Genomic DNA, 57,671 nt, shown 5'->3' with positions numbered 1-57,671 from the left:
GCTGCTCATCGCTTTCATTATGAGAATCAAGGGCGGATTTGATGTACAAGAATCCAGATTCCTTATTTTGAATGAATTGTTCCATTTCATGAGAGTCTAATTCATTTATGGTCTGATCATCTTGACTACATGCAGAGAATAGGGTTGCGAATGAGATTAATGAGATAGCTATGAAAAGTTATTTCATGTGATCACCCCATGTTTTTTTAAAATAGATCTCTAAATAATTGACCAATATCTTCATTAGAAATGGTCGATTTTTGTGCGAATTTTATTAAAGTGTGAAGATTTGTTGAGTCGCTTGAATCTGGAATGTATTTTTCTTCTTTGTCAGGTTCCTCGAGCAAAACTGTTTTGAGCTGTTCTAAAGCAGCCTCGACTGCATAATTAGCTGAATTAATTTTTTTCTTAGACCACGTAGATGCAATATTTTCAATAAATATTACATCTACTCGCATATCCTTTACGGGAATTGTAAAACGAAACAAAACATTAACTACTTCATCAGGCAGTCCTTTTTCTCTTAACCGATTAATTAGATCCTCATGAGAAGAGGTGAGAGGACCAGTGATCATTTCTTCTAAAACCATTTCGGGTTTCGCATGTTTTATATAGTCAAATGATTGTGCCAAAAAAATCCCTCCTATTAATTTGCTAACTTTTTTGCTAACTTTTTTTTCATTTCTTATGGAATCCTATTAGGATAATGAAATCAGAAAGCTTGTTTTAAAAGGCTTTTGCTATACTATAAGAAAACAAAAAACCGCCTCAGAGATGGGCGGCATGATGTAAGGCTTTTAAGCCCATTTTGTGAAGCTGTATTGTTTTTAAATAGTTAGTAATTCATAGACTACTTCCCACATGAAGGGGGGTAGTCTTTTTTGTTGTTAAAATTCTCATATCAAGATTTCCTTGAGGACAGGAGATTTAAAAATTCTTCTGAAAAAAATCTTTTAAATTACAGAATTTTATTAGGGGGATTCATAAATTACTGCATTGATTCTAAATTGCTGAACATTGAGGATGTAAAGCCCATTCACATTACCCTCCTAGGTGGAAAGAATATCCTTTGCATAAAACGAACCATTCGCAACCATTGCGAATGGTTCGTTTAAATTTTTAACAAGTATTGTTTAACGATGATTGTTATTTACTCCTTTTCTATTAATCATTTTACTGGAGTCGGGTCTATTAGAACTTTATCTTTATCATAACTGTCCACTTGTTACTGCTGCTGCAAGAGAGTAAGTAATCACGTCTGCGGTTTTTTATTCCTTAACCCCCTAATTGTGTAAATGAAGACAACAAAATACGGTTTAAAACAATTAAAATATGTCTAAACAGTAAAGGTAAACATTTAATTATCAGCTAAGTTAAAATATATTAAATTAAGAAACTATACAACCCAGGGGGTACAGATAATGAAAAATATTATTGTTGTATGTGAAGCCGGTATTACAACGAGCTTATTGGTGAATAAGCTGGAAGGGCTGACACAGGATGAAAATGAAAATATAAAAATACAGTCCAAGAATACGGAAGAAGGGCTGGATTTTGTTAAAGAGGAATCAGTCGATGTTGTTTTATTGGTGCCGCAGATTCATCATAAATTTGAAGATTATAGTGCAGCGACCGATGGTAAAGTCCTTAAGATATCCATAAATGATTATAATAATATGAACGTTTATAGTATTTTTGAGCAATTGACTGAGGCATTGTAATAATGGAAGTGGATATTGCCAGATTTATGCCTTTAATTACAGAATCAGCACAAGTGAAAAATTGTGCTTACGAGGCCCTGTCATGTGCTAAAAACAATGACCAGGAAGGGTATAATGAGAAAATTGTTGAGGCAAAGAACTTTCTAATTAAAGCACACCGGGAGCAGACCAGCTTACTAAGTCTAAATGCCAGAACAGAGGAAGTTCCAATTGATATTTTTTTAATTCATGCGATGGATCATGTGTCAAATGCTCAAATGGTATTTGAACTTACAAAAGAATTAGCTGAAATCCATTTATATAAAAAAGGCATCTGAGCTATGCAGATGCCTTTTTGTTATGATAAATCCCCAGTAATAAATTGAGCTTTTCCTTCCCCAAAACTCCAGTCCTCATCTCCATTTGGAGAAATTGATATCATTAAATCGGTTGGCGCTATATTGCATTTATCCCTAAGTGCGACAGACAGTTTATCGTAGAATCTTGTTAACTGCTCTTTTGTTCTTTTTCTTGAAACCATATGAATTAACAGGAAATTGTCAGTCCGTTCAAACCCTAATCCTGTATCCTCCATTATCATCTGATATTTTTTATGTTCATGAACGAGCTGATAACGATCTCTTTGGGGGACTTCAAACGTTTTAACAGTAATCTCATGAGTTACATCAAGAATTTTTTTGATCTCTCCTTCACTTTTTCCTTCATATAAATGAAATTTTAATAATGGCATGATTTTTCTCCTTACTATAATAGAATGATATTTGTTTTGGACTTCTCTATATGGTTGATATAGTTTTCACCAACACCGACGTTACTCACAATGGTGTGAATATCCTTCAAATGACAATATGTGTAGAGGGAGGTTTTTCCGAATTTAGAGTCATCGATCAATAGAAAGATATCCTGGGCCCGGTCACATATTAGCTTCTTTATCCTATTTTCTAATAAATCGGAATTAGAGGCTCCGCTATCAATTGAGAATGCTGTTGCTGACATAAATGCTTTATTGATGTTGAATTTGTTGATCGTCTGGTCATCTGAGATACCTGTAAACGATTTAGTTGATCTTTTATAGGTTTCCCCAATAACGATAAGAGTGACATTTTTAAATTCTACAGCTTTATTAATGACTTCTAGGCTGTTTGTAATCAAAGTAAATTCAATATCTTTGTCTAAAAGGTCAAGAACAAAGTGAGTGGTCGTGCCAGAATCCAGGTAGACGATGTCATGAGGTTTAATAAACGTAGCACAATACTGGCCAATCTTTTGTTTTTCCGTTAAATGACTGACATTCCGATCTTCAAAAGCCTTAGTAGCTTGATTGTTCTTGATATAAACAACCCCGCCATAAACCTTTTTAATTATTGAAGCTTTTGTCAGCTCATTAATATCTCGTCTAATCGTATTGAGAGACACGTTAAAATAATCCTTCAACTCCTCTAAGGAGGCCTCTTGTTTGTTTTTTAAATAATCTTCTAATTGATGTATCCTTTTAACTTTCATCCAACATCACCCCCAGTGCTATAGTTCTCACTCTCTAATACTAGATGTCTGAAACCATTTAACTAGATCCGCTAAAAGTAGCTGCAGATATATAGTAGCACATAAATAAGTGAATATCACCAATTATTATTGAATATAACCAAAAGATAATCAAAATATAATTAACACTTGACTAAAAAGTTATTGATTGGTAGTGTTTAGTCATAAGTTAATCAAAATTTTGTAAGCGATTACCATAGAGGAGGAAGTAAAATGTCAGAAGTCAGAATTTTAAAAAACTATATTAATGGAGAATGGGTAGAAAGCAAAAGCTTGGAAGCAATAGAGGTATATAATCCGGCCACGAAAGAAGTCATTGCAAAAGTTCCTTTATCTACAAAAGAAGAACTAAATGATGCTGCTGCGGTGGCGGAAAATGCTTTTCATGAATGGAAAAATGTTGCTGTTCCTAAAAGAGCACGTATTTTATTTAAATTCCAGCAGCTGTTACTCGAGAATAAAGAAGAGCTGGCAAAAATTATTACAATAGAAAACGGGAAAAGCTTGAATGAAGCACTTGGAGAAGTACAACGTGGAATTGAAAACGTTGAATTTGCAGCTGGTGCACCAAGTCTTATGATGGGTGATTCATTGTCTTCAATCGCTACAGATGTAGAAGGGACAAACTACCGTTACCCAGTAGGGGTAGTTGGCGGTATTACACCATTTAACTTCCCTATGATGGTTCCTTGCTGGATGTTCCCAATGGCGATTGCTACAGGTAATACCTTTATTATGAAGCCATCAGAAAAAACGCCTTTACTTGTTGAAAAACTTGTAGAATTACTGGAAGCATCCGGGTTGCCAAACGGTGTATTTAATGTGATTAACGGAGCCCACGATGTAGTAAATGGTATTTTGGAAAATGAACATATCAAAGCGATTTCCTTTGTAGGTTCAAAGCCTGTTGGAGAATATGTATTCAAAAAAGGAACAGATAATCTTAAACGTGTTCAGGCGCTCACTGGAGCAAAAAATCATACGATTGTGCTTAATGATGCAAAGCTGGATCTAACGGTCAGGGAAATTATTAGTGCTGCATTTGGTTCCGCTGGAGAGCGTTGTATGGCTGCTGCAGTTATTACCGTTCAGGAAGGTATTTATGACGAATTCATTCAAAAGCTACAATCAGAATCAGGAAATATTAAAATGGGTAACGGGTTGGACGATGGTGTTTTCCTGGGTCCTGTTATCCGCGAAGAAAACAAAGCACGCACCATTCAATACATTGAGGAAGGGGAGAGAGAAGGTGCCACGGTGCTTTTAGATGGCCGTAATAGCAGTTCTGATGATGGCTATTTTGTAGGGCCAACCATTTTTGAAGATGTAAAAACGGATATGAAAATTTGGCAGGATGAAATCTTTGCTCCTGTTTTATCAATTGTAAAGGTGAAGGATTTGAAAGAAGGAATTAAAGTAGCCAATCAGTCAGAATTTGCAAATGGTGCCTGCCTTTTCACAGATAGTGCTTCAAGTGTTCGTTATTTCCGTGAAAACATTGATGCAGGTATGCTGGGAATCAATCTGGGTGTTCCTGCTCCGATGGCTATTTTCCCATTCTCCGGCTGGAAGTCTTCTTTCTTCGGTTCGCTGCATGCAAACGGAAAAGACGGTGTAGAGTTTTACACTAGAAAGAAAGTCGTCACTGCACGATATCTTGAACCAGAATTTTCACAGGAGGGATAATAATGGTTAATCTGTTATACAAAAAAGGAGACAAAAAGATCTCTAACGGCGTAACAGTGATTCAGGATTTAGGGAAATCAACTACTGGTCTTGATTACGTTCAGTTTAAAGTGATTGAAATGGATGAAGGTGCACAGTATGAAGAAGCTCTCGAGAATACTGAATTGTGTGCCGTCGTCCTGACGGGGAAGGTGGATGTAACGGTTGATGGGGAAGACTACAAGGATTTAGGTACAAGAGATTCTGTATTTGAAAAAATACCGACAGACAGTATCTATGTCCCTTCCACAAAAACATTTAAGGTTAAATCCAATACCCGAGTGAAACTGGCTCTATGTTACTCAAACTCTACCAAAGTGCTGGATACAAAAGTGATTCGTGCAAAGGATAATGATATTGAGCATCGTGGTCAATATGCAAATCAGCGGCTCGTACACAATATCCTGCCTGATTATATGGATGTTCCGGAAAATTTGCTGGTGGTCGAAGTTTACACAGATAGTGGAAATTTCTCCAGCTACCCCCCACATAAGCACGATCAGGATAATCTACCCGAAGAATCGTTTCTAGAAGAAACGTATTACCATGAAATTGATCCAAAACAAGGATTTGTTTTTCAAAGAGTTTATACGGATGAGCGGGATATAGATGAAACGATGGCCGTGGAACATCAGGATTGTGTATCGGTTCCAAAAGGATATCATCCGGTAGGTGTTCCGGATGGTTACAATCTATATTATTTAAATGTCATGGCGGGTCCTAAAAGAAAGTGGAAATTTAATAATGATAAAGATCATGAATGGATTTTAGAGAGGGATTAATGATGAGTAAATTAGAATTAATTACATTTGGTAGAGCAGCTGTCGATTTAAACGCCACGGAGTATAACCGTCCTATGGAAGAAACGATGACCTTTACAAAATATGTAGGAGGGTCGCCGGCGAATATAGCCATTGGCACTTCAAAATTAGGGTTAAAAGTTGGAATGATCGCGAAAGTATCGGATGACCAACATGGAAACTTCGTCATTAATTATTTAAAAAAATCAGGAGTCGACTCTCAATATATTAAGAAGGATACACAAGGCAGAAAAACCGGGCTGACCTTTACTGAAATTAAAAGCCCGGAAGAGTGCAGCATTGTCATGTACCGGGAAAATGCTGCTGACCTTTATTTAAGTGTTGATGACTTTGATGATGATTACATTAAAAATGCTGAAAGTCTTCTTATATCTGGTACATCATTAAGCCAGTCACCTTCAAGAGAAGCGGCATTTCATGCAATTGATGTAGCTAAAAAAAGTGGAGTTGAAGTGATTTTTGAGTTAGATTACCGGCCTTATACCTGGAAAAGTAAAGAAGAGATTTCGATTTATATGACAGCAGTTGCAAGGATGGCTGATATTGTTATTGGAACCCGGGATGAATTCGACATTATGGAAATGAATATAAATTTTGATGATGAAGCCTCAGCAAAGGAATTACTGGAGTATACACCAAGACTCATTGTTATAAAGCATGGCGTGAAAGGTTCAAGAGCATTTACAAAAGACGGGGAAGTAATTGAAGGCACAATCTACAAAACGAAAGTCTTAAAAACCTTTGGTGCGGGCGATTCGTTTGCTTCAGGCTTCATTTATGCGTTGAAAAAAAATAAGAGTATTAAAGAGGCTTTGCAATATGGAAGCGCTTCAGCCTCGATAGTTGTGTCAAAGCATAGCTCTTCAGAGGCAATGCCTACAATTCAGGACATTGAAAACTTAATAAATAGTCATGAAGGGTGAGTATAATGGCAAAGAAAATTAAATTAACAACAGCACAGGCATTGGTAAAATTTCTGGACAATCAGTACATTCACTTTGATGGAGAAGAAACCCCTTATGTTGAGGGATTTTTTAATATTTTTGGTCACGGGAATGTTCTTGGGATTGGCCAAGCCCTTCAGGAAGATATCGGCAATTTGAAAGTGATCCAAGGAAAGAATGAACAAGGGATGGCACATGCTGCAGTTGCTTTTGCTAAAGAAAACTTCAGAAGAAAGATCTTTGCAGTCACGTCGTCTGTTGGACCGGGATCTGCAAACCTTGTCACTGCCAGCGCAACTGCATTGGCAAATAATTTACCTGTCTTATTCTTACCGGGGGACACCTTCGCCAGCCGCCAGCCTGACCCTGTTTTACAGCAAATTGAACATTTTCACAGTCATAAAATCACTACTAACGATGCCCTGCAGCCTGTTTCACGCTATTGGGACCGAATTGAACGTCCGGAGCAGCTGATGTCAGCCCTATTGCGTGCTTTTGAAGTGATGACAAACCCTGAGACATCAGGACCTGTTACGTTGTCAATAGCGCAGGATGTAGAAGGTGAGACCTTTGAGTACGATGAGGCTTTCTTTAAAAAGAGAATTCATTATGTTGATCGTATTATTCCCTCTGAAGAATCATTAGCACGTGCCAAAGAAGCGATTCTTGCATCCAAAAAACCGTTAATTGTCATTGGAGGCGGAGCGAAATATTCACTTGCAGGCAATGAAATTGGAGAATTTTCAAAGAAGTATAAAGTCGCTCTTGTTGAAACCCAGGCAGGAAAATCGACTGTAGTTTCTGATCACCCATTTAATATGGGTGGAGTAGGCGTTACGGGTACACTTGGAGCCAATAAAGCCGCTAAGGAGGCCGACCTTATTATAGGGATCGGCACCAGATATACTGATTTCACCTCTGCTTCTAAAACCGCTTTTAATTTTGATGAGTCAAAATTTATCAATATAAATGTAAGCAGAATGCAGACGTATAAAATGGATGCAGTCCAGCTGGTAGGAGATGCAAAAGCAACGATTCAAAAGCTTGATGAGCTATTAATCAGCTATGAAAGCGAGTTTGCCAGTCAGCTGGAAGACTATAAGCAGGAATGGCTTGATGAGAGAAAACGATTAGCAGCAATTGAGATTGACCTGGATGATGAAGGATATCAGCCGGAGATTCAAGATGCATTTGGCAAAGAAAAGTTAAGGGATTATGCAAATGCCTTAGAAACCAATTATTCACAGACAACTGCACTGGTTAAAGTAAATGAGTTGATTGATCCGTCCAGCTACGTCATCACCTCTGCGGGATCACTGCCGGGAGATATGCATAGATTATGGCATTCAACAGTGGAAAATACCTATCATGTTGAGTACGGCTATTCCACAATGGGTTACGAAATAGCTGGAGGTTTAGGTGTGAAAATTGCACATCCGGACAAAGAAGTGTATTGCATGGTAGGAGATGGCAGCTTTTTAATGCTTCACACAGAAATGGTGACTGCTCTTCAGTATGGCTACAAGCTTAATATCATTTTATTCGATAATTCCGGCTATGGCTGTATTAATAATCTTCAAATGGGGCATGGCGGTGACAGTTATTGTACGGAATTTACTAAAACAGATGGCAGCATCCTAACTGTGGATTATGCAAAAGTGGCAGAAGGGTATGGTTTTGATACGTTTACGGCTAAGAGCAATTATGAGCTAGAAGAAGCCATTGGAAAAGCGAAAAAAAGTGATAATTCAACATTGATCCATATAAAAGTACTTCCAAAGACAATGACAGATGGTTACGAAAGCTTTTGGAATGTAGGGATCTCTGAGCACTCAACTAATGTGAATGTATTAGATAAGGTAGCGGGAGTATTGAATATGCGGGACAAAGCAAAACAATATTAAAGTAAAAGAGTGAGAGTGAATGAAAACCGTTAAAATTGGTCTTGCTGGATTAGGTCGTCTCGGCCTAATCCATGCAGATAATATACAGGGTATGAAGCATGTGGAGCTGACAGCAATATCGAATCTTGATGAAACAGTAAATAAGCAGGTTCAAAATAAATATCAAGTTCCTTACGCTTATACAACTTACGAAGAAATGATAAAAAATCAAGAGCTTGATGCGGTATGCATTGTGACACCGTCCGGATTTCACCCAAGGCATATCCAATTAGCTCTTGAGCATAATCTTCACGTTTTTTGTGAGAAGCCACTTGGATTAGAGGTTGAAGGTATCAAGCGAACGTGCGAAGTCATAGAAAAAAGCGATAAAGTATTTCATCTGGGTTTTATGCGTCGATATGACAAAGATTATTTATATGTGAAAGAAATGATTGACCGCGGGGACATTGGAGAAATATCGATTATCCGGTCTTACGGAATCGATCCGATTGGAGGTCTTGAAAGCTTCGTTAATTTCGCTAAAAAAAGCCCAAGTGGTGGTATCTATCTGGATATGAGCGTACATGACATTGATGTTATCCGTTGGTTCTCAAACTCTGAGGTCAAAAAAGTTTGGGCTACAGGAAGCAGCAAAGCCTTTCCTGAATTGAACGATTTAAATGAAGTAGAAATCGGAACGGCAGTAATGCAACTCGAAAATAATATAACAGCATTTCTGGTCGCTGGCCGGACAGCAAGCCACGGCTACCACGTTGAAACAGAAGTTATTGGCACAAAAGGAATGGTTCGCATTGCTGCTACACCAGACAAAAACAAGGTGACTGTTTTCAACGATCAAGGTGTGGTCAGACCCACATCTCAAAGCTTTCCTGAACGATTCAGAGAAGCTTATGTGGATGAACTTAAAGACTTTGTTCGCTGTATTCGTGAACAAACGAAACCTGAGGTAACAGCTTTGGATGGGCTTAGAAGCACAGAAGTTGCAATTGCCTGTCAGCATTCATTCGAACAGGAAAAACTAGTGGAAATTAACTACGAAGGGTGATTAGTAGCATGGAAAATATAAAATTAGGCTGCGCCCCTATAGCATGGACTAATGATGATATGCCTGAATTGGGGGCTGAAAATTCATTTGAACAGTGTATAAGTGAAATGGCGCTTGCGGGATATAAGGGAACAGAAATTGGCAATAAGTATCCTAAAGAACCTGAAACGTTAAAAAAATTCCTGGACCAAAGGGGGCTTGAAGTAGCTAGTGCATGGTTTAGTGCCTATATTACGACCCGGGATTTAAAACAGGTAAAAAAAGATTTCCTCAAGCATAGAGACTTCCTTCATGCAATGGGAGCTGAGGTAATTGTAGTTTCTGAGCAAGGCGGCAGCATTCAGGGAGAGATCGAAACACCATTATTTGAGAAAAAACCAGCTTTTACTGAAGGAGAATGGAAGCGCTTCACTGACGGTCTTGAAATCCTTGGAGAGCTGGCTAAAGAAAAGACTATGACGTTAGTCTATCATCATCACATGGGGACCTGTATTCAGACAACAGAAGAAATTGATCGATTGATGCAGGAGACAGACCCTGAAAAAGTAAGCTTATTATATGACACAGGACATCTAGTTTTCTCAGGGGAAGACCCTTTATATATCCTTGATAAATATTTTGATAGAATCAGGCATGTTCATTTTAAGGACATTAGAAAAGAAGTAATAGAAAAAATTAAAAGTGAAAAAGACAGTTTCCTTATAGGCGTAAAAAAAGGAGCTTTTACTGTTCCAGGGGATGGAGAAATTGACTTTAAGCCAATTATGACCTATTTAAAGGAAAATAAATATAAAGGCTGGATTGTTGTAGAGGCTGAACAGGACCCAAGTATTTGTAATGCATTTGAATATGCTGTCAAAGCGAAAAGGTATATTGACAATTTATAAAAATAAAGGGGAATAAATATGAATTGGTTTACTATTACTAGCTTCTTGGTTATATTAGTGGCTATTTACCTGTACGCTTACTATCGAAGTAAAAATATAAACACTCAAGATTCAGATGGATATTTCCTTGGGGGACGTTCCTTAGTAGGAACCACAGTCGGCATGTCAATTATTATGACGAATCTTTCCACTGAACATCTTGTCGGCCAGAATGGACAAGCTTATGTTGCAGGGGCAGAAGTAATGGCTTGGGAAGTTACTGCTGCTGTAGCCATTGTTTTATCTGCATGGATTTTCCTTCCGAGGTATTTAAAATATGGTGTAAATACAATCTCAGACTTCATAGAAGTTCGGTATGACACAACGACAAAGAGGATTGTGTCCATTCTGTTTATGTTTACATATACAGTCAGCTTTATGCCTGTGGTCTTGTATTCGGGAGCCTTGATATTCAATGATTTGTTTGGTGTTGGGGAATTTCTTGGCGTATCCTCTATGACAGCAGTGGTGATTATTGCTGCATTTATCGGGATTATCGGGATTACTTATTTATTTGTCGGCGGTCTCTCACTCGTGGCACACAGTGATTCTATTTATGGGGTCGGTTTGCTGCTTGGCGGTGGGATTGTAACGGTTTTAGGGTTTATTGCATTAGGTGACAGCAGTTTCTTAAATGGTGTGGACAGAGTATTAACTGAATCTTCTGGTAAATTAAATGCATGGGGACCGGTTGATTCAACGATTGTACCTTGGCCTGCTCTTTTCTTTGGAATGTTCTTTAATAATCTGTATTTCTGGTGTACCAACCAAATGATCGTACAAAAAGCATTAGCTGCAAAAAATTTAAAGGAAGCTCAAAAAGGCACGATGCTAGTAGGGTTCTTTAAGATTTTTGGGATTTTCTTCTTTGTGCTTCCAGGAATTATAGCTGCGACAATGTTTGGCGATGGTTTACAGATGGATATGGCATATCCAACACTCCTCAATGAAGTATTGCCGCAGTGGGCTTATGGAATTTTCGGAGTTATCGTGTTTGGAGCAATTATGAGTTCTTTCCTTGGAGCACTTAATGCGACGGTTACACTATTCAGTCTCGATTTTTATAAACCTATAATTAATAAAAAGGCAAATAACCGCCAAATTGCAAGAATGGGCAGAATACTAACGATTGGTGTGGGTATCGTTGTTATCATAATCGCCCCTTTAATCTCCCTATTCCCTCAAGGTTTGTTTGCAGTAATTCAGGAATTTAATGGCTTATATAATATGCCTCTGCTTGCAATCATTTTAGTAGGGTTTTTCTCGAAAAAAACTTCTGCCTTGGGAGCAAAAGTTACGTTTGTTTTCCACGTTATCACTTATAGCTTATCAAAGGTAGTGATTCCAGATGTTCATTACCTCTATGTCTGGAGTGTACTATTTATCCTAAATGTCGTTATATTGTATACTTTCAGCTCGATGAGACCTGATAAAGTAGAGTTTGAATTTGAGAAGTATAAAAACAAAGTAGATTTGACACCATGGAAGCATTCAAAATGGGTAGGAATTATGATATTGCTTACGGTTGTAGCGATGTATATTATATTCTCTCCGTTAGTATTAGCCTAAATAAGAAAGGAAGAATTTTTTGATGGATAAGATTGTAGCAGGTGTAATAGGCGCTGGCAGAATAGGTAAATTACACATTAATAACCTAAAAGCTAATCCTAGAGTCCGTATAAAAATGGTTTCGGATATCTTTGCAGATAAACTTAACGAGTGGTTTAAAGATAGTGGAGTAGAACAAATCACGAAAAACTATCTCGATATATTTGAAGATGCAGAGATTAATACAGTATTTATTTGTTCACCGACAGATACACATGCTAACTTAATTAAATTAGCAGCAGAACATAATAAGCACGTATTTTGTGAAAAGCCTATTAGCTTTGATGATAGAGAAACGATTAAAGCCTATGAGCAAATTAAAAAGGCAGGAGTTAAGTTCCAAGTTGGTTTTAATAGACGTTTTGATAAAAACTTTAAAGAAATGAAAACCAGAGTAAAAGGCAATAAGGTTGGGGACGTTCACCTTTTGAAAATAACCTCAAGAGATCCTGAAGCACCAAATCTAGATTACATTGAAAGTTCCGGCGGCATGTTTATGGACATGAGCATCCATGACTTTGATATGGCTAGGTATTTGCTGGATTCTGAGGTTAAAGAGGTGTATGCAAAAGGAGCAACTTTAGTAAACCCTGCGATAGGAGACAAGGGTGATATCGATACCGCCATAATTACATTAACATTTGAAAATGGGGCACTTGGAGTCATTGATAATAGTCGAGAAGCTGTATATGGATATGATCAGCGGATTGAAGTGTTTGGTAATGGAGGTGCACTGGTCGCTGATAATGAAACGAGTACGAACCTGAAGTATTATCATTCGAATACAGTAGAAATGGATCAGCCTCTTCATTTCTTTTTGGAAAGGTATAATGATTCATTTATAAGTGAAACGCAGGAATTTGTAGACAGTATCATTAATGATAGAGAAACCGAAGTAGCGTTTACGGATGGAATAATGGCTCAGAGAATTGCACAAGCTGCGAAAGAATCATATGAAACTGGAAAACCTGTAAAAGTTAATAATGAAATAGGGTGATAAAGAGTGAATAATATTTTAGACGAAGCTTTTAAAAAGAATTACGCTGTACCCCAATTTAACATGAATGGATTAATCTGGCTTGAATCGATTTTGAAGACAGCAGAAAAATGCAGAGCACCTGTTATTGTGGGTACAACAGATAAAATTGTCGACCAGTTAGGCGGATTTAATCTCCTTACACAGGTTTTTAAAACCATGAAGAAAGATCTAAACATCACTGTCCCAGCTGTACTGCATTTAGATCATGGGCAAACGGTCGAGCGATGTATAGAAGCTGTCAATGCAGGCTACGACTCAGTTATGTATGATGGCTCAAAGCTTTTAATTGAGGAAAATGTGAAAAATACAAAAAAGGTTGTTGAATATGCTCATAGGCATGGAGTCACTGTTGAAGCTGAAGTGGGGAGTGTAGGAGGGACGGAAGACGGGGTCTATAGTGATTTAAGTTATGCTGATCAGACTGAATGCGTCCAACTTTCCAAAGAAACAGGAATCGATAGTCTTGCTCCGGCTTTGGGATCGGTCCATGGTAAATACAAAGGAGAACCTAATCTGGGTTTTAAGGAGATGACCCTTTTACGGCAATCATTAGATATCCCTTTTGTCCTGCATGGAGCTTCTGGAATATCTGATGAAGACCTACAAAAAGCAATCTCCTATGGTCATGCCAAGATCAATTACAATACAGAACTAAATATCGCTTGGTCTGATGCACTTAGAAAAGTTTTAAACAGTAATCAAGAATTATATGCCCCTATGGAAATCTTAGAACCGAGTAAACAGGCGCTAAATAATGTTATTGAAGGAATTATTAAGCGTACGGGTGCTTTTCAAAAAGCATAGTTTTACAATCATAAATCCAATAGAGTCAATACTTTGATTCAGTCAAAGTGTTGGCTTTTTTATATCACCTGGCTGAGCTGATGATTTAGAATCCACAGTAGGAAAATACATGCTAAATTAGAGGAAACAATAATAAACCAAACCGTTTAAGGTATATACCATGCTGAATCAATTTGTAGAAAAAATTACGTTTATCCCAGGGCTACAGTAAGCGGAGATGGTCTGTCTCCTGAAATTTTTTGAGTATGATGCGCTAGAAGTTGATCTGACAGATGGCAGCGTGAAGGTTGTTGACAGTCCTTGATTGCAGGAGAAGGTTTTTAAGAGGTGGTAGAGATAATGTGAATTAAAAGAAATAGTCCTCAGTCAAGGACTCTTTTTGGCATTAAATTATCTTCTATAGATATTTGCAGTAATATGCTGTACGTCCTTAAGTGAGGTTTCTTCAATTTCAACGTCATAATTACCAAAGCTATTTTGATAATTAAGATCACTCATGGACATTTTAAACCTATTATTAATGTCTTCTGTTATCTCTTGCTCGGCTCCCAATGCAGATAAAATGATCAGGACATTTGATGGAACCGTAGTATCGATATAAAACTTTTCTGCTTCATCCTGATCATCCAAATGTACGACAGTGTCGTGGTTCTCAAAAGGAACTGTTTTTACGCTATCTATCTCTTCAACTTAAAGTGATTCAGTATCATAATATAGTTCCTCCGCTAAACCGAATCACCTCATCCGGCAGCTCTGTGCTTGCATTATCAGCCTGTGGTCCACATCCAAGTAAAATTATCATACTAAAACATAGTATTGATATTTTCTTCAATTGTTTATCGCCTCCTACTGATATTAAAATTTTCCTGTTAATTGTTATAATAACATATTTATGGAAATGAAATCATCTGGTTTAATAGAATGCTATTCAATAAAAGAGCTGAAAAGGAAAGTCAGCATTGTAGATTCAATTATGGGAAGTGGAAAAACAAGCTGGACAATACTTTTCATGATTAAGACCGCTTTAACTAAACAATTTTGTAACACAATTTAAAATCATACTCTTTATACTATTTCTAGTTTAGTTGGCTGTATCGTTCTTCTCTTTGGGTATAAAGGTTTTTCTACCTTAAGACCGGGAAATACGAGATATCTATTTAAAATTAAATAGATGTAGTGAATCGCTGAAATCCATCTATAACAACCTTTAGAGAACTACAAAAATACATTCGTTAGTACATTTGAAGAGAGCACCTGCAGCAGTACACAATTAAGAGCCCTAAAAAACATACTCGCTATTATGCTACAGCGAGTATGTCAAGATCGAGAAGATAAATTACCGGGAATAGTTCAATTGTTGTCTTCCACAGGGAGTCCGCCACCCTACATCATCGTCGCAAACCAAAGCCCAAGCGTTGTCCCGATATAGTTGCCGATGACATAACCGATCGTCCCGACCACTAAAATCGGGCCGATTAGCTCCCTCCAGCCTTTCGCGATTGCCATCGCGGCAGCGGTCGTCGGGCCGCCGACGTTGGCGTTGACCACGAGTAAAATCTCTTCAATGTTGTATTTCAACAACCTGCCTGCCGTTAGCGACACGGTCAAGTTGACGATGACAATGACTGCAACAAAGACGAGCAATAACGGCGCATTTTGGACGATCAACGGAATCGAAGCCGGAATGCCGATGACAACGAAGAACAGATAGATCAAGAAGGTTCCGATTTCCTGGCTGCCATTGATGCCGTCAAAATAGCGTGGAAACAAGGCTAGCGCCAAGAAGGTCAGCGTCGTCAGCATCAGGTACTGGTCACCAATCAGGCCGCTGAGCAAATTCCAGCCGAATCCAACCTCTTCGCCTGCTGGGATGATACCGCCAAAAAAATCAGCAACCTTAGTCGCAACAACGACGAGTAAAAATGCTGTCCCCAGTGACATCGCGATGTCTTTTAAAGAAATGTCCTTACGCTTCCAGAAGTTTTCGGCGTTGGTTTTGCCTCCGCTGGACGCGGCTTCCCGCTCTACTTGCAGCTCATGCGGATGCGGGTAGATTTTCCGGAAGAAACGAAATGTCGGAATCGCCATCAAGGTAATGAAGACGAGTGCCATCATCAAGTTATCCGCAACCACAGCTGCAGACACCAAATCTTCCGGGGCATCAAACTTAGCTGTCATTGCGGCAAAATTGACACCACCCCCGACGTACGAAGCACTCATCATGCCGCCGATGCGGTCAAGGAACGGAATGGTATCTTTTAATAAAAAGAAGCTGAGAATCGTTCCGGCGACCGTCCCGATCGAACTGATCAAGAAAATCAGCAGCATGCGCCCGCTTTCTTTCCAGATTTTCTTGAAGTTCACATGGAACAACAACAGTGGGATCGCAAGCGGCACGATGAACGTCCACACTGCGTCATATGCTGGCGATGCGGTCGGGATAACGCCGGTATTCGATAAAATGATGGCGGTTACGAGCGCAATGACGGCACCGGAAAGCTTTCCCGCCCAGCTGTATTTCTGCTCGAGCACGATGCTCATCGCTGCGACGATAACGATGATTCCCCACAACGTGAGCAGATCATCCGCTTGAATCAATGAATTCTCCATATGTATCCCTCCTTTATTGTTAAATTATATCAATCTTTCTAAAAAATGAAATGACGGCTTGGCCATTATTGCAAATGAAGGTGAATATCAATTTTCCCTGGCGCAGGGCCTACCAATCAAAACAGAACTTGAGTTTTTTTGTTGATGAATTTCGATCGTCGAGGTAAGCTATGACATGATTAAAAGTAAACGTTTCCTTATATAATGAAACGATCTGTTTAGTTTTTCCTAAATATGAGGAGAGAGATGACATGAATAGAAGGCAGAATGAACTGTTGAGGCTGCTGTTGACAGAGAGGTATAAAGTTTTTTATTCTCAGGAGCTTGCGAAGCTGCTAGGTTGTTCTGAGAGAACGATTCGAAATGATTTAACCCTGATCGCTTCCGAACTTGTCGAGACAGCCGATATCATTCGAAAACCCGGAGCGGGGATACGTATTGAAGTAACTGAAAAAGAGAGATTGCGGCTCATAGAGGGTTTATTTCAAGTGAAAACCGGCGGGGAAGAAGAATTAACAATGAATATAGCCTATGACCTGCTAATGTCTAAAAAACCTATCACATTAAAAAAACTGACTGAGCATTATTTTATCAGCCGTCAAGAGGTCAAAAATGAGATTGATAGAATCAATGAATGGTTGAGTTACTTTGGTCTTTCAATTAAATCGAAGCAAAAGATAGGATTTGTGCTGCAAGGATCTGAGCTTACAAAAAGAAATGCCCTTGCCCACCTGCCTCAGCTTTATTCCCTGCATGCAGAAGAGGATCCTTCTATTACTCGATTGTTTCCTTCGTTTGAAGTAAAGGCAGTGAAAAATGCACTTGCCAAACTGCCTGAAATATACGCTGACAGCGCACTGGAGCGTCTGTTGGTGCATGTGTTGATTATGACTAAAAGAACGAAACTTGGATACTCCATACAAGTGACAGAGGTAGAAAAAGAAGCGGTCATAAAAAGAGAGGAATATCAGCATGCAAAAGAGGTGCTGCATGAACTTGAGCCGGTGTTCAATCTACGTTATCCTGATGACGAAAAACGCTATTTTGCATGGCATTTATTGAGCAGCAAACGCATAATGCCTCATAAAGAAGATCAATATAAAACTGCTCACATTATCAAAATGTTGACGTTTAAAATGACAGAATTAACAAGTGTGAATTTCCGGGACGATGACATGCTGCATCAAGGTCTGTCAACACACTTACAATCTGTCATTCATCGAATAGCCTATGGATTAACAGTAATGAATCCATTATTAAAAGAAATTAAAAAAATGTATCCCTATTTAGTGGGAATGGTGATATTGGCGCTGGAAGATCTTCGAGAGGAGTATGACATCGTTGTGCCAGAAGAGGAAGCAGCTTATATCGTATTGCATTTTCAGGCTGCACTGGAAAGAAGGCAGCGTGTTAGTTATGAAAAGAAAAAAGCGATTGTCGTCTGCCATATGGGAATTGGAATGGCTAGACTTCTTCAGGCACGTCTGGAGCAGGTTGAATCTGATTTAGAAATTGTAGGCAGCATTTCATATTCAAACCTTGCAGCATATTTAGAGAATGAAAAGGTCGATCTAATTATTTCCACAGTAGAAATTGAATTTAACCATATTCCTTCTGTCGTTGTTTCGCCATTGCTGGATGATAAAGATAAAGAGCGGGTAAGAAAGCTGATAAGAATTGGAAAATCAAATGGAACCTTGGCGCCAGGAGAATCTGCATTGGAACATTTTGTTGATGAGGCTTCTGTTTTTGTCAAAGTCGAGCTTGATCATCGGTATGAAGTGATTGAAATGCTTGCTAATCAATTACATGCTCAAGGATTTGTAAAAAAGGAATATGCTCACACTACTTTATTGCGTGAGCGTATATCAAGCACGGCGATTGGGTCAGGAGTTGCCATTCCTCACGGAAATCCCACTGGAATTTTGACATCGGGCATAGCGGTCGCCTTATTAAAACATCCGCTTAATTGGGACGGCGAGTGGGTGTCAATCGTGTTTTTGCTTGCTGTAGCAGGAGAAAAAGAAGGCCTAATGAAACAGCTATTTAAGGAGCTTTCTGACATTAGTGAAATACCTGCTCTGGTACAGCATTTGACTGATAAAGAGATAAATAGCGGCAGTGATTTTATAAAGCGTTTACAATTAAATGCTGTTTTTCCGGAGTGATCGGCAATCATTCTTCCTTTTTATTCTGAAACCTTATATATACTAGGGTATAAGAAGTCTTCTATAAGGAGGAAGCAGATATGAAACTTTTAGCTATTACATCATGTCCCAATGGTATTGCTCATACCTATATGGCTGCTGAAAATCTTCAAAAAGCGGCTGCTAAGCTCGGAATTGAGATGAAAGTTGAAACACAGGGGTCTATTGGTGTTGAGAATGAATTTTCAGAGCGTGATATTGAAGAGGCCGATGGCATTATTATTGCTGCCGATAAAGCGGTGGTTAAAGATCGTTTTGCCGGAAAGCGGATGTTAGTTGCAGGGGTACAGGATGGTATCAGACGTCCGGAAGCTCTTATTCAGGAGTTTCAAGAGGGGAAAGTAACTGTCTATAAGCCGGAGGAACGTTCAATTGATGAAATTAAACGTGAAAAGAAAAAGAAAGAAAATCCGATCTATCGCCACCTGATGAATGGCGTTTCGTATATGATTCCATTTATCGTCATAGGCGGATTACTGATTGCCATTGCATTAACACTTGGAGGAGAAACGACACCAGGGGGAATCGTGATTCCGGAGGATTCTTTTTGGAAAAAGATTGAGCTTTTAGGCGGTGCATCATTTACCTTCATGGTGCCGATTCTCGCAGGTTTTATTGCTGTAAGTATAGCTGATCGTCCCGGCTTAGCCCCTGGGGTTATCGGTGGTTATATTGCAGCAAACGGCAGCTTTTATGACAGTGAAGCTGGTGCAGGTTTTATCGGAGGAATCATTGCCGGCTTTTTAGCAGGTTATGTGGCTCTTATGATTAAAAGAGTAAAAGTACCAAAAGCATTACTACCTATTATGCCGATTATTATTATACCGATTTTTGCTTCGCTCATTGTTGGTTTAATTTTTGTCTATGTGATTGGCGCACCGATCGCAGCATTGTTTATTGGCTTAACCGAATGGCTTGCCGGGATGCAGGGATCGAGTTCAATTTTACTTGCACTAATTTTAGGTGCAATGATTTCATTTGATATGGGTGGACCGGTCAACAAAGTTGCCTTTTTATTTGGTTCAGCCATGATTGCAGAAGGAAACTATGAAATAATGGGACCGATTGCTGTAGCGATTTGCGTGCCGCCAATTGGGATGGGTCTGGCGACAATGCTGAAGAAAAGAAAATATCAGCCAGCAGAACAAGAAGCAGGGAAAGCCGCCATGACAATGGGAGTGTTCGGCATTACAGAAGGTGCCATTCCATTTGCTGCCCAAGATCCATTGCGTGTAATCCCAAGTATTATGGCAGGCTCCATGACAGGGGCAGTGATTGCCATGATCGGAAATGTTGGAGACAGAGTGGCACACGGAGGCCCCATTGTAGCCCTACTTGGAGCAGTCAATAACGTACTGATGTTTTTTATCGCCATTATTTGTGGTGTAATTGTCACAGCACTATTGGTAAATTTGCTGAAGAGAGATGTTCAAGCGGATGATGAAGCTGATGTGAAAATTGGAGAAAATGTAAATGAAGATCAATACGATCAAAATAAGGTACAAAAGCTAACAAACATCATGAATGAAGAGATGATGATCCTTCAGCTGGATGGGGATGCACGTGATGATGTGATTGATGAATTAATTGAAAAGCTAGATCAATCAGGTGCGTTAGAATCTAAAAGTAAATTTAGGGAAGCGATTATAGCACGTGAAAATGAAAGTACCACAGGCATTGGAGAGAATATTGCCATCCCTCATGGCAAATCAAGTGCTGTCCGTAAACCGGCTGTAGCATTTGGTATTAAACAGCAAGGGGTAAATTGGGGAAGCATGGATGGAACAGATGCCAAGCTGATCTTTATGATAGCGGTGCCTGAGCAGCACGCTGGAGATGCTCATTTGAAAATTCTCCAAATGCTGTCCCGTAAATTAATGGATGAGTCTTTCAGAGAACAGCTTTTAGCAGCAAAAACGAAACAAGAAGCGTATGATCTGCTGAATACTGTTCAATAAAACCAATATTACTCATTAGAGAAGACCTTTTGTAAGTTCACTGAACTTATGAAAGGTCTTTTCTTCTATATAGTTAGTCATTTGAGAATAGATATTCATGATGGTATTAATGTCTGAACGACCAAGTTCTTGAATGTCTTCCTGCTTAATCTCCTCATCTGTCACTTGCTTCTTAGGCGAAACAACTTTTTCACACTTTTATTACTTATTTTCAGTGAAGAACATATACATTCTAAAGTGCAAAATATTTTTTTAGGAGGTTTCCATGGATCAAAAAGATCAAAATCGTCAATTAGACCAAATAAAAGAAATGCAAGAACTGTTTAAAGCGAATATGAAAACTCAACCTTATCCGATGTACCCTAACTATGGGAAAATCACACGTTTCGAAGAAATTCCAATAAGTTTACCTGAACAGCGGCAGCTGCGCCATCCCGGAGTGGAAAAGTTAATGGTTCCCCTTCCAATTATCGAAAACCCAAATTATAAAGGAAGTGGAAAGTTAACAGGAAAAGTAGCACTTATTACCGGGGGGGACAGTGGTATTGGTGCAGCAGTAGCAATTGCGTTTGCTAAAGAAGGTGCAGATGTTGCTATTTCCTACTTAGATGAACATGAGGATGCCAACAGAACAAAAATGAGGATAGAACAGCTCGGACAACAGTGTATTCTTATGCCTGGTGACTTACTAGACAAACAACAGTGTATCGACATTGTAGAACAAACTGTAAGTACATTTGGGCGTCTCGATATTCTTTGTAACCACGTAGGTATCCAATTTCAACAACTAAGTCTGCTTGATATAACAGATGAGCAGTTCGATAATACCTTCAAAGTAAATATATATTCTCATTTTTACACAACAAGAGCAGCGCTTCCTCATTTAAAACCGGGGAGCTCAATCATTGGCACTACTTCAGTGGTAACGTATGTTGGTGAGAAGCAAATGATCGATTATACGGCTACAAAAGGCGCAATAGTAGGTTGGACACGGGCTTTGGCTAACAATGTTGTAAAACAAGGGATCCGGGTTAATGCAGTTGCCCCGGGCCGAATTTGGACGCCACTTATTTCAGCAAGTTTCTCGTCAGACCAAGTCGCGGTATATGGAGCGTTTAATCCAATGGAACGGGTTGCCCATCCATTTGAACTCGCACCGACCTTTGTCTATCTTGCCTCTGATGATTCCCGGTTTGTTACCGGTCAGGTTCTTCATGTTGATGGGGGAGAATCCACACATTCCTAATGGAAGGAGGTTATCAATTTGAGATATGAATTTAATCCAGAAGTAAAGCTATTGCTAGTAAACCATTCAAATGAAAAAGTAACGATGGTCTATCTGAATGATTCCTGGCCTATGTCTAAAATTGGACTAAGACCACCATATTATTGCTACCCAAGTTACGAGATGAATTATCCAATAATCTAACTTGTGCAAGGAGTGACGTGTCAGATCTTCTGCCGCATCCGATTAATGACTAGAAAACGAAAAGGTGCGGATGGTTTAGTAAAAAAATCATCTAATCGATTTTTCAATAAAGCTGACCCTGGGTTCTTCTGAACACCTACAGGGTCAGCTTTTTTATTTTCACAGGAGTTTGAGTGATCGTAAAGCCTGAAAAATGGAGAAGAATTGACCTCTTGTGTCTATGGAATCCGTTAACCACAAGGGCAGTTATGCTGGATTGGCAGGGGGCTTTCGATAAACCTGACCGCTATACGGGTAAAGGTTGTTTCACGTGGTACATAGAGGTTTGACGAGAAAAAATTTATACAGCGAAAGTATAGATCAATTACGTGTTCATCTCGATGATGGCGGTGCCTACTTGGTGTAAGTGAACATTATTAAGGCTATACTACAACAGTGTATAGCACATTAATAATCCAATTTTTCAATAAAGGGGAATGGTTGAAGAATTGCAGTTCAAGAAAAAAGTGAAATATGAAAGGAATGATGAAAATGAGTTTACATGACGATGATAAAAAATTGAAAATTAAGCATTCACTTGAAAAGCGTGTAGTCACTTTACCTGATGGAACCTTTCTTCCAAGCATTGGTCAAGGAACATGGTACATGGGCGAAAATCCTGAATCAAAAAACAAAGAAATCAAAGCTTTGCAGCTTGGAATAGAACTGGGCATGAAGGTAATCGATACGGCTGAAATGTACGGAAATGGTGATTCCGAACGGTTAGTTGGTGAGGCACTCAAGGCGCGTAGAGATAAAGTTTTTTTAGTATCAAAAGTATATCCACATCATTCCGGGTTAGATATGATTGAAAGGGCATGTGAAAACAGTCTTAAACGACTAGGAACAGATCATCTTGATTTGTATCTTTTACACTGGAGAGGCCGTGTTCCTTTGGCAGAAACGATTGAAGGAATGGAGAGGCTGCGCAAGGATGGTAAAATTCTAAGATGGGGAGTTTCTAATTTTGATACGGATGATATGAAAGAGCTGATGGAAACAGATGGTGGAAAAAAGTGTATGACAAATCAAGTGTTGTATCATCTGGGTTCTAGAGGAATTGATTACGATCTCTTACCCTGGCATCAGGAGCATAACCTGCCAATTATGGCCTATAGTCCACTGGCCCAGGGAGGGAGCTTAAGAAGACAATTACTAAGCGATCCAACCATCCTGGAGATTTCAGAAAAATACAATGTGCAGCCATTGCAAATTGTCCTTGCGTGGACCATTCGTTCTAACAACGTAATTGCTATACCAAAAGCTGTTCAGGAAGAGCATGTTTTAGCCAATGCTCAAGCCGCTGCTATTCAATTGACCAGAGAAGACTTGAACAAGCTTGATGAGGTATTTCCAAAACCAGTAAGAAAAATGCCTTTGGATATTATTTAAAATAAATCTGGAAATCAGATTTAATGAAAAAATGACATTTTGCTGTCCTTGATTCAGTTTTTCCAATTACACCTTTTTCCTAATAATATTCTTTTATACGGACACAATAAAACTAACGAAATTTTATAGATTGGTGGCCGGGAGAATGAAGGTATTATCTATGATTCAGCCTTGGGCAACTCTTTTTGTCCATCGGGAGAATGAATTTGAAACAAGGTCATGGAAAACAAATTATCGCGGACAGCTGGCGATTCATACTAGCAAAAAAATAGATAAGGCTGTCTGCAGGCATGTGGCCATCCGTTCGCTGCTCGGGAAGCATGGATATACAGAAGAAACCCTTCCAACCGGAGTGATCATTGCTGTAGGCCGGCTTGAAAATTGTCTAAAGATAACTGAAAATAATCAGACATCGGCCGTGCTTGAAAATGGAAAAATCGTATCAGGAAATGATTATTTTTTAGGAGACTTTACTGTAGGAGGATATGCTTGGGAGATTCACGATATGAAGATCTTGAATGAATGTATTCCAGCAAAAGGCCAGCTTGGGTTATGGGAAACTGATTTAATATGAAGGCTTTGTTAAAGTCCATTGTTGTTTCTGACACGGAAACAAACACACTAATAGCAGCACAAACCATGGTCTTGGTTTGTGCTGCTATTAGTGTGTTTGGTTTTTTAGACCGCGTAAAACCCAATGGAAAGATCCATTAGGTTGCGGTCATGAATAAGTTTTTAAACCTATTGCTTACCTTTCTCGTATCCCATTACATAGAGTGATTTATTTGGGACCCATTCAGCAAAAAGAACATCTTTATACCTGGAAATGTTTTGTTTGGATAATTGTTTTTTGAGCCATTCTTCTTCTATTCCATTTTCTTCAAGGTTATGATAAATAACTTCACCGTCTAAGATGATATTAATTGGCAATTCCGGCTGTTCTGATGACATATTAAAGTCAGCTTTTTTTGGAGTCTCAAAAGCTGATTTCGGAAGTACACTGACAAGGCCATTTGTTTCAATAATAGCGTACTCTACTTCTTGAATAGAAAAATAGCCCTGCTGCCTGATCAGGCATTGTAATTGATTAATATCCAGCTTCGCTTTTTTTAACGCTTCATATTTTATATGTCCTTTTAAGATGGCAATATTGGGTTCGCCTTCAAGGAATTTCCTCGCTTTTGCAAATTTTTGTGTTAATAATTCTACAGTATAAATGATGACACCCCAGACGATAACGGCAAAAAGAATATGAAACAAATTCACTTCCCTGTCATATACCGCGTTTCCTAATAATTCACCCAGGATCAAGGCAGATATAAAATCAAACGGTGTAATCTGTGAAAATTGAGTTTTTCCTTGAGCTTTTGTAACGATAAATAAAATGACTAAACCAGCTGTTAATTCGACAGCTATTGATAAATATTGACTCAATTCTACGCACCTCCACTTCAGCATTATGGGCATAAAGGGAATGTTTAAAACTTAAAAATCATAAAATCCTCAAGGAAGAATAAGATTTCGCATGCTGTTTTAAAAAAAGTCTAAAGGAAAAGTACAAACAGAAAAAAGGCTCCAATTATCTTTTCAGAAAATTGGAGCCTTTTTTATCATGGTTTTGTACCAGCCTCATCATATAAATTAAATTAATCGAGCACCACCATCAATGTCAACAACAGACCCGGTTGTAAATCCATTTTTTGCTAAGTAAACATAAGATTGCGCGATATCTTCAGGCTGTGCAATGCGTTTTACAGGAAGTTGTTCAGCAATTCCTTTGAACATGCCTTCGCGTTGATCTTCTGGCATTCCGGCGTATATTGGTGTATCTACAATACCAGGTGATACAACATTTACGCGCATTGGTGAAAGTTCAATAGCAAGTCCTCTTACTAAACCATCAACTGCAGAATTAATGGCTGCTAGTGTAGATGCTCCTTGAGGCGGACGTTGACCATAAACACCTGATGTAAGCGTGATGGAACTCGCATCATTTAAGTAAGGGAGTGCGGCAAGAGCTGTAGCGTATTGGCCCCAAAACTTACTGTCGAATGCTTCTTTTGCTTTTTCAACGGGCAGCTCTTTAAATAGTCCCATTGTTCCTTCGCCTGCAGTGACTACCAAGTGATCAAAATTACCTACATTCTTAAAGAAGTTAGCTACACTCTCATCGTTACGAAAATCCAGCTCGTATCCTTCTACATCCTGACCCAGCAATTTTTTTGCCTCATCGAGTCTGGAAGAAGAACGACCTGCAACTACTACTTGAGCAGAATCCTCTAAAAATGCTTTGGCAGTAGCTAATCCGATCCCTGAAGTACCACCGACAACAACAACGCGTTTTCCTTGTAATGACATGAAATAGCCTCCTGTATGATCAGTATCTTTAATTGACAATAAAATGTTTATTTCCGAAAAGGACCTGATTTATTCTTTAATTTATGCCTTCAATGCTTGTTGAACCAATTTTTTCAATGGTGTGGGTTCTCCGATAAGACTTGTTAAGTCAGTTGAAGTTTTATTCGTTTCCCCAGCTGCAATGGAATGGTAAATACCTGCAATTAATTCAGCTACTGGTGCAGGTAATCCAACATTGCCAAGATAATCTTTCATTTCATCAAAAGATACCTTTTTATGTGAAACCTGTTTACCTGAAACCTCGGAAACAACTTCAGCCAGCTCGTCGAAAGACCAAGGTGATGGGTTGACAAGGTTGTAGGATTTATTTTCATGTCCTTCTCCCGTTAATACAGCAGCAGCAGCTAATGCAAGATCTTCCCGGCTTACGGCATTTAGCTTGCCATCACCTGTGTTTGTGACTAATTCCCCGGTTGCTACTGATCCAACTAAGCTTTCATCAATGAATACATCTGAATAAAGTGAATTACGCAAGAATGTATAAGGTACGCCAGTTGAACGAATCGCATATTCTGTTGCCATATGGACATATGCAAGATCAATTTGGGATGTTTCACCAAATGCGTAACCTGTGTAAACAATGTGTTTTACACCAGCATCTCGTGCAGCCTGGACAACATTTGCATGTTGACGAATACGAAGAGTATTATCCGAATCCGGTCCTGAAACAAAAAGAACCTTTGAAGCACCTTCAAACGATGTTTTCATCGACTCATAGTCCATGTAATCGCCATGGCGAACCTCTACACCCAGTTCGGCAAGCGCATTCGCTTTTTCTACATTGCGAACGCTAGCGATAATCTCATTTGCAGGAATAGTTTTTAATAGTTCTTGAATAACACGGTTTCCATAATGACCTGTTGCACCAGTAATAACGATTGACATGTAAATTTCCTACCCTTCTATTTGCAGATTATTTCAAGAGGTCTTAGTGTAACCAAAATCGTTACAACTAGTACGGAAAAAATAGCTCTAAATAGAGCCGCTTTTCTCTTTAAGTTCAGACACCAATTGTTTGAGTGTGACGTGATCCAATTCTTGCTCCATGGCAGATTGTGCCTGCACCATCTTTGTTCGAAAAACAGACTCAATATTTGCGCCTACTGGACATCTTGGATTGGTTTCCTCATGACAATTAAAAATATTTCCATTGTCTGCAACCTCAACTGCTCTATACACATCAAGCAAAGTAATCTCATCAAGTCCCTTTTGTAAATAGGTACCTCCTGTACCGGGACGAACATGGACCAGCCCGGCTTTTTTCAACATGCCGATAATACGGCGAATAATAACAGGATTCGTATTAACACTTTCGGCAATGAAATCAGAAGTACATGAAGCTGGACTTAATGCAATCAGCGATAAAATGTGTACAGCAATGGAATAACGGCTGCTAAATTTTTTCATATATGTCATCCTCTCGATGTAATCATTATAGTTACAACGGATAATAAAAGTCAAAGAATTAGTTTGAAGAAGGAGAAAGTACTTCTCTGGACATTTTTGGTTCATACCAATTAACACAAATGATCAGAAAGAACAGTTGAATCCGCGGGTGTTCTTAAATTTAAGATTATATAACCCTGAGTTTTTAAGTTTCAATCAATAAGCCAATTAGCCACGGTCAAAACCCATCTAAGTATTCCTTGTATCCACCGAAATTTTTAAGTTGACCATGATCATGTTCCTTTGCCGTTGTTAGTAATTCATTTTAATAAGGGTATAAGAAAATAAAAGCATAAATGATTGGAGAGAGGACCGTGTTTATACAACAACCATTTGATGAATTCTTAGGTTTTCAATACGAAAGAACTGACGACAAAAGCGTTAGAGTGGTTTTACCTATTAAACAGCTATATATAAATAGTTTTGGGGTGGTACATGGGGGGATAATATCATCACTCGCTGATGTAGCGATGTGCAATACAGTTGGGGTAGATGAAAACAATAGACAAAAAGTAGTGACAGTAGATCTTAATGTATCCTTTTTAAAAGGAGCAAAAGGGGAGTGTTTAGTTGCGTATGCCCATGCAGTAAAGGAAGGGAGAAACCTTACGCACGCCGATTGTTTAATTTATGATGAGAAGGACCAATTGATCGCAAAAGCCAAGGGAGTGTTTTTTAATAATTCTTAAAACATCTTAATTTATGAAGTGAATATAATTATATTTTCTAACCGTATAATTGCTCTGAATCTGACCATAATACTAAAGGTGTATATACACTATCTAATTAGAGGATTGATGGTTATGTTTAAAAAGAGGAAGAATACAGGGATAGGAAATAAAATAGAAAATAGTATAACAAAAACCAAAAATACTCCTATCACACTAGAGGGTCTCCGTAAAAGCATAGAAAAGATGGATGACGCTAAAATAATCGAACATCAAACTCAAAACAGTAAATTATTTGTATTGATATATGTAGAACCATTGATCGATCAGGCAAGGGTAAATGAAGCTGTAATTGAACCTTTACGGCGCTGCACAAAAGAAAAGATTTCAGATTGTATTTCTGTATCAGAAATTATAGATATTTCAACGTTGAAAGAGGCTGAAAAGCAATTGATGCGTGGAGGAGTCCTTCTTTTTGATACCATTGAAAATCAATTACATGCTGTCGACCTTAAAAATACAACGGGACGTGCGATTGAAACCTCTGAAACAGAAACAATTCTTTATGGTGCCAAAGACAGTTTTACTGAAAATATAGAACAGAATATTACAATGATCCGTAGAAGAATCCCATTGACATCCTTAAAATCAGAGAAATTTATGGTAGGATCACAAACGGAAACAAAGATTATTTTAATGTATATTGAGGGGTTAACAAATCCTGATTTTATTTCCATTGCCAGGGAAAAAATCGAGAATATCGACTATGACCAGATTCTTGATTCCTCCCAATTAGCAGCGTTTATGGAGGATCATACTCATAGTATGTTTCCACAGTTTCAACAGACTGACCGTCCTGATGTATGTGCTTTCGCATTGGGTGCTGGTAAAGTTACCATTCTTGTGGATAATACCCCTTTCGTCCTGAATGCCCCGATCAGCTTTTTCCATTTGTTTCAATCACCTGAGGATTATATTAATCGCTGGATTGTGGCAAGTTTCCTGAGGGTCTTAAGGTATTTAAGTTTCATGCTCTCCTTGCTGATGGTTCCAATCTATGTTGCTTTAACGACTCATCATTATCAGATGATTCCCCTGCAAATTCTATACGTCCTAGTGGATACGAGAAGTCGATTGCCACTAACTCCCTTTTGGGAATCGCTTCTTATGCTGCTGACACTTGAAGTCATAAAAGAAGCAAGTCTAAGAATGCCTACCAAATCTGGTCAAATGTTGGGGGTCATCGGTGGTATCGTTGTTGGACAAGCTAGTGTGGAAGCAGGGTTTGCCAGTCAGGTGTTGATCGTTATTGTTGGTATTTCTGCTATCGCTTCATTTTTAGTGCCAAATTACTTGATTACCAAAGCGAACACATTGATTCAGTTTATAATATTGATCCTTGCTTCTTTTCTTGGAATAATGGGTATTTTCATGGGTATCATTTTACTTTTTGTCCATTTGAATGCACTCACCTCCTTAAGACAACCATACCTTGCACCAGTTGCTCCTTTTTATGGAAAAGATTGGCTTGACTTATTTATCCGTGGACCATTACGTTGGATGAAAACTAGACCAGAGGCTCTCCATCCATTGCAGAAATGGCGTTATAGCAGAAGGAGATGATACCTTGAGTGGATTTTCAATATTTGATAAAACCTCTTCGTTACACAGTATTTATGTCACATTGATGGTGAACAGAATACAAATGCTATATTTTGTGATCATCTTGCCCGTATTTCTTATCTATCCCTATATGATTTGGGTGATCATCCTCGTAGGATTTTTATCACAAATGAGTATTTTCCTGTTATCGAAATGGTTTAATTCCATATATGCATCTAAAGGGTACGAAGGATTTGCAGAACTTCTTGGTGAGCGGTCCGTACGGGTATTAGCTTTCATCGGATTGGGGTTAATATTATTAAAAATAACAGTAATAACGCTCGGATATGTAGAAATAACACAACATTTCATCTTTCCCTCCCTGAATACGAATTGGATGATTTTATTCATTTTGCTTATTTGCTGGTATGTTGGTTCACTGGGGATGGCTCCTACAATACGATTCGTCGTCATTGCTTTTTTAAGTACAGCGTGGATGGTTTTGTTATTAGTCAACTTTCTCTTTCAACCTTCTAATACTATACATGATCTTTTTCCATTAGTACCATTTGATTGGACGATAGAATCATGGAAAGGTGTTCTATTTATTTTTTCAGCCTTATCTGGACCTGAATATTTGGTTTTACTTGCACCCTGGTTTAATACGAGAAAAAAAATCCTTAAATACATGACAATTGGAAACGCATTCACCATTTTTGAATATTTGTTTCTTTTTATCGCATCTTTGTTCTTTTTCGGTCCACATTATCTCAAAGAAATCAGATTTCCAATGATGGAAGTGATGCGTTACATGGAATCTCCAGTATTTGAACGAATTGATATGATTTTAATTTCCTTTTATTTAATTAACTTTGTATTTGCCATATCAATCTTCATATTACTTTTTTATGGTGCGAGTCGAATCACTCTGAAGAAATCAAAAGAGCAAACGACTAAATCAGGGTTCGCCTTTTGCTGTAGTATTGTATTCATTTGTTTATTCATTAATAATGAATTGTTTTGGAAAGAGGCAACGAATCAAAATATTTTGTTAGAGCTGGAAATTTGGGCAGGTGCACTTACTTACATATTAATACCGTTATTTCTGTTCACTTCTTTAAAGCGAAAGGGCCGTGTCTAGATATGAATCATAAACATGCAAAAATAATTTTCATTATTTTTGTTAATATAATCGTTTTATTTGGTTGTTCGCCTATTGTAGAAAAAAATCTGGTTGAAGAAATTGCACCAGTAACTTTTTGGTCGGTTCAGAAAGGGGATGAGGAGAAATACAGAATGAGCACTCTGATACCTCCTCTTGTAAAAGAAAAGAAACGTCTTTTGACTGTTCAAGTTGACCTGTTAAAAGAAGGTGTTAAGGGTTTTAATTTAAAGTATTATAGAGAATTAAAATTAGGACAGCTCCGAATGCTATTAATCAGTGAGGAAATTGCAACAGAGGGAATCAGTCCATTGATTGATACAATTTTGACAGATCCTGATATTTCTAAACGTATCTATCTGGTCATTGTAAAAGGGGATTTTGATGAGTACATCAACAGTCAGCTTGGCGTACAACAAGACCTGGATTATTATCTCTATCGGATGTTCAAACATTACGATAATCAAGGTAAGATGACTGTAGTAAATTTGCATGAATTTATGAAAGCTCTTCATTCACCATCCCATTCTCCCGTATTACCTGTTTTTGAAGCGAACAATGAAAATTTCCAATATCTAGGTACTGGCATTTTTAAAAATGACAAATTGATCGAAACTACGAACAACCTAGAAGAGCAAATCTATCAGCTTCTCAGCAATGATCATTTTTTAAAGTATTTTACGCTCCGTGATCTATCTTTTGTTCTGGGCCATGTGAAAGCAGATATCCAATTGGATATCAATAAGGCCTATTCTGAACTGATGCTCACCGTCCAATTGGACGGTCGGCTTGATGAAATTGCTCGGGAACATGATTCGCTCACCCGGGATGAGCTTTCACGATTCGAGTTGGAAATTGAATCGTATTTGGAAAAACAGACTGCCGATTTTTTAAAAAAGCTTCAAGAGAATAAAGTTGACCCTTTGCATTTCAGAAATCATACCTTGAGACCTTTCTCAAAACCTCTTGAGGAAAAAGAATGGTCAGACAAATGGGAACAGATGGAGGTAAAAGTAGATTATGACCTTAAGCTCCAACCATTAAAAGATATCAAAAACTGATCAATCCATCTTCCGTAAGCGAACGAAAACAACTATGTTCTGAACACAAATAGGGGACTAAGCTCATGAACAGTTGAGGGCCATGGTGGGCAGCAAGCAGAGATACGAACAGATTCTGAAAATTTTTGGAGTGAAACACCATTAAAAAAGTACAGAGTATCATGAGATATTAATGCGGATGAAAGATAATTATCTGAGAACCGGATATGGGAAGCTCTTATTACCTTAAATTTAACTCAAAGAGGCGATGTAGTTAGAGTTTTTTTGTTTTGAATAGCAGTTTTTGGATATGTATGGATTTGGGCTGCCAAAAGCCCAAACCTCCACAAGAATAAAGTTCGAAATACCGGCATCATGGATGTAAATTAAATATTTTTCTTAAAGCAAGCATCACTCCCTGGTGGTCATTATCCTCAGTCACCCAATCTGCGCTTTTTTTTACAGATTCCGGAGCATTATTCATAGCAACTCCTAAACCGGCAGCTTCCAGCATTTCGATATCATTTGTGCCATTACCAATTGTTACGACTTCGTTTTGCGTAATTCCAAGCTGATTGATTAGCGGTAAGATACCTGTCCATTTTGAGCCTGCTGGAAATACTTCCAATCGGTCTCCTTCATCAAAATCAGCAGCCCCAGTAATCATTTCTTGAAGAGCAGCACGGTGCTCAGCCTGAATATAAAGAGCCAGTCGATGGGCTTCTTGCTTTGTATCGATGATATTCGATTCCACCGCTTCAGGAAGCAGGTATTCTATTCCGCGAAGTGGATGGTTGGAACGTGAAGTGCGATCTGAAAAATGAATAAAGACTCCGTTCAATTCATGTGTCTTTTTACAAAGATTATGTGCCAGGCTGGATGGGATTTTGACATCGTGGATTACACTGCCTTCTGAAAGAACGTATCCCCCGTTATAAGTGACATAGGTAGAAGTTCCTAACTTTTCTCCATACGGGATAGCCCCGTCTAAAGACCGTCCCGTTGCCAACGCTACGTGCACACCCTTTTGTTTGATTTTCCGTACGGTTTCAATTAGCTGCTCATCAAGCTGTTCTTGAGAATTTAATATAGTTCCATCAATATCAAGAAAAACAATTCTATACATCGAGATCCTCCTCAACATTATTATCGTATGGATTAAAACGCAAAATAATCTGAATGTGTAAACATACTATACAAAATACAGATTATTGTATATAGAGATTAAAGTAAAATGATTAAAATGAATAGGTGGAAATATTTTTTTTGAAAAAATAATTGAAAACGTTTTCTTTATATGATAGTTTGTGTAAAGAGCAGTTGCAAAAAATTGTACAATAATTTTTGAAATAATCGATTAAATAAATTAGCTATTACACTTTTAATTACATTGTTCCTTCAAGGGCAATGGATAACTAGATTAAATATTCTGAAAAAAATATAGAAATTGTTTTCTGGGTATGATAAATTAATGATGTGAAAATACAAAAAAATGTACATTGGAATAAAGGTGATGTGGAATGAGAGAAGATCTCTATTCAAAAAAAGGAATAGTTTTACAAAAAATTGCTGAAGAATTGCTCTTTATTGAAGTAGGTGAGAGACTGCCGAAAGTAGGTGATTTCTCTGAGAAATATCAAGTGGGAAGAGGAACCACCCAGTCTGCATTAAAAAGGCTGGAGAAAGAAAAATGTATAGCACTTGAACCAAGAGGCCATTTAGGCACATTTCTAAGATCTAAGAATTTGTCGAATTTACTCCTGTTTTCAGGAGTAAATCAAATTACTGCAGTAATGCCGCTCCCTTATTCTAAAAAGTATGAAGGGCTCGCAACGGGACTTACTTCTGAATTAGAAGGAATAGGACTTTCTCTAAATATTGCATTCATGAGAGGCTCTAAGCTTAGGCTTGAAGGAGTAAAGGAAGGACGATACGATTTTGCCCTTGTCTCAAAGTATTCTGCTCAGGAAGCGTTGAAAAATGAAAGTAATTTAAAAATAGCATTGGAATTTGGAATAAAAACATATGTTTCAGAACATGCTGTTATTTTTTCAAATTTAGAAAACAAACAACTCAAAGATGGAATGAAGGTTGGGATCGACAGTTTTTCAATGGATCAAAAAATATTAACGCAGGCTGAAGCAACAGGGTTAACGATTGAGTACCTTGAATTTAATTATATGCATATGCTTCAACATCTAAAGGCAAAAACAATTGATGCAACGATTTGGAATGTTGATGAAATAGATCCCACATTATTTAATATTAAACCACTTGCTTCACCTCTGGCAATCAACTATGAAAGTCAAATGAATGAAGCGGTTTGTGTGATAAAGAAGGATAATCGTAAGATGGAGTACATTATTGATCAGCTTTCAAAAAATAAGGTTGTTGAAATTCAATCAGATGTTGTAAAGGGAAATATAATTCCAAAATACTAGTTTTTTAATGTATAAAGGTTTTTAATTTGAATCCATTTTTGGGGGTGATTAACTCCGAGGTAAGAATGATTAATTGTGTTTTATAAAGTTCTGAGAATTAATAAACTCAATATACAATATATAGTATATTGTATATTTGTTTAAAAATATAAGGGGGATGAACAACCATGGATGCTACTTTAAAAGAAAGAGTAGATTTACTGCATGACACGAATCAAATAAACGATGAAATTTATCATCGTTTACCAGGAATTTTTGATGAAGTGGAAAAATATTTGGATGTAATTTTGACAGAGGAAAGTGCTGGATCTTTTGCTAGTCATATGTCAGTGGCCCTACAGAGAATTTCAGAAAATAATCCTGTGACAGAGATTTCAGATGAACTTAAAAGCGTTATTGAAACACATCCGAAATACTACCAATTTGCTCAAGAGATTTTATCTGCTGGAAATTTAAATGTTGATGCCGAAGCCGCTTTTATCACACTATACTTTTGTTTATTAACTGGAAAGGAGAATTCATGATGTTACGAATCGTAATTGGAGGTCTTAAAAAAGACGTTATTGAAAGAAGTGCAAAAGCTGCCGGAGGAGATAAGGTTCAAGTAACCGTTACTTCTGATTTTGATGCTGCAAAAAAAATAAAGGCTGGAGAAGCTGATTATTATTTAGGTGCTTGTAATAGTGGAGGCGGAGCTGCGCTTTCAGTATGTATCGGAATTTTAGGCTATGCCAATTGCTCAACTGTAGCGAAAAATGGTAAAAAACCAAATCCAGCAGAAATTGAGAAATTGGTATCTGAAGGGAAAATTGCTTTTGGGATGTCCGTTGAAGGCATTGAAGAAGCAGTTCCACTCATTGTTAATAGTCTGCTTAAAAAAAATAACCTTGCGTAGGAGGTAGGGTATGGAGAATGTTTCGGTAATTGAAGTTTTAGTCATAATGTCACTTACAGCTTTAACGGCAATGGCTGCCCATTGGGGTAAAGCGGTATTTCATGATGGGATTCGTCCGATTATTCCTGAATATTTGGAAGGCAGAATGAAACGGACGGAACTTGCGTCCATTTCATTCGGGTTAAGTATTGGATTTATCGTATCTGTTGGAATTTCGTTCGCCGTGTCATTCGATCTATTAAATCCATGGCTGTTATTCCTTCCTACAGATATTTTAGGTGTTATCGCAACGAGATGGTGGATGGCTGCAGCACTTGGTGGAGCTTGGGGACTTGTAGCATTATTTGGACTTACTGGCGTTCAAACCGTTTTTGCCATGCTGCCGGTTGATATTTTTAGCGCGCTAGGTGAACTATCAACACCTGTACTTGTTGCCTTTACTGCTTTTCCGATCATTGCGATTCTCTATCAATTTGGATGGGTTAGAGCACTTATTTCTGGATTTATCGTATTGATTGTCCGTCAATTGCTGCCTGTTGTCGGGGGCAATTTTACAGAAAAAGCTGATGCGAACTTAGAGCAAGCGAGTCAATTGGCTGGCGTTACGCTGCCTGCAGATGGAGACTTTGCTGCCAAAGTTACTGCGCTTACAGATGCTGCTGGGAATAACCAGCAAATACAGGATTTAATCTCACAAGCTACAAATAATTTCTCACTTGGTACGACGATTTCAAGCTTCACCATGCAAATCGCTGTACTGATGTTAATGGGGATGATTTTGTTAGTTGGTTTTGCCATCAGAAAAGATCTTAAAAATAAAGTAGAAATCAGTGTAGATACAGATGAAGAGAGTTTATTTGATGCCCGTACAAAACGCATTTATAAAGGTATTCCTATTCTAGCAGGTATTGGTGCACTTTTAGCTATTGCGGCCAATATGGGGCTAATGACTGGTTCTGAAGTGTCTGGTCCAATTCTTCAACAGGCATGGCAGGCTACGGGTCAAGAACAGGCCGATCTATTACAAAGTGCGGCGATCGCTGATTTTATCAGGGGAATCAGTTTTATTCCATTGATTGTTACAACTGCTTTAGCAACAGGTGTTTATGGAGTGGTTGGTTTAACCTTTGTATTCCCAATTGGCTATTTATTGCCGAATCCATTTTTGGCAGGAATTGCAGGAGCAGTTTGGATATTTTTAGAAATTATTGCTCTTCGTGGAATTGGACGTTTCCTTCAGCGTTTCCCTTCATTGCGTGAAGCATCTGACAACATCCGTTCATCCATGAACTCAATGATTGAGCTTGCTTTATTTATCGGTGGAGCATTTGCCGCAATGGTAATGGCACCAGAAGCAGTCGGCTTATCTCTAACCATTTACATTTTGCTGTATGCTGCCAACGAAGGACTTGGACGTCCTGTTATGAAGCTTGCTGCTGGTCCAGTAGCGATTATCCTAACAGGTATTATCCTGAACGTACTGTATTTCCTTCAATTAGTATAAATTCATTGAAAGGTAGGAGCATTCCTACCTTTTCCTTTAGGAGAGATTTTATATGAAAATTCAATCTGTTACAGGTCCAATCGATCCTCAATTTTTACAAAAAACGATGATACATGAGCATCTTGTATTTGATCTATCAGAAGTTCGTGGGGAAAAAGATGCAGATTCCAAGCTTGAAAAATCACCAGCGCTGGATCAAGAAATAAAGAGAATTATCGAGTCGGGATGTAATACTGTCGTCGAGGTATCAAATATTGGGATGGGCAGGGATGCCAAAGCGATGTTCGATATAGCGAAAAAGCATAATTTAGTCATTATAGCTTCTACCGGCTTCTATAAAGAATCAGTATATCCATCATTTGTTTTTGAAAAAACGAAAGAAGAGCTTGCCGAAATCATGATTCGTGAAATTGAAGATGGAATGGACGATACGACGATCAAAGCAGGTTTGATAGCTGAAATCGGCAGCAGCTATCAAGAGATCACCGAAACGGAGAAGAAGGTATTTGAAGCTGCAATCCTTGCTCATAAAAAAACAGGTGCTCCAATCAGTACACATTGTGAAATCGGAACAATGGGCAAAGGGCAGCTTGATCTTTTTCAAGAAAATAATGCTGATATGAGCAGAATTTCTTTTGGTCATCAGGATTTAAATGAAAATATCGAAGAGCAGCTTGAATTGCTAAAAAGCGGTGCATTTATTCAATTCGATACAGTAGGAAAAAACAGCTACAGAAAAGATTCAGACAGACTTAGCAATCTGATCGAATTACTTAATTTCGGGTACGAAGATCAATTGATGCTATCTTGTGACATTACAAGAAAATCTCATCTGAAAAGCTATGGTTACAATCATCTTTTCGAAGATTTCATTCCTGCATTATTAAATAACGGAGTAAAGGAAGAAACCATTGATAAAATGCTTGTTCAAAACCCGCGTAGGTTTTTAGCTTTTTAATTTGATAACAGTATTTTATAAATGAAAAACGTACGAAAATTCATTTAAAAGTGTCTTTTGATTTCCACACCAATCAGCAATGGACTTTAACGTTGTTTATGTTAGAAAGAAGGATAAGTGATGGCTGATCAATCTGTATTAAAAAATATGACTTTTCAAGAAGCGAAAGAGCTTCAATTTCGGCTAATAGAAGAAGTAACAAAGGAATTTAAAAATAATGAGTTTTTTCAGACAGGTGATGTAGGTCTTCATCCAGCCTATAATCGTCCGTTAATGACAGCCAAGATCGAAAGTGTACTGGCAAAAACCTTCGATTCAGAAGCGTGTGCATTGGTTCGGGGAAGTGGAACCGGCGCCATTCGAAACATTCTTAGCGTATTAATGGAGCCCGGTGAACAGTGTATTGTTCATGACGCACCAATGTATACAACAACAAAAGAAACCTTTCGTTTAATGGGATTAAAGCAAAAACGTGTAAATTTTAATGATCCAGCAGCATTGATTAAAGCTCATCAGGAGGATAAACAATCAAAGGTTTTTTATGTTCAGCATTCGCGTCAGCAGCCGAACGATACTTATAACCTGAAAGAAGTCATTTCACTTGTAAGAGAACATGGTCGGAATTTACCGATTGTGGTTGACGATAATTACTGTGCCATGAAAACAAAAGAAATCGGCATCCAGTGTGGGGCAAACTTTTCTGCATTCTCTGGTTTCAAGCTTTCAGGACCTGAGGGGATCGGAATTATTCTAGGTGGAAGTGAGATAATCCAGCAGCTTCACGACCGGAATTATTCGGGTGGTGGACAAGTGCAAGGCCATGAAGCACACGAATTACTCATCAGTTTATCCTCTGCACCAGTGATGCTTGCCATTCAAAATGAACAGGTTGAGCATTTGTGCTCCCGGTTAAGCGAGGGTGAGGTAAGCGGAATCAAGCAGGCTTATATAACTAACTCACAATCAAAAAATGTCATTGTAGAATTTGAGAAGCCAATTGCTGAGCAAGTGATTGAAATGGCTTCTAAGTTCGGGGCAGCAACTTATCCGGTTGGTGCTGAGTCACGCTATGAATTAATTCCAATGATCTACCGGCTATCTGGAAGCTTTATAGAAAGCAGACCCGAGCTTAGACAGCATGGGGTACGAATAAATCCTATGAAATCGTCTGCAAATACTGTTGTTCATATTTTACAAAATGTAATGGAAGAAATATCAAGGGGGTAATACACCCATGTTTATCAATATGACACTTAGAAGAAATGAAGGACTAATTAGAACTGCAGCTAACCTCCATCAAGAGGGGAAAATTCCAGCTAATACGTATGTCATTGATTTAGATTCACTTGAACATAACGTAAATAAGCTCAGTCAAACAGCACAACAGCATGGAATGAATTTATATTATATGACAAAACAAATCGGTCGAAGCGGCTTTGTTGGACAAGTAATTGAACAAAATGGAATTAAACGTGCAGTAGCCGTAGATATTGACGAAGCATTTGAGCTCAAAAAGACAAATTGCGAGATTGGTAACATTGGACATATTGTACAGCCTAGCAAGACTCAATGGAATGAAGTTTTAACATATTTAAAGCCTGAAGTAGTGACATTGTTTTCGAGCGAAAGAGCGAAGCAATTATCTGATGCAGCCATTGCATTAGGTAAAATTCAAAATGTAATTCTTCGAGTAATTAAGCCGGAGGACATGGTATATCCTGGCCAATTTGGCGGCTTCTTATTGGGTCAGTTGGATGGCTATTTGGATGAAATATTGAAATTAAAAGGGATTCGGGTCATTGGCATAACCAGTTTTCCGGTATTACAAATAAAAGATGAAAAAGACGATTTCGCTTTTACTTCTAATATTCAAACCATTCAGAAGGCACGTGAAATCTTTGAAAATAAAGGGATTGCTGTTACTCATATTAATGCTCCCAGTGCTACAAGCTGTCATACAATTCCAATGCTAAAAGAATTTGGCGTCACTCATGGTGAACCAGGTCATGCACTGACAGGAACGACGCCTTTACATGCTTACCGAGATGATTTGCAAGAGATTCCTAGCATTGTGTATACTTCTGAAATTTCCCATATGGATGAGGAATATGCCTATACAATTGCGGGCGGTTATTATCCGCGTTCAAATATGGAAGGGGCATTATTTGGGAGTAACGGATCGCACGTACTAAACCAGCGTACCACTGTCGATCTAGTGTCGCCTGATAATATTGATTATTACGGCTGTTTAAAAAAACAAGATCAAATGAAGGTTGGGGATTCAGTTATACAAGCATTTCGAACTCAAATCTTTGTTACAAGGGCTCATGTTGCCTATGTAAGAAACGTGAACTTTCATAATCCCGAGTTAGTTTATTTTCAAAGAAGGGGGATGTAAGGAATGAGAAAAATGACTCTCCTTGTACTCGACGGATTCGGAATCGGGGCAATGGATGATTGTAAAATTGTAAAGCCTGAAGATGTGAATGCCAATACTTATAAGCATATACGAGAAGCTGTTGATTTATCAATTCCTACATTATATAAGCTTGGGCTTGGGAAAATAGTGGACAATGAAGGTGTTCCTGTTGCAGCATACGGTAAAAGTAACTTAGCACACCCAGGAGCAGATACTTTTTTAGGGCATCAGGAGTTAATGGGAAGCAAACCGAAAGAACCTAATAAGCGCTTAATGATGGATGTGGGTATTCAAATCAAGGCTGCACTGGAAGCAAAGGGCTATGAAGTAAAATATGCAGCTGATCGGGGAACGGCATTGCTTGTTAATGGTTCAGTGATTATTGGAGATAATCTTGAATCACAGCTTGGAAACATTATAAATGTCGTTGGTGATTTGAACCAACTATCTTTTGAGGAGCTTACTGTAATTGGGAAAATCGTTAGAGAAAATGTTGATACAAGCAGAGTAATCATTTTTGGCAATGAAAAGACAACCATTGAAACCATTCTATCGGTTGTGAAAGAGAATCATCCTGGTCAATGGGGAGTGGATAGTCCAAAAGCAAATGTTTATGGCGAGGGGTATCGCGTACTTCATTTAGGCTATGGAGTTGATTACCAAAAACAATTTGCATACATGGCCGAACAAAACAACGTTCCCGTATACCGTATTGGAAAAACTGCTGACGTAATTCAAGCAGAGGGATTTAAAGACCCTGTAGTCAATACAAAGGACGTGCTGGAGACCTACCGCAGATATTATAGAAACAGTGAAGACAACGCTGTTTTTCTAGTAAATGTTCAAGAGACAGACCTAGCCGGACATAAAGAAGACAGTCAGTGGTATAAGGAAGTATTAGAAGAGTCTGATCGATTTTTAGCCTCATTTATAGACGAAATAAATGATGACGATTTGTTAATTATCACAGCAGATCATGGGAACGATCCAACAATTGGCCATTCAAATCATACTAGAGAACAAACGCCAATATTGATTGTTGGTAAACATGTAAAAGCAGTTACAATCGGAACGAGAGATACAATGGCTGATATTGCAGCAACGATGGCGGATTTCGCAGGTGTTGAGAAACCTGAGTTTGGTAAAAGCTTTCTACAGGAAATTTTGTAGAGCTTTATTATAAATCCAGATTTGATATTTGCCTTTAACGGGAGGAGTGCAGCAGCAGATGAAACTTGTTAAAGTTAAAAATTATGAGGAATTAAGTACTTTTGCGGCAGAAAAAATTCTTGAAAAAGTACGTTTCTTTAAAAGTGTTTCACTAGGTCTTGCTACAGGAGGGACCCCTGTCAGAACCTATGAATTATTAATTGATGATTTTAAAAAGAGAAAGACCACCTATCAGCATGTTCATACGTACAATTTGGATGAATATGTTGGGGTAGCGGCTGATGCTCGAACAAGCTATCGTTATTACATGTTTGAGCATTTATTCAATCATATTGATATACCGAAAGAAAATGTGCATCTTCCAAACGGTACTGCTGCAAATATTCTGCTGGAAACGCAAAAATATGAAGATGCGATTGATAACTTGAAAGGTGTAGATCTGCAGCTTCTTGGAATTGGAGAAAATGGGCATATTGGCTTTAATGAACCAGGAACGCCATTTGATCGTACTACTCATGTGACAAAGCTTGAAGAATCTACTAGAGAAGCCAACTCCCGTTATTTTAATAGTCTGGATGAGGTGCCGACACATGCTATTACCATGGGGATTGCTACGATTTTAAAAAGTAAAGAAATCGTTCTTCTGGCATCAGGAGAGAATAAAGCTGAAGCCCTTAATCGAATGTTTAATGGAGAGATCAGCAATCTTTGTCCGGCTTCTGTATTAAGAAACCATCCGAATGTGATTGTAGTAGCAGACGAACAAGCGGCATCGAAACTGGGAACGCTCAGCACTGTCAGTAACTAATAATGCTTTATGAAGTACAAAATAAGCCAAATTTACTGGACACCAGGAATTAGGCTTATTTTCATTTCATTCGAGTTTGTTCTATTTTAGTATAAGCTAGTAAGTATCAATGTTAATGATTACATGGTTCGGAAGGAATGAGGAAAGCGTCTCCATTTTTTTTGCACCGAGTAGATTAGAGCCGGAAATGTTTAATGGAGTATTATAATAAATTGAAAGTGTCTACTTGATAATTTAACTTTTTTAATATTGGGAAGGCGGGAATAGAAAATGAGCGGATCTATTAAATTTGATTTTCACACCCATCACTATCGCTGCGGACATGCTAGAGGTACTATTCGGGATTATATTGAATCAGCTATTAATCAAGGATTTCATATGATTGGGATATCTGATCACTCACCATATTTTGCTAGTGATGAGGAGCATTCTCATCCTCATATTGCTATGAGCAAAAAAGAATTTCCTTTGTATATTTCAGAAGTTCTTCAGCTTAAAAAAGAATATAAAGGAAAAATCGATGTACTGCTAGGTGTTGAATCTGATTTTTTTCCGGAGCACATTGAGCTGTATTGTAGGCAGTATGAAAAATATCCCTTTGATTATATTATTGGATCGGTACATCATGTGGAGGGGCTTAACATTTTTAATAAGGACCGCTGGGAAGGGCTTTCCGCTAAACAAAAACAGCAAACAAAAGAAACGTATTATCATCTTATCGAAAGCTCTGCACGGAGCGGGACTTTTCAAATTCTTGGTCATATTGATGCAATGAAAGGCTTTTATCCTGATTTTTCAACGATTCAGACCGATGCATTAGTTCAGACATTAAAAGTCATTGCACAGTACGATCTTGCAATAGAAATCAATACATCAGGCAAAACAAAAGATTGCGGTGGTTGGTACCCTGCTGATGATATACTCGAAATGGCCATTTTTTATGGTGTGAGGGTTACGTTTGGATCAGATGCCCACGATGCAGAAAGAGTCGGTGATGATTTTGAATTAGTAAGAGAAAGGCTCAAGCAAATCGGCTTTAAAGAATGGGTATATTTTAAAGAACAGAAAATGTTCACGATTGATATTTAATAAAAACTGGCTTGTTATTTCATGCTGGATAAAGGGGAAGATGAAAATGTATCAAATAAAACAGTTAGACGATCATAAATATAGTTTATATGAGTTAACTAATGCGAGGGCTGATTCGTGGCTAAAGGTTGCTCCAGAGAGAGGCGGGATTATAACAAGCTTTGGAGTAGAAGATGAAGAAATATTTTTCCTGAATAAAGAAACCTTCTACGATTCTGATGTAAATGTTAGAGGTGGTAATCCTATTCTTTTTCCGATTTCAGGTCAGCTTAAAAATGGGAAATACGAATGGGATGGAATTGAATATAAAATGAAAAACCATGGATTTGCCCGTAATCTTTCGTGGGAGGTCGTGGAAACACAAACAACCGAAACCGATGGAGCCTCGATAACTTTGAAGCTTACGAGCAGTAAAGAAACGAAGCAATCCTATCCATTTGATTTCGAAGTCTTTTTTACATATGTATTAAAAAACAATACGTTAAATATTCATCAGGAATACGTAAATAAATCAGATAAAGAAATGCCGATTTATCCGGGTTTTCATCCCTATTTTAAAACAGCTGATAAAAATCTTAACTATAAAACGGATGCTCAAACCTATCTGGATTATAATGATGGAAAAATTAAAAAGGTAAGTGACGGTATTGATCTTTCTGATAAAAAGGAATCCGTGGTCTTACTAGATGGGATAAAAAAGGAAATAGCTTTTGAGCTGCCTAAGCTAAACAAAAAAATTCATATGACCTATGGAGAAGAATTTGCCTATGTTTATTTATGGACAGAGGAAGGACAGGATTTTGTTTGTGTGGAGCCATGGGTGGCAAAAACAGATGAACTGAATCGCAAAGAAGAGCTAATCTTTGTGCATCCAGGAGAATCGTTAAAAACGGTGCTAACAATTGCAGTTAAATAAACAGGAGAGAGAAGAGGGAGTAAGAGTCTCTTCTCTTTTTATATGTATTTTTATTTTATTTGGTGAGGAAACTGTAATATTGGGAGCGATTCCTGGTTTTACCTTTGAAAAGAGAAATCCTGCTGCAGGAATGTTTGTTGAGATGTCGGCGGCAATTTGTCACCAAAATGTTGTGATAGATTGGCACCAGTTGAGCTGCTCTATTGAGTGATGGGCGTTTTAAGGTTGTCAGATGAATCGTTCCTTCTCATTTCTTCGCAAGGAGGAACGAAAAAAAGGTGCCGACCCATTCAATAGAAAACGAAGGAATGGGCCGGCACGTTTTTAAATTACGCTATGTTTATGGATTTGTTGACCACATGCCAGCTGTTTTAATGAAAACACGCGGGTTTAATTTAAGCTGTGCGACCATCAGTTCAGCAAGATCTTCTGGCTGCATTACATTTTCCGGATTGCCGCTGATAAGATTTGTTTCGATTGCCAGATCAGTAGCAACTGTACTTGGCGTTAGTGCTGTAACGCGAATGTTATGCTTTCTTACTTCAAGCATAAGTGATTCCGTTAATCCAAGAACGGCAAATTTAGAAGCGCTGTATGCGCTCGTTACTGGAGCCCCTTTTTGACCAGCAGATGAAGAAACGTTGATGATGTCTCCTGCTTTTCTTTCAATCATATCTGGAAGAACGGCTCTAGTAGTATTATAAACACCCATGAGGTTAACATTTATTATATTTTCCCATTCACTTGCTGAAAGCTCGAGGAATCCTCCAAACTTAGCAATTCCAGCGTTGTTGATTAGGATGTCAACTTGGCCCAATTCAGATTTGATTTGATCTGCTGCTTGCTGAACAGCTTCAAGATCTGTCACATCTGCAACAGCTACAGAAGCTTTGACACCGAGTTCTTTTACTTCTGCTGCTACTTTTTCAAGATTTGAGAGTGTTGTACCAACTAATCCAACATTGATTCCTTCTTTCGCAAAGGCAATGGCAGTTGCTCGGCCGATGCCTCTTCCTGCTCCAGTAATCAACGCATTTTTTCCATTTAATGAGATCATCTTATTGCTCCTTATCCAACCAATTTTTAACCCATACGATTATAGTCAAATTCAGCTAAAAAAGCTGAACAGAAAGACCGGAAATTAGAGAACTTTCGGTCTTTCTGTTCAGTATTAGTTTAATTACTCAAGGTTAGCATGCTTCCCGTACATAGTATTGGAATCAAGCTCTTTTTTCTCCATGAAACGTAAAATAACTGCATCGAAGAATAATAAAAGGGTTTGTTCGAAAAGTGATCCCATTGGCTGAATGGTTTTATAATCACTTGTCGATTTATCCTTAGGGGATCCAGGCAATTTAATGACTAGATCCGCTAATTCTCCAATTGTAGACTCAGGGAAGATGGTCACTGCAATAACTGTTCCACCTAAGCTTTTCGCTTTTTCAGCCATTGAGACTAAGCTTTTCGTTTCTCCTGAGCCGGATGCGATGATAAGAATATCATCTTTTTCCAGGTTAGCTGTAACCGTTTCACCGATAACATAAGCATCTAATCCCATATGCATCATGCGCATCACGAAGGATTTACCCATGAAACCAGATCTTCCTGCTCCTGCTACAAAGATTTTCTTTGCTTCAAGAATTTGGTTGACCAGCTGTTCAGCTTGCTCATCAGATAGTAAGTCTGCTGCTCGACTTAACTCATTAAGGATTTCATTAAAGTATCGAGTTGTCTGCATAATGAATGATTATCCTTGTTGGATTAGTTCTTGCATTTTAGCAGCTGCAGCTTTTTTGTCTTCTTGGCCAGTAATACCGCCACCAACGATTACTAGGTCAGGTTGTGCTTTAATTACTTCTGGAAGTGTTTCAAGCTTGATTCCGCCCGCAACAGCTGTTTTAGCATTTTTAACAACGCTTTTAATTGTTGCAAGGTCTTCGAATGAGTTTTGGCCTTGAGCTTGAAGATCGTAACCAGTGTGAACGCAGATGTAGTCTACGCCAAGCTCATCAAGTTCTTTAGCACGAGTTGCGATGTCTTTTACAGCGATCATGTCAACAAGGATTTGTTTGCCTTGTTTTTTCGCTTCTTCAACAGCACCTTTGATTGATGCATCTTCAGCGGCACCAAGAATTGTAATGATGTCAGCGCCTGCAGCTGATGCCTGGCTTACTTCGTATCCAGCAGCGTCCATAATTTTAAGGTCAGCTAATACTGCCAGATTAGGGAATGCAGACTTAAGTTCTTTAACTGCTTTAAGTCCTTCGTTAATAACGACAGGAGTACCAATTTCTACTACGTCTACATGCTCTTCTACCTCTTTAACCAATTCAATTGCTTGTGGAATATTTACAAGGTCTAATGCTAGTTGTAATTTCATCTGTTTAACACTCCTAAAATTTTTTTGTTGCAAGTAGTAATATAACCCGATGGTTGAGATTACTTTCAAAACAGGAACGCCAATTGTTTCCTATCTCTGCACAGTTACCATTATAAGTACTATAATATTAAATTGTAAGTACGCACTTTTATTTTACATAGTGATTAAAAGTATACTATAGGTTATAATAAGGGTGGAGGTGAAACAAATGTCTCGGATGGAAGGAAAAACGTTTAATTGTGAGAAAGAATTGACCCTTTCAGTTATTGGCGGTAAGTGGAAAATGTTGATTTTATGGCATCTCGGAAAAGAAGGAACGAAGCGTTTTGGTGAATTAAAGGCATTAATGCCTGGGATTACGCAGCGTATGCTTGTGAACCAGCTGCGAGAGCTGGAGGAAGACCTGATCGTTGAACGAAAAGTATATCCTGTTGTTCCTCCTAAGGTTGAGTATTCACTGACAGAACAAGGCCAGAGCTTGATGCCGATTTTGGATTCAATGTATAAATGGGGTAAAAATTATATGGATATCAACAGAATTAGCGAAGATGGAAGAGAATCCATTAAATAAGCATAGGTGTATAAATCTAAGCATGAACATCGTTAACCGAACTGTTTACCCGCTACCGTATGTGGCTGCTTTTTAAAAAGGCTGCTGCATACGTTTTTTTTATAATGGTTTGAAGCGATGGGGGATTTTTTGATTGCCGAATAAAATTGATTATAATAAAAGGAACGATCTGAAGTTTCAGGTAGTTGGTAAAACCTATTTTTAATAGGAAAATACTAGCGTAATTATATAAAGAAATGGGGATTTGCAAATGTCTGCTCTTACGATGATGAGCCCTTCTGAGGCTCGTGATATGATTCGAAATAATCGATATGTGAAGCCAACTTCAGGTGTTTCTAACGGATTTATTCAGGCTAATTTAGCTGTGCTTCCAAAGGACCTGGCGTTTGAATTTCTTCTTTTTTGCCAGCGTAACCCGAAATCTTGTCCTATCATCGATGTGACTGAGCCGGGATCAGGGATTGCCAGTCTGGCAGCGCCAAAAGGTGATATTAAAACAGATATTCCAAAGTATTGTGTGTATCGAAATGGAGAGCTTGTAGAGGAAAAAACGGATGTATCGGATCTTTGGGATGAGAATATGGTCGGTTTTTTAATTGGCTGCAGCTTTACATTTGAAGAGGCACTAATAAAAAACGGCATTCCCATTCGCCATAATGAGGAAAATTGCAATGTTCCGATGTATAAAACGACTATTCAAAGTGTAAAAGCCGGCCGGTTTGAAGGTCCGATGGTCGTAAGCATGCGCCCAATGACTGAAAAGGATGCCATCCGAGCTGTACAGGTAACGAGCCGTTTTCCATCCGTGCACGGAGCGCCTGTCCATATCGGCAATCCTGAAAGCATTGGCATTAAAAATATTAACGAACCGGATTTCGGCGACCGTGTAACCATAAATGAGGGAGAGATTCCTGTCTTTTGGGCCTGTGGAGTCACTCCGCAGGCAGTAGCGATGCAAGTAAAGCCCGAAATCATGATTACACATGCCCCAGGACATATGTTTATCACGGATTTGAAAAACGAAGAGTTTTCTGTTTTGTAGGATAACATTCGTTTCGACATTTTATAAGATACTACAGCAGGTAGCGTGTCTTTTTGATGCGCTATTTTTTGGTGGTTAATTTTACCATATGAAAAGCCAAATTAAATGATAAGCCGAGTTGTTTGACTAACATACTGTGTAGATTGTAATAATATTTAAGTACCTTAAAGCATTTCATATTTAAGGTCTTACAAACAGTATTCTGAAGGGAAAGGAAGTTTTTATGCCTACATTATTAGATTCGTTTCAAATTAAAGGACTTCAATTGAAAAATCGAATTGTGATGCCACCAATGTGCCAGTATTCCGTAACGGAAAAGGACGGTAAGCCGAATGATTGGCATTTTTCACATTATACAAGCCGTGCGATTGGCGGCGCGGGACTGATCATCATGGAAATGACAGATGTCGAGCCTGATGGAAGAATCACTGATTATGATCTTGGTCTCTGGTCAGATGATCAAATTCCAGCGTTCAAAAAAATTATAGAAACAAGCCAGGTTTACGGCGCAAAAGTAGGAATTCAAATTGCACACGCTGGTCGTAAAGCCGAAGATGCAGCAGTACCTGTTTCCTCATCAGCGATTCAATTTTCAGGGCAGTACAAGGAACCGCGTGAACTGACTACTGTAGAAGTGGAAGAAATGGTTGGAAAGTTTGAAGCAGCATTTAAACGTGCGTTAAATGCTGGTGTTGATACAATTGAAATTCATGGTGCCCATGGTTACCTAATTCATCAATTCCAATCACCGCTGACAAATAAACGTACAGATAAATATGGTGAAGACAAGAGTTTATTCGGCGTAGAAATCATTAAAGCTGCCCGTCGAGTGATGCCTGAAGACATGCCGCTGCTATTTAGAATTTCTGCAGTTGAGTATGCAGAAGGCGGTTATGATATGGACTATGTAATTGAATTGGCAAAGCGTTATAAAGAAGCTGGGGTCGACGTATTCCACGTTTCTTCCGGCGGGGAAGGAGAAAGTGGTCCTGCATCAAGCGGACCTGGATATCAGGTTGATTTAGCTGAAGGAATTAGAAAAGCACTGAATGTACCAACCATTGCAGTAGGGAGAATGGAAGATCCTGAGCTGAGCGATGAAGTTATCCGTGAAGGAAAAGCGGATCTTGTTGCGGTTGGAAGAGGTATGCTGAGAAATCCTTACTGGGCGAATGAAGCGTCTCTTCAGTTAGGAGGAGATCCGCTTACTCCGGTTCCTCTGGCAGCAGCATACAGTATACGATAAAAATAATTTGTCATTGAAGCTCCCTCAAAATAGTAGAGGGAGCTTTAATATGGACTTACAAGTTGATTTCCGATTCAGACATTCACTTTCTGTACGCGCCACAAAGCTTCTCATCTCAATTCTTGCTTATGGAGCCTCGCGTTCTAAGAAGGGTATTCCACATCCCAAACAAAAAACTAATAGAACAAATCCTCTTTAAAACCTCTTGACGAACGTTTTATTACCTTATAGTTTATTTATCACCTCTACAGTATATTTTTCCTCACTATGTTCTTTTTTTATACCTATATGTATATAAAGTGCGTACTTACATAAATAAAATATACGTATTATACTTACTCTCGCGCAAGTAATTGTTGAACTTGGGAATGCTAATGCCTGTCTATGAAGAGAACGATGGGATAAAGATTTTCAAGAGAAAATGCTGTGCTGAAAAAATATCAAGCGGGGGAATGCAAAGTGGATTCAATGTCATTTGTATTGTTTGGGGCTACTGGGGATCTGGCTAAAAGAAAAATATTCCCAGCTTTATATAATTTATTTCTTGATGAGAAAATGCCAGAGGCCTATTCCATTATTGGGTTAGGAAGAACATCTTTATCTCATGATGAATTTCAAACCCGTGTTGAAGAGTCGCTTAAGACATTTTCAAGACGAACTATAACAGATAACGGAAAAGTGGCTGAGTTTATTAAAGCGTTTCGTTATCAGCAGCTGGATGTTACAAAGCCTGAAGACTATAAAAACTTGCTTACTTTTATTGAGCAAAGAGAAAAAGAATTGAACCTTCCTGAAAACCGCCTCTTTTATTTATCGGTTGCTCCTGAATTTTTTGATGATATTGCCTTAAATATTAAAGAAAGCGGCTTAGGCACTACGAAAGGCTGGAAACGTTTAATTATTGAAAAACCGTTCGGTCATGATTTGGCGTCTGCTCGCGATCTTAATACTAAATTAAGCAGAGCATTTAAAGAAGATGAAATTTACCGTATTGATCATTATCTTGGTAAGCCAATGGTTCAAAACCTTGAAACGCTGGAATTCGCAAACCCGGTACTTCAAGCGATTTGGAATAAAGATTATATTGCTAATGTACAAATTACAGCAAGTGAAATCGTAGGTGTGGAGGATCGGGCAGGTTATTACGACCAGGCTGGAGCAATTCGTGATATGGTACAAAATCACATGCTTCAAATGCTTATGATGACAGCCATGCATTTGCCAGAGAAAATCAGTGCAGACGATATTCGCGATGAGAAAAGAAAAGTGATGGAATCTCTACGTTTATCATCAAACGAAGAGGTTGGAGCTCACGTCATACGCGGTCAATACGATGCAGGAGAAATTAAAGGTGATCCTGTAGTTAAATATTTGGAAGAGCCAGGAGTTAATGCTTCTTCTACAAATGATACATTTGTTGCGGCACGCTTATGGATAGACAATGATTTCTGGGAAGGGGTCCCTTTCTATATCCGTACAGGAAAGAGAATGAAAGAAAAATCAACGCGTATCGTCATCGAATTTAAAAACACATTTAAGGATCTCTACCAAACAGAAGATCAAAAGACTGCACCGAATTTATTAGTCGTTCATATAAGTCCGAATGAAGGGGTTTCCTTCCAGTTAAACAGTAAAAACCCATTGAAAAACGGCAAGATCGAATCTGTAACAGCTGATTTTTCACCGGTTACAAAAGAAGTGCCTGAAGCTTATGAAATATTATTGTTTGATGCATTGCAAGGCGATTCAACATTTTTTGCGCATTGGAATGAGGTCGAGCTATCGTGGAAATGGGCACAGCCGGTATTGGAAGCATTCGAAGAAAATAGCATTCCGCTTCATTCTTACAAGGCGGGATCAATGGGCCCTGAAGCATCGGACAAGCTGCTTCATGAAGAAGGCTTTCACTGGTGGTAAAAAATGCATTTTAACGTATAAGATCATGAAAAATAAGTGAATAGGTATATTTTAGGAGGAAGTCAGGATGAAGATTGGATTAATTGGATTAGGAAAAATGGGATTAAATTTAGGTCGAAATTTAATTGATCATAATCACGAAGTAATTGCACTTGATGTCAATCCAAATGCAGTTTCAGAAATGGCAAGCTATGGAGCAACTGGTACGTCAAGATTACAGGAGCTTGTCGAATCACTTGAAACACCACGTGTTCTTTGGATGATGGTTCCGCATGCTGTCGTTGATTCCGTACTTACTGAAGTAAAACCATTATTAAGTAAAGGCGACATTGTGATCGAAGCTGGTAATTCTCACTATAAAGAGTCGATTCGCAGATACAATGAGCTAAAAGAAATCGGCGTGAGCTTTATGGATGCAGGAACATCCGGCGGTATGGAAGGAGCGCGCAATGGCGCATGCTATATGATCGGCGGCGATCCGGAAGCCTGGAGCGTTGTAGGAACAATTTTTAAAGATACTGCGGTCGAAAAAGGATATTTATATGCTGGAAAAGCGGGAAGCGGACACTTTTTGAAAATGGTTCATAACGGAATTGAATATGGGATGATGGCGGCTATTGGAGAAGGGTTTGAAGTACTGGAAAAAAGTGAGTTTGATTTTGATTATGAAAAAGTCGCCAGCGTGTGGAACAATGGATCCGTTATCCGCTCATGGCTCATGGAACTGACTGAAAACGCGTTTTCTAAAGATGCCAAATTAGAAGATATCAAAGGTGTTATGCATTCTTCCGGTGAAGGGAAATGGACTGTTGAAACTGCCCTTGATCTGCAAGCAGCAACCCCTGTTATCGCGATGTCATTGTTGATGCGTTATCGTTCTTTGGACAATGACACCTTTACTGGAAAAGTAGTCGCTGCATTGCGCAACGAATTTGGCGGACACGCTGTAGAAAAGAGCGGGAAATAGCAGCAAAATTTCAGACATGAAACTTCAGTCATAACACTGGACCTTCTAAATGAAAGGGGAAGGGAACATGTCTATTTCGTTTGATTATTCAAAAGCATTGTCTTTTATGAAAAAAAGTGAGGTAGAGAACCTAAGTGAGTTTGTAAAAGCCGCTCACAATATGCTTCATGAAAAAAAGGGGCCGGGCTCTGATTTTCTTGGCTGGGTGGATCTTCCTCTTAACTACGATAAAGAAGAATTTGCACGAATTAAATCCATTAGATCAGTCTGGAGTAGAGGCATACAAGAAAAATATGTTTGCTCTGCTTGGGAAGCCAGGATTTGAAGCTGAAAAAGCAGTTTTAATGGAGCGGTTGTCTAAATCGTAATGTGTTTAAACATTGTTATGATTGACGGTATACTTTATATACTTATTATGATTATGTATCGTATAAGTAATAATGTTATGTATGTAACGTTTTAGATGTTATATTTAAAATTACACTACAAGAAAGAGTGCTGCAAATGTTTGTTGAGGATGAGCACTCATTTTTTTGAAGAGGAGAATAAAACTTATGAATCGTTTTACAATACCCAGAGACATCTTTTATGGAGAAGGATCAATTGAAGCACTGAAGGATCTTGAAGGTCAAAAAGCTACGATCGTTATAGGAGGAGAATCGATTAAAAAATCAGGCTATCTTAATAAAATTGAATCGATTCTAAAAGAAGCCGGCTTTAAAATTCAGCTGATTGAAGGAGTAGAAAACGATCCTTCTGTTACTACCGTTTTAAACGGAGCGAAAAAAATGGAAGAATTCCAGCCGGACTGGATTGTCGCCGTAGGGGGAGGTTCCCCCATTGACGCAGCAAAATCGATGTGGGTACTGTATGAAAACCCTGAGTTGACATTTGAACAAATTAAAGCACCGAACCCCCTACCTGTACTCCGCAAGAAAGCACGCTTCGCCGCGCTTTCCACAACAAGCGGCACGGGTACAGATGTGTCGCCGTTCTCTGTTATCACAGATCGTGACAAAGATGTGAAATATCCAGTTTTTGGATACGAAATCACACCTGACCTTGCGATTGTCGACCCAGAGTTAACCTATTCAATGCCGCCAAACATTGTAGCATATACAGGAATGGATACAATCACACATGGTATTGAAGCATACGTATCCCTCGCGCATAACCCGTTTACCGATCCATTGGCTTTGCAGTCTGTCAAAATGGTCGTGGACAACGTAGAAAAATCATACTCAGGCGACAAGGAAGCAAGAGGCGAAATGCATTATGCCCAGGCGATCGCCGGCATGGCCTTCTCAAACGGCTTTTTAGGAATTGTTCACAGCCTGGCGCATAAGAGCGGTGCGATTTTCGGTATTCCCCATGGTTTAGCGAATGCTCTTTATCTGCCATACGTGATTGACTTTAATAAAAAAGCAGACAATTCACGTTTTGCAGAAATCGCAAGTATGCTTGGCCTTAAAGGAAATACAGAGGATGAACTGACCGATTCCCTAACCGAAGAAATTCGCCGCTTGAACCGTGCAATGGATATTCCATTAACGCTTGAAGAATTCGGGATTGATCAAAAAGAATTTGAAAAAAATCTGGATAAAATGGCAGCAGGGGCAGTTGAAGACCCTTGTACACCAGCTAATCCACGTGAAGTGACAGCAGAAGATCTGAAAAAGATTTATATCGCTGCCTTTAACGGTGATAAAGTTGATTTCTAATCAAAAATGAATAGAACTGGCCCATACGTCATCCATATTGGACTGGCGTACGGGCAGTTTTTTTGTATTTCGCGTACTAATTGGAGAGTTTATCCGCTGCTCTGAAAACAATCTTATTAATTCACTAAAATTTATAGTTAAAGCAGAAACTTAGTAATTATTTTCAGCCTCTGAATCTTAATCAATCGCATTAACTATTCACAAATCTCTCAAATTTCTCCCAAAAAGGTCTTTTAGAAGTTTTTCAACTTATAAAAGACCTTTTTTCTGTGATTTTGTATGGAATTCTTCTTCTAAGTCGTTGTGAGGAATGTGATTTGACCATCCAGATAATATTCAAAACATGAATTATCAATGTCTATCAGTAACTTTAAAAGAATTTTGGTTGAAAAAGTATTACCCAAAGGCAAAATAGCACCGAAAAGCTGGCTCGTAGGGAAGTTTATTTGAATAAACTGTTAGTACTAAATCTGACTTATTATACGAATTTTATTGAAATTTTGATAAAATATATAATAAATGTAATATGATAGATCGAACAGGAATTCAATTCACAAAAGCTGTATACTGTCGCGACAAAAAGTTTAAAATTATGCAAATGGAATTGCTGTATTTTCGATGGTAACAGCTGTTTTTTTCTATTTATCCAGACCTTATACCTCCACAATCTTTCCATATTTTTTAACATCAATTATCAGGCAGTTAAATAGATTTTTTAAAAAGGGGATTTAAAGTGGGTAAATATTCTAGGCAAATAAAACAAACTCCTTCAGATACAGGTATGGTTTACAAATTTACATTAAAAGACGACTGCTTTATTCACACATTCTGTGAAGGGGAATTGTTATATAAACTGGGTTTCGAACCTGGAGATATAGTGGGTAGAACATTATTTGATTTTTATCCGGAGGACTATGCGGCTGAGAAATTGGAATATTATAAAATAGCATGGGGCGGAGAACCTTGTGTTTTTGAAAGTTACATAGCTGGTTTTAGTTATATTTGTACACTCAGGCCGGTTTTTCACAAAGGAAAAGTAATAGAGGTGATTGGTACCAGTATTAATATTTCGGATAGAAAAATTCTCGAAGAAGAATCTCAACAACTAGAAAATTTATCTCGAACAGTACTTGAAACAATGTCAGAAGGTATATTCCTTGTAGAGAAATGTAACCAGGAAAATAATAATAAAATAACTGCATTAAACAAAAATGTAGAATCACAACTAGGGATTAAATCTGGATATTATAATGAAAATACTTTACTAAATATGGGGATAGAATTTATAAATGATAAAGGAATACCTTTATCTTATTGGGATTTGCCAGGAATTATTACCCTGGAATTGGGGATTTCCTTTAACAACTTTATCATGGGTAAAATGAACAAAATAGGGGAAGTGTCCTGGTACTCAGTCAATTCAAAACCACTTAACAGTTTTATGGAAAATAGAAAAGGAACCCTTGTATCTTTTAAAGATATTACAGATCAAAAGGAACAAGAGTTTAAATTAATTGAAGCACATGAGTACCAAAAATCACTACTTAATACCTTAAATAGTGGAGTAGTTGTTACTAATAGAAAAAGAGAAATAATTGCAGTCAATAGCTCCATGCTTAAAATGTTGTGTTTAGATGGAAATTCGAATCAATATATCGGAACTTACGCACCAAATTTTTCTTATCTATTTAAAAGACCCGAAGCATTTTTGAAATTTCTTGAATCGATTAGTGAAACCAAACCATTCACAGTAATTGAACTGGAAACTAAGAATAATAAGATTCTTGAATGTAAATATTTACCTTTATATATTCATGGAAAATTTATTGGGAACTTTTTCGAACTAATCGACATTACTGAACACAAGAAGATGGAGGTTGCTATCAATAAATCTAAAGAAGTGGCTGAAAAAGCAAATAAGGCTAAGTCCGACTTTTTATCAAAAATGAGCCATGAGCTAAGAACACCATTGAACGGAATATTGGGTTTTGCTCAACTTCTTGAATTAGAAAAAGGATTTGATGAAGACCACCAGGATTCCATTCAAGAAATATTAAAAGCCGGAAGACATTTATTAAAACTAATAAATGACATTTTGGATTTATCAAGAATTGAAAATGGAAATTTAGAAGTTAATACAGAAGAAATATACTTCGATATCATTTTAGAAGATTGTATTAAATTACTTAGACCAATAGCGAATAAAAATAAAATTACTATTTTAAACCAAACTGATTTATATAAAAAATATGCAATTAAGGGAGATGCTATTCGTTTAAAACAAGTATTTTTGAATTTGCTAGATAACGCAGTTAAATATAATAGACCCAATGGAAAGGTCTATATTAGTTGCAGTCTAGAAAAAAACTACGTTGTATTTCGGATAAAGGATACTGGACAAGGTATTCCAGCAGAATTGCAAAAAAAAGTATTTGATCCGTTTATACGCCTAAGTACTGAAGAAGAAGGTACAGGTATTGGACTTTCTATTACAGAGCAGCTCATAAAGTCAATGGGTGGTAAAATAGGGGTAAGTAATACAGAGATTATAGGAAGTGAATTTTGGTTTTGTCTGCCGATTTCGAATCAAACAAAAAAACATCAACATGAATCTAAAGTAAATGACAAAGTTGTATATAAAAAAATACCTAATGCATTTCAAATTCTTTATATTGAGGACAATGAGTCGAATCGTCGGTTAATAGAAAAAATCCTATATGGAGAACCTTCACTAACATTATTATCTGCAGTTAATGGGATGGAAGGTCTCAGGTTAATTAATAAAAATGAACGTAAACCGGATATTATCTTACTGGATATCAACCTGCCTGATATAGATGGGTATGAATTAATAAGGAGGATCCGTCAAAATAATAAAACACAGAATATTCCTGTGGTAGCTATAAGTGCAAATGCTATGATGGATGAAAGGAAATACGCACTTGATAAAGGGGTCGTAGAGTATTTGACAAAACCTGTTGATGTTCAGGAGCTATTATCTACACTGTACAGTATCTTAAAACATTAGCTTAATAGGTCATTAAGGGGAGAAAATAAGTGAGATTGCTAATTGCAGAGGATGATTTAACTTCCAGGAAATTAGTAAAAAAAATAATTGGCAGGTTTACTGATTATACAATTGTAGCTGAAGCAACTAATGGTGAAGAATTAATTAAAATGGTTATGAGAGAGAAACCAGATGTAACATTAGTAGATATAGGTTTGCCATTGTTAAATGGAATGGATGCTATTAAATCGTGTAAGGAAATAATCCCTGATTTACATGTGATTTTTATTACTGGTAATGATGAATACGCATTAGAAGCATTTAATATAAATGCAGCGGACTATATTATTAAACCAATACAGGTTCCTAGATTACTTAAATCACTCGAAAAAGTGAAAAACTCAAATGTATCGGATTGTAATAAAAAGAAAGACATAATGATTAAGCATAACAACAGTTTTATCTTTATTCCACAGGGAGAGATCATGTTTATAGTAAGAAAAGAGCGTAAGTCAGTCATACATTCCAAGAAGGGCCAATACGAAACTAACGAACCATTGTCTAACCTGG

At 38.1% G+C, this 57,671-nt stretch carries 54 protein-coding genes and 3 pseudogenes (2 of these 57 running past the window's edge); 42 read left to right on the top strand and 15 right to left on the bottom strand.

The genetic code is table 11. From position 1 onward, the window contains the following. Together C4B60_RS18015 and C4B60_RS18010 are read right to left on the bottom strand one after the other, a co-directional pair. Window positions 1–85, bottom strand: the beginning of a protein-coding gene (locus tag C4B60_RS18015) for a hypothetical protein (RefSeq protein WP_135122142.1). It extends 239 nt beyond the left edge of the window; only the first 85 of its 324 coding nucleotides appear in the window; the start codon lies at window positions 83–85; the stop codon falls past the left edge of the window. A 121-nt stretch (window positions 86–206) separates the two neighbouring features. After that, on the bottom strand, window positions 207–632 hold the full coding sequence (locus C4B60_RS18010; RefSeq protein WP_104059419.1) for a DnaD domain protein: 426 nt from the start codon (window positions 630–632) through the stop codon (window positions 207–209). A 789-nt stretch (window positions 633–1,421) separates the two neighbouring features. Here C4B60_RS18010 and C4B60_RS18000 point away from each other — a divergent pair. Beyond that, window positions 1,422–1,721 (top strand): PTS sugar transporter subunit IIB, encoded by a 300-nt coding sequence (locus C4B60_RS18000; RefSeq protein ID WP_104059417.1) that lies wholly within the window; start codon window positions 1,422–1,424, stop codon window positions 1,719–1,721. A 2-nt stretch (window positions 1,722–1,723) separates the two neighbouring features. Continuing rightward, entirely contained in the window at window positions 1,724–2,038 is a 315-nt protein-coding gene (locus C4B60_RS17995) for a PTS sugar transporter subunit IIA (RefSeq protein WP_104059416.1), read from the top strand. Window positions 2,039–2,058: 20 nt separating this feature from the next. Here C4B60_RS17995 and C4B60_RS17990 read toward each other — a convergent pair whose 3' ends face one another. Both C4B60_RS17990 and C4B60_RS17985 read right to left on the bottom strand, forming a co-directional pair. Beyond that, complete coding sequence (locus C4B60_RS17990) at window positions 2,059–2,451, bottom strand: tautomerase family protein (RefSeq protein WP_104059415.1); 393 nt, start codon at window positions 2,449–2,451, stop codon at window positions 2,059–2,061. A 14-nt stretch (window positions 2,452–2,465) separates the two neighbouring features. Then, window positions 2,466–3,224 (bottom strand): DeoR/GlpR family DNA-binding transcription regulator, encoded by a 759-nt coding sequence (locus C4B60_RS17985; protein ID WP_104059414.1) that lies wholly within the window; start codon window positions 3,222–3,224, stop codon window positions 2,466–2,468. 252 nt (window positions 3,225–3,476) lie between these two features. On the opposite strand from C4B60_RS17985, the gene C4B60_RS17980 reads away from it, so the two are divergent. Genes C4B60_RS17980 through C4B60_RS17940 form a run of 9 tightly spaced genes read left to right on the top strand, consistent with a single transcriptional unit; the run spans window position 3,477 to window position 14,079 of the window. Beyond that, window positions 3,477–4,949: a CoA-acylating methylmalonate-semialdehyde dehydrogenase gene (locus C4B60_RS17980; RefSeq protein WP_104059413.1), complete on the top strand. Its 1,473-nt coding sequence runs from the start codon at window positions 3,477–3,479 to the stop codon at window positions 4,947–4,949. A gap of 2 nt (window positions 4,950–4,951) precedes the next feature. Continuing rightward, complete coding sequence (gene iolB, locus C4B60_RS17975; protein ID WP_104059412.1) at window positions 4,952–5,770, top strand: 5-deoxy-glucuronate isomerase; 819 nt, start codon at window positions 4,952–4,954, stop codon at window positions 5,768–5,770. Further along, on the top strand, window positions 5,770–6,732 hold the full coding sequence (gene iolC, locus C4B60_RS17970; protein WP_104059411.1) for a 5-dehydro-2-deoxygluconokinase: 963 nt from the start codon (window positions 5,770–5,772) through the stop codon (window positions 6,730–6,732). Before iolB ends, iolC begins: the two co-directional genes overlap by 1 nt. Before the next feature lie 5 nt (window positions 6,733–6,737). After that, window positions 6,738–8,657: a 3D-(3,5/4)-trihydroxycyclohexane-1,2-dione acylhydrolase (decyclizing) gene (iolD, locus tag C4B60_RS17965; RefSeq protein ID WP_104059410.1), complete on the top strand. Its 1,920-nt coding sequence runs from the start codon at window positions 6,738–6,740 to the stop codon at window positions 8,655–8,657. A 19-nt stretch (window positions 8,658–8,676) separates the two neighbouring features. Continuing rightward, on the top strand, window positions 8,677–9,702 hold the full coding sequence (locus C4B60_RS17960) for a Gfo/Idh/MocA family oxidoreductase (RefSeq protein WP_104059409.1): 1,026 nt from the start codon (window positions 8,677–8,679) through the stop codon (window positions 9,700–9,702). Between the two features lie 8 nt (window positions 9,703–9,710). Beyond that, window positions 9,711–10,589, top strand: a complete 879-nt coding sequence (iolE, locus tag C4B60_RS17955) for a myo-inosose-2 dehydratase (protein ID WP_209020112.1) — start codon at window positions 9,711–9,713, stop codon at window positions 10,587–10,589. An 18-nt stretch (window positions 10,590–10,607) separates the two neighbouring features. Then, window positions 10,608–12,197, top strand: coding sequence for a solute:sodium symporter family transporter (locus C4B60_RS17950; RefSeq protein ID WP_104059408.1), 1,590 nt, complete (start codon window positions 10,608–10,610; stop codon window positions 12,195–12,197). Between the two features lie 22 nt (window positions 12,198–12,219). Beyond that, window positions 12,220–13,233 (top strand): inositol 2-dehydrogenase, encoded by a 1,014-nt coding sequence (iolG, locus tag C4B60_RS17945; protein ID WP_104059407.1) that lies wholly within the window; start codon window positions 12,220–12,222, stop codon window positions 13,231–13,233. A gap of 6 nt (window positions 13,234–13,239) precedes the next feature. Then, window positions 13,240–14,079 (top strand): ketose-bisphosphate aldolase, encoded by an 840-nt coding sequence (locus C4B60_RS17940; RefSeq protein ID WP_104059406.1) that lies wholly within the window; start codon window positions 13,240–13,242, stop codon window positions 14,077–14,079. Between the two features lie 390 nt (window positions 14,080–14,469). On the opposite strand, the gene C4B60_RS17935 is transcribed toward C4B60_RS17940, so the two are convergent. Together C4B60_RS17935 and C4B60_RS17930 are read right to left on the bottom strand one after the other, a co-directional pair. After that, on the bottom strand, window positions 14,470–14,709 hold the full coding sequence (locus C4B60_RS17935; RefSeq protein WP_104059405.1) for a hypothetical protein: 240 nt from the start codon (window positions 14,707–14,709) through the stop codon (window positions 14,470–14,472). 753 nt (window positions 14,710–15,462) lie between these two features. Then, window positions 15,463–16,689, bottom strand: a complete 1,227-nt coding sequence (locus tag C4B60_RS17930; RefSeq protein ID WP_104059404.1) for a DUF819 family protein — start codon at window positions 16,687–16,689, stop codon at window positions 15,463–15,465. Between the two features lie 251 nt (window positions 16,690–16,940). Between C4B60_RS17930 and C4B60_RS17925 the strand changes: the two genes are divergently transcribed. The 3 genes and pseudogenes from C4B60_RS17925 to C4B60_RS22000 all read left to right on the top strand — a co-directional run. After that, window positions 16,941–18,857: a BglG family transcription antiterminator gene (locus tag C4B60_RS17925; protein WP_104059403.1), complete on the top strand. Its 1,917-nt coding sequence runs from the start codon at window positions 16,941–16,943 to the stop codon at window positions 18,855–18,857. A gap of 80 nt (window positions 18,858–18,937) precedes the next feature. Beyond that, window positions 18,938–20,324 (top strand): annotated as a pseudogene (locus tag C4B60_RS17920) (PTS fructose transporter subunit IIC); the annotation flags it as partial. Between the two features lie 71 nt (window positions 20,325–20,395). Further along, window positions 20,396–20,854, top strand: a pseudogene (locus C4B60_RS22000) (PTS sugar transporter subunit IIA); the annotation flags it as partial. Between the two features lie 15 nt (window positions 20,855–20,869). Here the strand turns inward: C4B60_RS22000 and C4B60_RS21545 are convergent. Continuing rightward, window positions 20,870–21,019 carry a hypothetical protein gene (locus C4B60_RS21545; RefSeq protein WP_167578698.1) on the bottom strand — a complete coding sequence of 50 codons (150 nt, stop codon included), beginning with the start codon at window positions 21,017–21,019 and terminating at the stop codon, window positions 20,870–20,872. A 100-nt stretch (window positions 21,020–21,119) separates the two neighbouring features. On the opposite strand from C4B60_RS21545, the gene C4B60_RS17915 reads away from it, so the two are divergent. The 3 genes from C4B60_RS17915 to C4B60_RS17905 all read left to right on the top strand — a co-directional run bounded on the left by C4B60_RS17915 (window position 21,120) and on the right by C4B60_RS17905 (window position 24,288). Beyond that, complete coding sequence (locus C4B60_RS17915) at window positions 21,120–22,100, top strand: SDR family oxidoreductase (protein WP_104059401.1); 981 nt, start codon at window positions 21,120–21,122, stop codon at window positions 22,098–22,100. A gap of 696 nt (window positions 22,101–22,796) precedes the next feature. Then, complete coding sequence (locus C4B60_RS17910) at window positions 22,797–23,714, top strand: aldo/keto reductase (protein ID WP_425331177.1); 918 nt, start codon at window positions 22,797–22,799, stop codon at window positions 23,712–23,714. 145 nt (window positions 23,715–23,859) lie between these two features. Continuing rightward, window positions 23,860–24,288, top strand: coding sequence for an ASCH domain-containing protein (locus C4B60_RS17905; RefSeq protein ID WP_104059399.1), 429 nt, complete (start codon window positions 23,860–23,862; stop codon window positions 24,286–24,288). A gap of 167 nt (window positions 24,289–24,455) precedes the next feature. On the opposite strand, the gene C4B60_RS17900 is transcribed toward C4B60_RS17905, so the two are convergent. From C4B60_RS17900 to C4B60_RS17885, 4 genes are all read right to left on the bottom strand, one after another. Further along, window positions 24,456–25,148, bottom strand: coding sequence for a DUF421 domain-containing protein (locus C4B60_RS17900; protein WP_104059398.1), 693 nt, complete (start codon window positions 25,146–25,148; stop codon window positions 24,456–24,458). 207 nt (window positions 25,149–25,355) lie between these two features. Beyond that, window positions 25,356–26,072 carry an SDR family oxidoreductase gene (locus C4B60_RS17895; protein ID WP_104059397.1) on the bottom strand — a complete coding sequence of 239 codons (717 nt, stop codon included), beginning with the start codon at window positions 26,070–26,072 and terminating at the stop codon, window positions 25,356–25,358. Between the two features lie 81 nt (window positions 26,073–26,153). Next, window positions 26,154–27,017 carry an SDR family oxidoreductase gene (locus C4B60_RS17890; RefSeq protein WP_104059396.1) on the bottom strand — a complete coding sequence of 288 codons (864 nt, stop codon included), beginning with the start codon at window positions 27,015–27,017 and terminating at the stop codon, window positions 26,154–26,156. A gap of 87 nt (window positions 27,018–27,104) precedes the next feature. After that, window positions 27,105–27,539, bottom strand: a complete 435-nt coding sequence (locus C4B60_RS17885) for an Rrf2 family transcriptional regulator (protein WP_104059395.1) — start codon at window positions 27,537–27,539, stop codon at window positions 27,105–27,107. 353 nt (window positions 27,540–27,892) lie between these two features. On the opposite strand from C4B60_RS17885, the gene C4B60_RS17880 reads away from it, so the two are divergent. The 4 genes from C4B60_RS17880 to C4B60_RS17865 all read left to right on the top strand — a co-directional run bounded on the left by C4B60_RS17880 (window position 27,893) and on the right by C4B60_RS17865 (window position 32,071). After that, window positions 27,893–28,267, top strand: coding sequence for a PaaI family thioesterase (locus tag C4B60_RS17880; RefSeq protein ID WP_245154046.1), 375 nt, complete (start codon window positions 27,893–27,895; stop codon window positions 28,265–28,267). Window positions 28,268–28,381: 114 nt separating this feature from the next. Next, the gene (locus tag C4B60_RS17875; RefSeq protein WP_104059393.1) at window positions 28,382–29,869 is read left to right on the top strand and encodes a spore germination protein; all 1,488 of its coding nucleotides are present in this window, start codon (window positions 28,382–28,384) and stop codon (window positions 29,867–29,869) included. A 4-nt stretch (window positions 29,870–29,873) separates the two neighbouring features. Further along, the gene (locus C4B60_RS17870) at window positions 29,874–30,989 is read left to right on the top strand and encodes a GerAB/ArcD/ProY family transporter (protein WP_104059392.1); all 1,116 of its coding nucleotides are present in this window, start codon (window positions 29,874–29,876) and stop codon (window positions 30,987–30,989) included. Window positions 30,990–30,991: 2 nt separating this feature from the next. Beyond that, on the top strand, window positions 30,992–32,071 hold the full coding sequence (locus C4B60_RS17865) for a Ger(x)C family spore germination protein (RefSeq protein WP_104059391.1): 1,080 nt from the start codon (window positions 30,992–30,994) through the stop codon (window positions 32,069–32,071). Between the two features lie 352 nt (window positions 32,072–32,423). Here the strand turns inward: C4B60_RS17865 and C4B60_RS17860 are convergent, their stop codons facing one another. Continuing rightward, window positions 32,424–33,176 (bottom strand): HAD family hydrolase, encoded by a 753-nt coding sequence (locus C4B60_RS17860; RefSeq protein WP_167578697.1) that lies wholly within the window; start codon window positions 33,174–33,176, stop codon window positions 32,424–32,426. Between the two features lie 394 nt (window positions 33,177–33,570). On the opposite strand from C4B60_RS17860, the gene yhfZ reads away from it, so the two are divergent. The 12 genes from yhfZ to C4B60_RS17800 all read left to right on the top strand — a co-directional run bounded on the left by yhfZ (window position 33,571) and on the right by C4B60_RS17800 (window position 44,461). After that, a complete protein-coding gene (gene yhfZ / locus C4B60_RS17855; protein WP_104059389.1) occupies window positions 33,571–34,491 on the top strand; it encodes a GntR family transcriptional regulator YhfZ in 921 nt (306 codons plus the stop codon). A gap of 167 nt (window positions 34,492–34,658) precedes the next feature. Then, window positions 34,659–35,015: a PRD domain-containing protein gene (locus C4B60_RS17850; protein ID WP_104059388.1), complete on the top strand. Its 357-nt coding sequence runs from the start codon at window positions 34,659–34,661 to the stop codon at window positions 35,013–35,015. After that, complete coding sequence (locus C4B60_RS17845; RefSeq protein ID WP_104059387.1) at window positions 35,015–35,386, top strand: DUF2620 domain-containing protein; 372 nt, start codon at window positions 35,015–35,017, stop codon at window positions 35,384–35,386. Before C4B60_RS17850 ends, C4B60_RS17845 begins: the two co-directional genes overlap by 1 nt. 10 nt (window positions 35,387–35,396) lie before the next feature. Further along, entirely contained in the window at window positions 35,397–36,890 is a 1,494-nt protein-coding gene (locus C4B60_RS17840) for a YhfT family protein (protein ID WP_104059386.1), read from the top strand. Between the two features lie 52 nt (window positions 36,891–36,942). Continuing rightward, entirely contained in the window at window positions 36,943–37,848 is a 906-nt protein-coding gene (locus C4B60_RS17835; protein ID WP_104059385.1) for a phosphotriesterase family protein, read from the top strand. A 120-nt stretch (window positions 37,849–37,968) separates the two neighbouring features. Continuing rightward, entirely contained in the window at window positions 37,969–39,075 is a 1,107-nt protein-coding gene (locus C4B60_RS17830; RefSeq protein WP_104059384.1) for an aminotransferase class I/II-fold pyridoxal phosphate-dependent enzyme, read from the top strand. A 7-nt stretch (window positions 39,076–39,082) separates the two neighbouring features. Then, entirely contained in the window at window positions 39,083–40,246 is a 1,164-nt protein-coding gene (locus C4B60_RS17825) for a YhfX family PLP-dependent enzyme (RefSeq protein ID WP_104059383.1), read from the top strand. Between the two features lie 3 nt (window positions 40,247–40,249). Then, window positions 40,250–41,437, top strand: coding sequence for a phosphopentomutase (locus C4B60_RS17820; RefSeq protein ID WP_104059382.1), 1,188 nt, complete (start codon window positions 40,250–40,252; stop codon window positions 41,435–41,437). Window positions 41,438–41,495: 58 nt separating this feature from the next. After that, window positions 41,496–42,245, top strand: a complete 750-nt coding sequence (gene nagB / locus C4B60_RS17815) for a glucosamine-6-phosphate deaminase (RefSeq protein ID WP_104059381.1) — start codon at window positions 41,496–41,498, stop codon at window positions 42,243–42,245. Window positions 42,246–42,515: 270 nt separating this feature from the next. Then, entirely contained in the window at window positions 42,516–43,334 is an 819-nt protein-coding gene (locus C4B60_RS17810; RefSeq protein WP_209020111.1) for a histidinol-phosphatase, read from the top strand. Window positions 43,335–43,380: 46 nt separating this feature from the next. Then, window positions 43,381–44,250 carry an aldose epimerase family protein gene (locus tag C4B60_RS17805; RefSeq protein WP_245154045.1) on the top strand — a complete coding sequence of 290 codons (870 nt, stop codon included), beginning with the start codon at window positions 43,381–43,383 and terminating at the stop codon, window positions 44,248–44,250. Further along, window positions 44,237–44,461: a hypothetical protein gene (locus tag C4B60_RS17800; RefSeq protein WP_104059379.1), complete on the top strand. Its 225-nt coding sequence runs from the start codon at window positions 44,237–44,239 to the stop codon at window positions 44,459–44,461. Before C4B60_RS17805 ends, C4B60_RS17800 begins: the two co-directional genes overlap by 14 nt. 129 nt (window positions 44,462–44,590) lie before the next feature. On the opposite strand, the gene C4B60_RS17795 is transcribed toward C4B60_RS17800, so the two are convergent. The 3 genes from C4B60_RS17795 to hxlA all read right to left on the bottom strand — a co-directional run bounded on the left by C4B60_RS17795 (window position 44,591) and on the right by hxlA (window position 46,630). Then, window positions 44,591–45,307, bottom strand: a complete 717-nt coding sequence (locus tag C4B60_RS17795; RefSeq protein ID WP_104059378.1) for a 3-ketoacyl-ACP reductase — start codon at window positions 45,305–45,307, stop codon at window positions 44,591–44,593. Window positions 45,308–45,430: 123 nt separating this feature from the next. After that, window positions 45,431–45,988: a 6-phospho-3-hexuloisomerase gene (gene hxlB / locus C4B60_RS17790; RefSeq protein ID WP_104059377.1), complete on the bottom strand. Its 558-nt coding sequence runs from the start codon at window positions 45,986–45,988 to the stop codon at window positions 45,431–45,433. 9 nt (window positions 45,989–45,997) lie between these two features. Further along, complete coding sequence (gene hxlA, locus C4B60_RS17785; RefSeq protein ID WP_104059376.1) at window positions 45,998–46,630, bottom strand: 3-hexulose-6-phosphate synthase; 633 nt, start codon at window positions 46,628–46,630, stop codon at window positions 45,998–46,000. A gap of 208 nt (window positions 46,631–46,838) precedes the next feature. On the opposite strand from hxlA, the gene hxlR reads away from it, so the two are divergent. The 9 genes and pseudogenes from hxlR to C4B60_RS17740 all read left to right on the top strand — a co-directional run. Then, window positions 46,839–47,201, top strand: a complete 363-nt coding sequence (hxlR, locus tag C4B60_RS17780) for a transcriptional activator HxlR (protein WP_104059375.1) — start codon at window positions 46,839–46,841, stop codon at window positions 47,199–47,201. Window positions 47,202–47,451: 250 nt separating this feature from the next. Beyond that, window positions 47,452–48,243: a putative hydro-lyase gene (locus tag C4B60_RS17775; protein ID WP_104059374.1), complete on the top strand. Its 792-nt coding sequence runs from the start codon at window positions 47,452–47,454 to the stop codon at window positions 48,241–48,243. 223 nt (window positions 48,244–48,466) lie between these two features. Then, window positions 48,467–49,489 (top strand): NADH:flavin oxidoreductase/NADH oxidase, encoded by a 1,023-nt coding sequence (locus tag C4B60_RS17770; RefSeq protein ID WP_104059373.1) that lies wholly within the window; start codon window positions 48,467–48,469, stop codon window positions 49,487–49,489. 459 nt (window positions 49,490–49,948) lie between these two features. Next, window positions 49,949–51,406, top strand: a complete 1,458-nt coding sequence (gene zwf, locus C4B60_RS17765) for a glucose-6-phosphate dehydrogenase (protein WP_104059434.1) — start codon at window positions 49,949–49,951, stop codon at window positions 51,404–51,406. A 67-nt stretch (window positions 51,407–51,473) separates the two neighbouring features. Next, window positions 51,474–52,373, top strand: a complete 900-nt coding sequence (gene gnd, locus C4B60_RS17760; RefSeq protein ID WP_104059372.1) for a phosphogluconate dehydrogenase (NAD(+)-dependent, decarboxylating) — start codon at window positions 51,474–51,476, stop codon at window positions 52,371–52,373. A 67-nt stretch (window positions 52,374–52,440) separates the two neighbouring features. Beyond that, window positions 52,441–52,626, top strand: a pseudogene (locus C4B60_RS17755) (glucose-6-phosphate isomerase); the annotation flags it as partial. A 301-nt stretch (window positions 52,627–52,927) separates the two neighbouring features. Next, window positions 52,928–54,094 (top strand): iron-containing alcohol dehydrogenase, encoded by a 1,167-nt coding sequence (locus C4B60_RS17750; protein ID WP_104059371.1) that lies wholly within the window; start codon window positions 52,928–52,930, stop codon window positions 54,092–54,094. Between the two features lie 733 nt (window positions 54,095–54,827). Then, window positions 54,828–57,122, top strand: coding sequence for an ATP-binding protein (locus C4B60_RS17745; protein ID WP_104059370.1), 2,295 nt, complete (start codon window positions 54,828–54,830; stop codon window positions 57,120–57,122). Between the two features lie 29 nt (window positions 57,123–57,151). Beyond that, on the top strand, window positions 57,152–57,671 hold the 5' portion of the coding sequence (locus C4B60_RS17740) for a LytR/AlgR family response regulator transcription factor (RefSeq protein WP_104059369.1). It continues 182 nt past the right edge of the window; the window shows 520 of its 702 coding nt (coding positions 1–520); it begins with the start codon at window positions 57,152–57,154; its stop codon lies beyond the right edge, outside the window.

It is taken from the genome of Jeotgalibacillus proteolyticus (assembly GCF_002926065.1).
In the GTDB taxonomy this organism is placed as follows: Bacteria; Bacillota; Bacilli; order Bacillales; family Jeotgalibacillaceae; genus Jeotgalibacillus; species Jeotgalibacillus proteolyticus.
This window is presented reverse-complemented; position numbering and strand designations above follow the sequence as displayed.

Excerpts from the sequence above, each read along its gene's own strand:
- C4B60_RS18000 (WP_104059417.1), top strand. The coding sequence starts at position 1,422 with ATGAAAAATATTATTGTTGTATGTGAAGCCGGTATTACAACGAGCTTA.
- C4B60_RS17995 (WP_104059416.1), top strand. The coding sequence starts at position 1,724 with ATGGAAGTGGATATTGCCAGATTTATGCCTTTAATTACAGAATCAGCA.
- C4B60_RS17990 (WP_104059415.1), bottom strand. The coding sequence starts at position 2,451 with ATGCCATTATTAAAATTTCATTTATATGAAGGAAAAAGTGAAGGAGAG.
- C4B60_RS17985 (WP_104059414.1), bottom strand. The coding sequence starts at position 3,224 with ATGAAAGTTAAAAGGATACATCAATTAGAAGATTATTTAAAAAACAAA.
- C4B60_RS17980 (WP_104059413.1), top strand. The coding sequence starts at position 3,477 with ATGTCAGAAGTCAGAATTTTAAAAAACTATATTAATGGAGAATGGGTA.
- iolB (WP_104059412.1), top strand. The coding sequence starts at position 4,952 with ATGGTTAATCTGTTATACAAAAAAGGAGACAAAAAGATCTCTAACGGC.
- iolC (WP_104059411.1), top strand. The coding sequence starts at position 5,770 with ATGATGAGTAAATTAGAATTAATTACATTTGGTAGAGCAGCTGTCGAT.
- iolD (WP_104059410.1), top strand. The coding sequence starts at position 6,738 with ATGGCAAAGAAAATTAAATTAACAACAGCACAGGCATTGGTAAAATTT.
- C4B60_RS17960 (WP_104059409.1), top strand. The coding sequence starts at position 8,677 with ATGAAAACCGTTAAAATTGGTCTTGCTGGATTAGGTCGTCTCGGCCTA.
- iolE (WP_209020112.1), top strand. The coding sequence starts at position 9,711 with ATGGAAAATATAAAATTAGGCTGCGCCCCTATAGCATGGACTAATGAT.
- C4B60_RS17950 (WP_104059408.1), top strand. The coding sequence starts at position 10,608 with ATGAATTGGTTTACTATTACTAGCTTCTTGGTTATATTAGTGGCTATT.
- iolG (WP_104059407.1), top strand. The coding sequence starts at position 12,220 with ATGGATAAGATTGTAGCAGGTGTAATAGGCGCTGGCAGAATAGGTAAA.
- C4B60_RS17930 (WP_104059404.1), bottom strand. The coding sequence starts at position 16,689 with ATGGAGAATTCATTGATTCAAGCGGATGATCTGCTCACGTTGTGGGGA.
- C4B60_RS17925 (WP_104059403.1), top strand. The coding sequence starts at position 16,941 with ATGAATAGAAGGCAGAATGAACTGTTGAGGCTGCTGTTGACAGAGAGG.
- C4B60_RS17915 (WP_104059401.1), top strand. The coding sequence starts at position 21,120 with ATGGATCAAAAAGATCAAAATCGTCAATTAGACCAAATAAAAGAAATG.
- C4B60_RS17910 (WP_425331177.1), top strand. The coding sequence starts at position 22,797 with ATGAAAGGAATGATGAAAATGAGTTTACATGACGATGATAAAAAATTG.
- C4B60_RS17905 (WP_104059399.1), top strand. The coding sequence starts at position 23,860 with ATGAAGGTATTATCTATGATTCAGCCTTGGGCAACTCTTTTTGTCCAT.
- C4B60_RS17895 (WP_104059397.1), bottom strand. The coding sequence starts at position 26,072 with ATGTCATTACAAGGAAAACGCGTTGTTGTTGTCGGTGGTACTTCAGGG.
- C4B60_RS17890 (WP_104059396.1), bottom strand. The coding sequence starts at position 27,017 with ATGTCAATCGTTATTACTGGTGCAACAGGTCATTATGGAAACCGTGTT.
- C4B60_RS17885 (WP_104059395.1), bottom strand. The coding sequence starts at position 27,539 with ATGAAAAAATTTAGCAGCCGTTATTCCATTGCTGTACACATTTTATCG.
- C4B60_RS17875 (WP_104059393.1), top strand. The coding sequence starts at position 28,382 with ATGTTTAAAAAGAGGAAGAATACAGGGATAGGAAATAAAATAGAAAAT.
- C4B60_RS17865 (WP_104059391.1), top strand. The coding sequence starts at position 30,992 with ATGAATCATAAACATGCAAAAATAATTTTCATTATTTTTGTTAATATA.
- C4B60_RS17860 (WP_167578697.1), bottom strand. The coding sequence starts at position 33,176 with ATGTATAGAATTGTTTTTCTTGATATTGATGGAACTATATTAAATTCT.
- yhfZ (WP_104059389.1), top strand. The coding sequence starts at position 33,571 with ATGAGAGAAGATCTCTATTCAAAAAAAGGAATAGTTTTACAAAAAATT.
- C4B60_RS17850 (WP_104059388.1), top strand. The coding sequence starts at position 34,659 with ATGGATGCTACTTTAAAAGAAAGAGTAGATTTACTGCATGACACGAAT.
- C4B60_RS17845 (WP_104059387.1), top strand. The coding sequence starts at position 35,015 with ATGTTACGAATCGTAATTGGAGGTCTTAAAAAAGACGTTATTGAAAGA.
- C4B60_RS17840 (WP_104059386.1), top strand. The coding sequence starts at position 35,397 with ATGGAGAATGTTTCGGTAATTGAAGTTTTAGTCATAATGTCACTTACA.
- C4B60_RS17835 (WP_104059385.1), top strand. The coding sequence starts at position 36,943 with ATGAAAATTCAATCTGTTACAGGTCCAATCGATCCTCAATTTTTACAA.
- C4B60_RS17830 (WP_104059384.1), top strand. The coding sequence starts at position 37,969 with ATGGCTGATCAATCTGTATTAAAAAATATGACTTTTCAAGAAGCGAAA.
- C4B60_RS17825 (WP_104059383.1), top strand. The coding sequence starts at position 39,083 with ATGTTTATCAATATGACACTTAGAAGAAATGAAGGACTAATTAGAACT.
- C4B60_RS17820 (WP_104059382.1), top strand. The coding sequence starts at position 40,250 with ATGAGAAAAATGACTCTCCTTGTACTCGACGGATTCGGAATCGGGGCA.
- nagB (WP_104059381.1), top strand. The coding sequence starts at position 41,496 with ATGAAACTTGTTAAAGTTAAAAATTATGAGGAATTAAGTACTTTTGCG.
- C4B60_RS17810 (WP_209020111.1), top strand. The coding sequence starts at position 42,516 with ATGAGCGGATCTATTAAATTTGATTTTCACACCCATCACTATCGCTGC.
- C4B60_RS17805 (WP_245154045.1), top strand. The coding sequence starts at position 43,381 with ATGTATCAAATAAAACAGTTAGACGATCATAAATATAGTTTATATGAG.
- C4B60_RS17795 (WP_104059378.1), bottom strand. The coding sequence starts at position 45,307 with ATGATCTCATTAAATGGAAAAAATGCGTTGATTACTGGAGCAGGAAGA.
- hxlB (WP_104059377.1), bottom strand. The coding sequence starts at position 45,988 with ATGCAGACAACTCGATACTTTAATGAAATCCTTAATGAGTTAAGTCGA.
- hxlA (WP_104059376.1), bottom strand. The coding sequence starts at position 46,630 with ATGAAATTACAACTAGCATTAGACCTTGTAAATATTCCACAAGCAATT.
- hxlR (WP_104059375.1), top strand. The coding sequence starts at position 46,839 with ATGTCTCGGATGGAAGGAAAAACGTTTAATTGTGAGAAAGAATTGACC.
- C4B60_RS17775 (WP_104059374.1), top strand. The coding sequence starts at position 47,452 with ATGTCTGCTCTTACGATGATGAGCCCTTCTGAGGCTCGTGATATGATT.
- C4B60_RS17770 (WP_104059373.1), top strand. The coding sequence starts at position 48,467 with ATGCCTACATTATTAGATTCGTTTCAAATTAAAGGACTTCAATTGAAA.
- gnd (WP_104059372.1), top strand. The coding sequence starts at position 51,474 with ATGAAGATTGGATTAATTGGATTAGGAAAAATGGGATTAAATTTAGGT.
- C4B60_RS17750 (WP_104059371.1), top strand. The coding sequence starts at position 52,928 with ATGAATCGTTTTACAATACCCAGAGACATCTTTTATGGAGAAGGATCA.